Source organism: Trichocoleus sp. ST-U1 (genome assembly GCF_039961835.1).
Taxonomy (GTDB): Bacteria; Cyanobacteriota; Cyanobacteriia; order Cyanobacteriales; family FACHB-T130; genus FACHB-T130.
This window is the reverse complement of the sequence record NZ_JAMPJZ010000032.1, coordinates 1-57671: the sequence shown is the minus strand read 5'-3', so window position 1 is coordinate 57671 and position 57671 is coordinate 1. Positions and strand designations below refer to the sequence as shown.

The following is a 57671-nucleotide window of genomic DNA, read 5'->3' as shown; positions in this document are numbered from 1 at the left end:
TCACTGCTATGCGATCGCGCAAGAACAGCAACATCTCTCTTTGATTCCGGGTGTAACGCCGAGTCGCTATCAGCATTTGCAGACACTTGAACTGACGAGTCGGGAGTCTTTGGCGAGTGTCAGTCCGGCTTTTTTGGAGCCAGTTTTGGGAGAGGAAGTCGCGCAACAGCTAGTACAGCAAGCGCAATCAGTAGTGGAGAATCGGGCGATGCTTCTGGAGAAACCTTTTGCGATCGCAAAAACCACTCAAACCGCAGAATGGGTGATGGACAATCCATCTTCGCATCTTTCACCCATCGAACTTTACTTTGATATTGAGGCAGAACCGTCGTTAGAACTGGATTATCTGCTGGGAGTTTTAGTGGTAGACCGTCAAGCTAATACAGAAACGTTTTATCCTTTCTTAGCAGAACAACCCAGCGACGAAGAATTGGTTTGGCAGCAATTTTTAGATTTGGTTTGGACTTATCCTCAGGCTCCCATTTTCCATTTCTGCGACTACGAAATCCTGACGATGAAGCGGCTGGCTAAATGCTACAATACCCCGCTGGAGAGGCTACGTCCGGTGCTATCGCGCTTTGTGGATATCCACGAGTGGGTAACAGGGATGGTGACACTGCCCGTCGAAAGTTATGCTTTAAAAGCGATCGCCCATTGGTTGGGCTTTGAGTGGCGCGATGCGGGAGCGAATGGACAAGTGTGTATCTATTGGTACGATCAATGGTTAAAAACACGCGATCGCACTTTCCTCGACGCCATTCTGCGCTACAACGAGGATGATTGCCGCGCTACCCGTCACCTTAAAGACTGGCTGGTAGACTTTATACAGGATGCGGCTCATTTGGATGCACGGGAGTAATCTTCCAGCACCAAATTTTTCCAATTCGACTCTCTTATAACCTTCTCTTAAAAAAATCTTATTTTTATGATGATAAGGTGCTGGTGTAAATGGCTTAATTTAACACTGGCAATCATGAGCAAGATCGATAATTTTTTTACATCTTTCTGTTTTATTGGTGGATTAACCACTGCAATTCTGACAGCACATCCCGCTCAGGCATTCAAAATAACCGGCGTTGATTACTTAGGACAATCCACTTTTTCGACTGGTTTTTCATTTCAGGGAACTGAATTGGGAGGGCTATCAGGAATTACTTACGATGCCAGTAAAGACGTTTATTACAGTATTTCTGATGACCGAAGTGAAAAGGCACCAGCTCGGTTTTATACCCTCAAAATTGATATTTCTCAGGGTTCTTTAAAGCAGGGGGGAGTAACTCCTGTAGACGTAACAACCTTGTTGAATGTAAACAATCAACCTTTTGCTCCTTTAAGTCTTGACTCCGAAGGGATTGCCTTAAGTAGCAAGGGAAGTCTATTTATCTCTTCTGAAGGAGATGCGAACCAATTAATTAATCCTTTCGTCAATGAATTTTCTTTGGCAGGTCAGCAACTTCAAACCCTGCCAATTCCTCAGAAGTTTTTACCAACAGCGGCTAAAGATAGCGGAATTCGCACTAATTTAGCCTTTGAAAGCTTGACGCTTACCCCTGACCAAAAGTATTTGTTTACAGCTACAGAAAATGCCTTGGTTCAGGATGGTGCTGTCGCTGACATCAAGGTGGCAAGTCCTTCGCGAATCTTAAAATATAACCTCGTAACTGGGAAGCCGGAACAGGAATTTTTATACGTTACCGATCCAGTTGCCGCAGCACCCAATCCTGCTGATAGTTTCAAGACCAATGGTTTAGTAGATTTGTTAGCAGTGAATGAAGATACGTTTCTTAGCTTAGAACGGTCTTTTTCTACTGGAGTGGGGAACACAATCAAGCTGTTTGAGGTGTCTTTAGAAAAGGCAACCGATATTAGCAGTATTAACAGCCTCAGTGCAATCAACCTCAACACTATCAAACCAGCTCAGAAAAAACTGCTGCTTGATTTCGAGAAGTTAGGTCTGACGCTCGATAATATTGAAGGTTTGACTTTTGGCCCTGATTTGGCGGATGGACGAAAGTCGCTGATTGTAGTTAGCGATAACAACTTTAGCCCGATTCAGTTTACCCAGGTACTCGCCTTTGGAATTGGCACCAAATCAGCGGCGCATCGTTCTGTCCCGGAACCTTCGGCACTCGCAGGCTTGGTATTTGCAGCACTTGTGAGCATTAAAGTCAAGCGCCACATTCATAGTTAATCCGGACAATATCGCGCTAAGATGCAAAGACGCCAAATGAAGCAACGTTTTAGCGTCTTTGCGCCTTGGCACGAGACCAAAAAAGCCGTGTCTACCCCACCATTCGAAAGGGAATGAAAAAAAGGGGTTGACAAATCCAACGAGACTCGACATAATCGTTAATGGCTCGGAAAACAAGGGACTGTAGTTCAATTGGTTAGAGCACCGCCCTGTCACGGCGGAAGTTGCGGGTTCGAGCCCCGTCAGTCCCGTAAAAAGTAGTAGAAAAGTTAGTAGGGGTTAGGTGTTGAAACCTGCCCCTACAATTATTAGCAGCTACAACTAGCAGCTACAACAAATATAGAAACCTTTTGAGAGAATCTGCTGTGACCGTTAGAGTTCGGATTGCACCAAGTCCTACTGGGAACTTACATATTGGGACGGCGAGAACCGCTGTATTTAACTGGCTGTTTGCTCGCCATCATGGCGGCGAGTTCATCCTGCGAATTGAAGACACCGATGAAGCGCGATCGCGCCCCGAATATACTCAAAACATCCTTGATGGTCTGAAATGGATGGGAATGACCTGGGATGAGGGGCCATTTTTTCAATCCAAGCGCCTCGACCTGTACCGCAAAGCCATTCAAACTCTCGTAGAGAAGGGCTATGCTTATCGCTGCTACACCAGCGAAGCCGAACTAGATGAATTGCGGACAGCGCAAGCAGCAAGAAAAGAAGCTCCCCGTTATGACAACCGCCACCGGAACTTGACGCCAGAACAACAAGCAGCTTTTGAAGCCGAAGGGCGTCGTCCGGTGCTTCGCTTCAAAATTGATGATGACCGGGAGATTTCCTGGAACGATCTGGTAAGAGGCAAAGTTAGCTGGAAAGCCAGCGACCTCGGCGGCGATATGGTGATTGCTCGTGCCTCAGACGATTCAGTGGGTCAGCCGCTGTACAATTTGGCAGTGGTGGTGGATGACATTGATATGCGGATCACCCATGTCATCCGGGGAGAAGACCATATTGCCAACACCGCTAAGCAAATTTTGCTCTATGAGGCACTGGGAAGCGCGATCCCGGAATTTGCCCATACGCCATTGATTTTGAACAAGGAAGGCAAAAAGCTCTCGAAGCGGGATGGCGTCACTTCCATTTCCGACTTCCAGCAAATGGGCTACACGCCTGAAGCCTTGGCGAATTACATGACATTGTTGGGATGGACGCCCCCAGATTCCACCAAGGAAATCTTTACTCTGCCAGAAGCAGCTCAACAGTTCGGCTTTGAGAGAGTCAATAAGGCAGGGGCAAAATTTGACTGGGATAAGCTGAATTGGCTTAACAGTCAGTATCTGCACAAGATGCCGATAGATGAGCTATTAAATCAGCTGATTCCCTACTGGCAGGCGGCTGGATACGAATTTGACCCGATCAGCGATCGCCCTTGGTTAGAACAGTTAACCAGCCTGCTGAGTGCCAGCCTGACGCGCTTGCAGGATGCAGTCGAGATGAGTCGGATATTCTTTAGCCAGACCGTAGCCTACAGCGAAGAGGGACTGACTCAGTTGCAGCAGGACGGCACCGAAACCGCTTTGCAGGCGATTCTGGACGCCCTGGAAAATCATCAAACTTTGACAGCAGAGGGTGCCCAAGACATCATCAAACAGCTGACCAAGGAGAAGAATCTGAAGAAAGGATTAGTGATGCGAAGTTTCCGCGCAGCTCTAACCGGCGATTTGCATGGTCCTGATTTGATTCAATCTTGGTTGATCCTGAATCAGCGGGGTCTGGACAAGCTACGTTTACAGCAAGCCCTAGAAAAGTAAACTGAAAATCTTCTTTCTTTTTCTTTTGCAAGCCTTCTCAAGCTCAGCCTGAGAAGGCTTTTGGCTTCTTCTTTGGAACTTCTTATGGGATACTATCGTCACTGCTACAACTAGAGCCGTTACATAATCGGTAACAAGGTGCCGTTTTTGGAAGTGAGGATGTACAAACCCGTACCCAATTTAGGGGAAAAATCGGTAGGAAAGTCCCTCTGGGCAGGCATCACAACCATAGCCCTGATGGCGGTAGGAGTGTTGAGCCTTTCGAGGGTGCAAGCCCAATCCGTACAATCCCCGCCCATATTCGAGAATGTCACCCTCGGTCCCCGGTTTTCGCCCGATCCGTTGACGATTCGGGGTATCAGTGGCGGCGAAATAGCGGCCCAAAAAATTGCAGGTCGCAGCGAAACCGCTACCGGGCCATGTGTTGGTTTTACGGACGATAAGCCCGATCACACTGTAGTTTTAACTTCGTTTTTCAACTTTCTATCCATCCAAGTGCAAAGCCCAGAAGACACTACCCTCGTGATTAAGGGACCTGGTGGCAGCTGGTGCAATGATGAGTATGAAGGCAAAAACCCTGGCATTGCTGGTCAGTGGCAGCCGGGAACTTACGGAATTTGGGTGGGATCTTACGATAAAAGTAAATTCAACCCCTACATTATCAAAATTACTGAAGTCAACTTACTCAATCCTGGCCCCTTCCGGCGTTAATTACTTGCTGCTTGCTACCAGCTGCCACCAGCACCGCCACCATCACTGCTGCCGCCGCCAAAATCGCTGCTACTGCTGCTACTGTCATAACTACAACTACTGCTGCTAGTATCGAAAGTGCTAGTGCTGCTGTTGGAAATCCAGCTAGTGCTAGAACGGCGAACGCTATTCCTCTGGGTGCTGCTAGGACGAGGAGGTAGGCGAGGAATTTTCGTCTCAATTTGCCGCTGATAAGAGCAACAGTGGCAATTGTGAGTAAACAGGCGTATCCCTTGGCTGTACTCTGTTGCCGATCGCGTAACCTGCGATGTGCATTGGACTGTCAATTCATGACAGGTGGGGCAAGTGCTAAATTGCCTTGAGTTCAGAATGTATGCACGGATGTGGATTCCCAGACTAGACGTTTGTTGGCAACCGTTGGGACATTGCCAGCCGATAAATTTGACGCTACCTAGGTTCTGAGCTGCTCGCTCAGGTTTCCTAAGATGGAATTGGAGTATATTCCAGTCCATTTGTTGCATGGGATATCGGCAATCAGCGCAATGGGTGGGGCGAGTTGAGCCGATTACTCGCGATCGCCCGGTTGGTTCGATGAAAACTGTATGGCGCGAGGGAGTTAGGCAAGGAAGCGTTTCCTTAACTTCCTCGTTATAGGAACAACAGTGGCATTCTTTGGCAACCAGTTGCTTACCTTCTCTATTCCATGTAGGTTGTTCCAAAATAGCTTTGATTGTCTGGGTGACGGTCAATTCCTGACAGGTGAGGCAAGTGTTAAATTGTTGTGAGTCCAGAATGTACGCACAAATGTGAATTGTCTGCCCAGTTAGTTGCGGATAACACTTGAGACACTGCCAGCCTTCAAATCTGACGCTGCCTAACTTTTGCGCTACTTGCTCAGCTTGGCTGAGATAAGGCTGGAGTGCGATCGCATCCAGTTTTTGCATCCGCTTTTTGCAAGTAGCGCAATGCCAGGGATGAGTGTCGCCACTGTCACCTTCTATGCGCGCTCGCCCTGTCGGTTCGAGCAAAATTCCACTGCGAGGACGACGCACATAAGCAACTGTCCCTAGAATCAACACTAATACACCGCCAACACCCGCTAGTGGGTAAACCACTCCTACAACGCTAGCAGTTGTAGTCGGAACGCTAGCAGGTGCAGCCGGAATGCTGACAGGTGGAGTCGGAACGCTAGCAGGTGTAGCTGGAATGCTGACAGGTGGAGTCGGAACGCCAGCAGGAGTTGGTGGTTGATAAGCGCTCAAGTCCATAACTAGTGCTTGCGTTCCCGCCAGGGTACCACCGTTAAAGTCACCCTGCTTAAATCGCGGTGCGATCTCTTGTTGGATAATTTTGCTAACACGCGCATCGGGGAGAATCGACTCGATACGGTAACCCGTTTCGATTTCTACGCGACGTTCCCGCTGGGAAATCAGCAGCAGCACCCCGTTGTCCCGCCCTTTCTTGCCAATGCCCCAATAATTAAATAGCGACGTAGCGAACGCCTTGGGAGTAGCAGAAGGTGAAGTCTCTGGCACCGTCACTACCGCGATTTCACTGCTATTTTTTGCCTCTAAATCTGAGATGATCTGGTTGAGTTGTGCTTCCGTCGCCGGACTGAGCATATCCGCCATGTCTGTCACCCAGCCACCATTGACTTGCCGGGGATTGGGAACTTCCTGAACGGTTAAAGCCTTGCTGACGACTGGGAAGGCAGCAACAGTGAAACTCGCAAAACCAGCAAGAGCAATTTGTTTGAGCATAAGCGATCGCAACTCAACAACTGTAATGGGTGCCATCACCTCTAGAATGTCTCAGGTGGATCGGCAATTCGGTTCACTCTTTTGCTCAGTTTTTGGCTCACTGTTCGGGGCGATGATGGGAAGGGTGTTGGTAGCATCCCCTGTGTTAGCATTGCCAACGCGATGGAGGCAGAGCCGAAAAGCTAAATTACAAGTAAATTACAAGCGCTGTAGAGTTAAAATTCAGGATAACGGTTGTGGCTTTTAAAATTGGATTACTGGGACTGGGGACAGTCGGCACGGGTACGGCACAAATTTTGCTAGATCCGCAAGGGCGTCATCCGCTGCTGCAAGAAATAGAAGTTTATCGGGTGGGAGTGCGATCGCTAGATAAGCCCCGACTCGTAGAAATGCCAGAAAGCTTGCTGACGACCGATTTGGAATCGATTGTCACCGACCCCCATGTGGATATTGTGGTCGAGGTGATGGGAGGCTTAGAACCCGCGCGATCGCTTATCCTCAAAGCGATCGCTAATGGTAAGCACGTTGTCACGGCAAACAAGGCGGTGATTTCTCGCTACGGTGATGAAATTTTTACGGCGGCGAATCAAGCAGGCGTCTATGTGATGCTAGAGGCAGCCGTTGGGGGTGGCATCCCGGTAATTCAACCCTTGAAGCAGGCGCTGAGTGTCAACCGGATTCATTCGGTGACTGGCATTGTCAATGGCACCACGAACTACATCCTCAGTCGGATGCAAACCGAGGGGGGTGAATTTAACGAGATTCTGGCAGATGCCCAGCAGTTGGGCTATGCAGAAGCCGATCCAACGGCTGATGTAGACGGTTTAGATGCTGCTGACAAGATGGCGATTTTGGCTTCCTTAGCGTTTGGGGGACGCATCAAGCTGCCAGAAATATACTGTGAGGGGATTTCTAAGGTCAGCGCCGCCGATATTGCCTATGCGGAAAAACTCGGCTTTACGATCAAATTATTAGCGATCGCTAAACAAGATTTACCGGCACCGGAGAAAGAAACTCCAGGCAGAGAAACGGGAAATTTGGCGTCTTTACAAGTTAGAGTTCATCCGACTCTCGTACCCAAAACTCACCCGCTTGCCAGTATTAACGGCGTCTATAACGCAATTCTCGTAGAAGGCGAACCGATTGGGCAGGTAATGTTTTACGGACGTGGGGCGGGTTCCGGTCCCACTGCCAGCGCCGTTGTCTCGGATATTTTAAATATTGCTGCCATTTTGAAAAGTGGTGGAGATGCTGCCAAACTGCATCCACTATTAAGCTGTTCCCATCAAGATTACTGCGCGATCGCCCCGATGGAGGAGCTAGTTACGCGGTTTTACGCTCGTTTCTTGACACGGGATCGTCCGGGCGTTATTGGTAAGTTGGGCACCAGTTTCGGCAACCACCAGGTGAGTCTTGAATCTGTGGTGCAAACTGGCATCCACGGCGAACTTGCCGAAATTGTCGTCGTGACTCACGATGTCCGGGAAGGCAACTTTCGACAAGCCCTGGATGAAATTCGCACGTTAGATACGATAGACAGTATTCCCAGCATTTTGCGAGTTTTATGAGGAGACAAGTGGCGAAAGATGTAGAGAGGCGAATGAATACAGCTTCCCTAAAATACAGCGATCGCTCCTGTTTTATCCGCTTTGGTTTAAGCGCAGCGGTGCGTCAGCGCGGGGGTTGGGGGAATCTCAAATATGGCATCAAAAAAGCGAACGGATATTGCGATCGCATCTTAGAAATGTTAGGAAAAAAGCAAAAATTAGGTTTTTTCTTCCTCCTTCCGGTTTCTTTTTGCCTTTTTTCAGCGGTATTTTCAAAATCCTCTGTAGCTGAAGACATTCTCGCTGTACCTACCCTTTTATCGCCTCCTGCAACTGAGGGGAAGGGTGACAAGCAAATGTGCCCACCGCCAGTTTTAGAACGCTTGATTCGCCACAAAGTTGCCGCTGGTGAAACTTTAGAAAGTATTGCCAGCCAATACAATCTCATTCCTGCTACTTTGATCGGTTTCAATCCATCTTTACGGCAAGGCAAAGCACCCGTAGGGGCAGAAATTTTGATTCCGCCTTACAATGGCATTCGCGTCGAAGTTCCTGCTAGGAAAACTTGGCAAGATGTAGCCAAAAGCTACCGAATTCGTGCCGATGTACTCTATGAGGTAAACGGTTGCCAGAAAAATCCTAGAGTTGTATTTATCCCTGGAGTAAATTGGTCGCCTGCAAGTCTGGCTGGACGTAACAACCGGAAACTAGCCCATTATCCCTTACCCGCAACGACAGCGATCGCACTGGGTTATGGTTGGCAGCTAAATCCTCGAAGCAATCAAGTTGCTTTTCACAGCGGTATCGATCTGTTGGCAGAAGTCGGGACACCCGTGCTAGCAGTGGATAAGGGAACTGTAGCCTTTATTGGCGATCGCGGAGATTCTGGCAATTTAGTCGTTATTAATCATCCGGGAGGACGCCAAACCCGTTATGCTCACCTTGCAACCATTGATGTTAGTCGTGGTAAACAAGTTAGCCAGGGGGATGTCCTGGGAACAGTTGGTACCACAGGACTCCCTGACATAGATAAACCCCATCTGCATTTTGAGTTGCGCTACAACTCGAATTTAGGCTGGGTTGCACAAGATCCACAACCCTATCTTCAGCAAGTAACTGTTAATAGATAATCGGGAATCTGTGCTTGCAGCTAGTTTGACTCATCCCATTTCTGTTTTGACGCACTACATACAGCTCACCCTTTTTTTGAGGGTAGGGGATATTTAATGTAGAGCATCATCCAGAAAGATTGGTCTTAATTCGTCAGTAGGATTTTTTTATGCACAGAAGGCTAGGGAAAAGACTTAGTAATCGCAAAAACTTGTAGTTCCTCTGCGTAACTTTGCCCTTTCCCAGATTGCCCTTTGCGTTAAAAAATCATTACTCTTCTACTTGAAATATTCGTAAGCCCCAATGTCATGCTTTAGCCCTAGCGGACGGCTCGATCCTGCATAATCATTCGTGACTTGAGTAAGCGTAGTACCTCTTTCAATGGCTAGGGAACCAGGCTGAAGCTTGTAGTCAGTTGCCACTGTAGTTCCCGGATTTACCAGCAACGGGTTGGCAGTGATATCGCCGGTACCCACAGCAATACCAGCACTGCCACCATACCAAGAGTTATTCTGAAATGCCAATCCCGTTTTGGCTGGAATTTCTGTCATCGCGACACTGCCAGTTTGGGAGAAAATGTTGTTAGCAATCAGATTGTTTGTATGACCTGGATCGCTATGGATCAGGAGCATGGCTCGCGTCGCTTTGTAAAAGGTATTGTTGGCGATAACAAAGTTCTTCAACCCTCCGCCTCTGCCGTAATTTGAAAAATAGGCAAAGCCTGTAAGTCCCCCAATGACGATATTGTTGCGGATTTTAATGTTATTCACTGGGTTGGAAAAATCGTAGTATTCATTGGATGCCTGAATCCCACTCGCTGGTTTCCCGTCTCGGTAAAAGTTTGTGTTGTTGGTGGTGTAAATGTGGTTGCGCTCTACCGTGATGTCAGTAGCGTTGTCCAGGTATAGATTCACGCTGTAGTTGTCATACACCTTATTACCAGAAGCTACACCGCCCTTGGTCAAAATAAAGTCGATTCCCTCACCGTAGTTCTGATACACGTGGTTGTTGCTGATGGTGACGTTGCTTGCTCTGCCACTAGCGATCCCCTGATCCCAACCATCAGCAAGGGTACGGCTTTTATTCGCAAGGCAATTCATATAAACGGTGTTGCCGTCGATTCGGATGTTTGAGGCTGTGGTCATATCTTTGTCGTAACCAACAAAGATACCGTTCTTGTAGGAGTTGTAAACGGTGTTGTTGAGGATCTGGAGGTTGTTGCCGCCCCAGGACACAATGCCTGTAAATTTGGAGTTCTTTACTTCAAAGCCCTTGAAGATGTTGTATGCGCCAGCTAGATTCACGATGTTGGTGTTGCTTGGCGTTTTAGTGCCATCTAAAATTGCTTTCTCGCCTGGATAGGATTGGTAGCTAATCGGACTGCTGGCGGTGCCGATGCTGCCAATGTATTGTTCTTTCGTAAAGCTGTAGGTGCCTCCCCGTACATATACCGTGTCGCCAGCCTTTGCCTTATAAGCTGCGTGACTGATAGTGGCAAATGGGCTGTTTTGGCTTCCAGAATTACTATCACTACCATTCGTCGCAACGTAGTAGGTGGTAATAGCGAGTGCTGGTTTTGTTACTAGTCCGACGCTAACCGTCGAGGCACTAAAAATCAACAGCAGGCTCAATCCAGAAGAGTGTACTTTAGACATTTTTTACTTCGTTGGTAAACGACAAGAACGCTAGAGATGACCCTGCTGTGCAGTTTTAGGAAGCTTCATCAAAACTTCATAAAACTGGTCTGCTAAATCCTAGCCGTCGTTAATACCGATTGAGATCCGCGATATTACTGACATCTTTCGGAGAAAACGCTGAAATGCAGTAAAAACTTGCTTTATTTGTAGGCTCGTTTTGTAGTCGCTACTTGCGTTTGCAAAAAAGTTACAAAGAATCTATCAGTAGTACGGAAACTGTACTTTATATAAAAAATATATATAAGCGATCGCAAGCTAGCTAGAACAAGGTCTAACCCCAAGGATTATGGTGCTTGTAGCGTTTTTATTGTCCGTAATTCAAGGATTATTGCCAATAACCTTAACTTATGCCTGGATTTTAGGGCGAGTAACTTACGCTGACAATGAGCGCATCCTATGCACTCACAAGGTTTTGAAACTTTGCCACCCGCTTTGACAGGGTTAGCGATCGCTAACGCACCCTAGCCAACAAAAAGCCCCCTGCTTGCAGGGGGTCTTTAACCGAAGTGCGTTTTATGACTAAGTATTTACTAACTCTGACTGCATCTCAGGCTGGGCGGGTTCTTCCTCAGTGATGCCGTAAATGGAGTTGTACAGTTTGACATACTCTTTCGCGGATGTGTCCCAACTGAAGTCCATCTGCATACCCCGCTTCTGCAACTCCTGCCATTGCGGTTTGAAGCGGAAAGCTTCCCATGCCCGAACCATACAGGTGTAAAGGTCTAGGGGTTCATAACGGTCGAAGGAGTACCCCGTACCAGCGTGGTTCACTGGGTCGTGGAAAGAAACGGTATCGACTAAGCCACCTGTGCGACGGACAATCGGCACGCAGCCGTAACGCATCGCCAGCATTTGGCTAATGCCGCAAGGCTCAAAGCGGCTAGGCATGAGGAAAGCATCGCTACCTGCATAGATGCGTCTGGAGAGAGCATCGTTATAGAGTAAGTAGTTTGCCATGCGACCAGGGTAGCGGGAAGCCATTTGCCACATCTGGGTTTCGTAATAGCGATCGCCTGTACCCAGCAGGACAAACTGAGCATCGGTATACGCCATAAAGCGATCGAGCATTTGAATCACAAGATCGATGCCTTTCTGCTCCACCAGTCGCGTTACCATGCCAATCACAAAGGCATTTTTGTTAACTTCTAAGCCGACTTCTTCTTGCAGTGCAATTTTGTTGGCTTGACGTTTCTCAAGAGTATCAATTGTGAAGGTCTGAGTAATGTATTTGTCAGTGGCGGGGTCGTAAACCTCCGTATCGATGCCGTTAACAATACCGGATAACTTTCCGCTAATGAAAGACAGCAAACCTTCCAACGTTTCGCCATAGGCGGGGGTTTGAATTTGTTGGGCGTAGGTGGGGGAAACGGTGTTCACCTTGTTTGCAAACTGCACCGCTGCTGCCATTGTGTTGTGTCCTTGCATATACCAAGGACACCAAGTAATTTTCTCTAAATACCAACGCCAAGGCCCTTGATAAGCCAGATTATGAATCGTGAAGACGGTGGTAATATCGGGATCTTGGTTCATCCACACCGGAATCATCCCAGTGTGCCAGTCGTGGCAGTGGATAATTTGCGGCTTCCAGTAATTCCAGCAAAACTCTGCTGCACCGTTAGCAAACAGCGTGAACCGCCAGTCTTCATCGTCCCCAGAATAGATGCGACGTGGCATGAAAGCCGGATGACCAAATAGGTACAGTGGCACATCGGTTCCAGGTAGAACGGTTTCATAAACTGAGAACGACTGGAACATGGCAGAACCCGACCAAACAGGGTCTTTGGGAATCTCCATTTTGTCGGGCAGCATACCGTAGTAAGGCATGAAGATTCGCACATCATGCCCCATTTTTCGCAGAATTTTTGGTAAGGCACCAACGACATCACCCATCCCACCCACTTTGGCGATGGGCGCTGCTTCAGCTGCAACAAACAGAATTCGCATTATTGCTGGCGTTTCCTGAAATATTTTGGTTACATCATACCGAGTCAGGGGATCGCCTACCCGATTTTGGAGTTTGATTTTGGATTAATGACCGCGTCCGACTTCGGTAAAAATCTCTTCTAAAATTGCCGAAGCTCCCTGTTCCCGTAACCGATGGGCAAGCTGAATTCCGATTTGTTCGGCATCGCTGGCAGCACCGCTAACGGTATCTTTAATCATCCGCTTGCCATCTAAACTGGCAACCATGCCCGTTAAGGTGAGTGTATCGCCGTCAATCTGAGTATTCACCCCGATTGGCACCTGGCAGCCACCTTCTAGGTTCCGTAAAAAGGCTCTTTCGGCGTAGCAGCGTTGAGCAGTGGGTTGATGCTCTAGTACCTTGAGTAATTCCAAAATTTCGGTGTCACCAGCACGGCACTCGATGCCTAAAGCACCTTGTCCGACGGCATGGAGGGATACTTCAGGGGCAATAACTTGATGAATGCGATCGCTCATTCCCAGGCGGTGCAATCCTGCTACTGCCAAAATAATTCCGTCGTATTCGCCTGTATCTAGTTTTGCCAGTCGGGTGTTTAGGTTGCCCCGAATATCTTTAAAAGATAGGTGAGGATAGTGGTGGCGCAGCTGTGCCAGTCGCCGCAGGGAAGAGGTTCCAATTACAGCCCCTTCTGGCAGGGTTTCCAGTTGCTTATCTTTGTGCTTTTCATGCACGACAAGCGCGTCTGCCGGATTTTCCCGTTCGCTAACGCATCCTAAAACCAATCCTTCTGGCAAGTTGGTAGGCAAATCCTTCAGGGAATGCACGGCAAAGTCTGTCTCTTGATTGAGCATTCCCAGTTCGAGTTCTTTCGTAAAGAGTCCCTTATCGCCAATCTTGGCTAAGGCAACATCTAGAATTTTGTCCCCTTGAGTCGCCATCGTGTGGACTTCAAAGGTACATTCGGGAAAGTGTTTCTGGAGTTGTTCTTGCACCCAGTAAGTCTGGACGAGTGCGAGTTGGCTTTTGCGAGAACCGATGCGGATAGTACGAGCCGGACTAGAAACTGTAGGAGACATAAAGCGATCGCCTGAACACAGCAAATAAAGTCACCTGTTCTAGACTACCGCAGCCGTGGCTGTAATAAGCCTGGAGTTTGATGCCAACGCTCTCAAGATAGGTTAAGTAATATAAATTCTCCCGTGTGCTGGAAGCAAGGCAGTCATCGTTGATGGATGTTTATCAGCGACAGCATCATGGATAGAGCGATCGCGTTCTTCAAGAGTCATCGAATTTACAGGCTACAAGCCATTGCCAATCAAGATAAACGGTGCCCAATAATAAGGGTGGCTAAGCCGAGCGATCGCATCTGGTGATGAAGTATTGCCAATACGTTCGATGACAATGCCCCCGCGCTTTTGATCCAAAGCTGTATAGTCGCTACTAATCAGAGCAGTTTGTGCCTGACGCAGGGCTTCAGCTTTTGTAGTGTTGCCCTTTTTGAGAGTTGCATAGAAGGCATTCATTAAGGCTTGAGTCCCGCCATCATCGACTGTCCAAAGAGATGCGATCGCAGCCCTTGCCCCTGCTCTCTGCATCTGGTAGCCTAAGCCGAGAATCTCTTCACCATTCCCCAGTTTTCCGCCCAATCCGGTTTCACAGGCAGAAAGAACTACCAAATCAACGTTTTTGAGGCTCCATTTTTGGATATCTCGGAGGGTGATGCGATCGCCATTACCAAAGAGAATAAAAGAATCATCCGGTGTCCCCACGACAAACGCGGCATGAGTCGCTAGATGCACGACGGTGTAGTCATCCATTTTAGGAACGGTGACTTGAGGGGTGAAGGCTTTATCGATGAGTTTGGTTGTAGTGGGAACGGTCTTGGCTAAATTTTCTACCTCAGTTCCAGCAAAGGGCAACCCAGCAAAGTTAAAGTCTTGTCCACCAACCGTGAAACTGTAGCGTCCGGTGGCAAAGGCACCGGCTAAAACTTGCAGTTGCCGTTGAGGTTGGGTATTGAGTTCTGTAAGGGAAGTGGCAGTAATGTTATTGATGCGGTAGCGTTGCACTAACCATTGTTGTCCATCGTACAAAGCCGCTAGGGGAATGTAACGCAGTTGAGCGTCGGGTGCGTAGACAATCGTTTCGGCATCTGCGGCTTTCAGGTCTGGTTCTAGGGGTTTAATCAGCCAGTTGTAAAGTTGTTGGGCGGGGATTTTGGCGTCAGATTTGGGGTCTTGTAAGGCGCTGCGAAATGCTGCAATTGTCTCGTTGAGTTGTTTCTTGGAAACGTGGACGGTGCGCCGAATGGGGGGAGAGTCAGGGGTGGTGAGGATGAGTTCGATGCGGTCGTCCAGAATTAAGGGGTAGAGGAGGACTGCCTTTTGTTGCAGATTTTTCAGGTTATCTTGTAAGCCAATCAGGTCTTCTAAATCGTCCACCAAATCTGGTTTCCTGCTCTTGGGACTCAGCTGCTGAATCAGTGCCAATACTTCTGGACTTTCGCTGAAGTTATTGAAATCTTCGATAATTTTTTCTTGGGATTTCACCAATTGAGCGATGCGCTGTTCTTGTGCTGGGGTGCGGTTTTCGGGTCGTATTTGTCGTAGTTGAGTGAGTTCTTTGCCAATTTCTACCGCTTTGTCCAGAACCACTTCATAACTCGCCCAAGTCTGTTGTTCTAGTAGGAGATTCGGTAATCCTTGATTAGTATTGTTATTGCCTCGCACGTTGCGGAGGTAATCGTCGAGTTCTTGTACTTTGAGCAAATCTAAAACTCTTTGTGCTTCGAGGATTCGGTCTTGTTTGAGGAGAAGGTTAGCAAGATGACGATATACATTATTAGGAGATGTTTGAGAACAAGCGTTTTGTCTTGCACTGGGTAAGACTTGCAAATTTTTACGAAAGGCTTCAGTGATACTAACAAATTGTTTGTAAAAGATAATTGCTAATTCCGGTTGATTTTGTGCTTCCAACACAGAACCAATGGTATTGAGAGCAGTAGCTTCTTGAGAGCGTGAAGTGTAGGTATCGCCCTTAGACGAATCGCCGATTTCTCTGTAAGTTGCTAGAGCCTGCTGAAAGGATTCTAAAGCTTGAGGGTACTGTTTTAGTGCGACGTAAGACCACCCAATATTATCGAGAGTAGAGAGTTCTTCCCTGCGTGAAGCGTAGCTACCGCTGCTGTTACGATCGCCCATTTCTCTGTAAGTTGCTAAAGCCTGCTGGAAATAGTCCAAAGCTTGGGTATGCTGTCCCAGATCCGTGTAGCTCCATCCAATTAGCCTGGAGATAAACGCCTCCTGCTTGCGGTTACTCCCTTTCCGCTCGACCTCCAATGCCTTCTGAAAAGACTGTGCTGCCTCTGGCAACTGATTGTTCCTAAGCTGCTGCAACCCTTCTACAAGCAGGCGAGCCACTGCTCGATCGGAGATAGGTGTTTCTTCAGCGAGACTCCTGCGACTATAAACCTTCTGAAGGCTTTGGAGAGTTCTTTCTTCTCCTGTGCGATCGCAGGAGTCTCTTCTAATTACCCAAGCCTGCTGGTAGTATTCCAAGGCTTGGGAGTACTGTTTCAGGTTTTCATCATAAACCTTCCCAATATTGTTGAGAATGCGGACTTCTCTTGTAAGGTCGCCAAGTTCTGTATAAATGGCTAGAGCCTGCTGAGAGTATTCCAAACCTTGAGAGTACTGTTTTGAGTCGAAGTAAAACTCCCCAATTTCGCTGAGAGTGTAAGCTTGTTTCTTGCGAGCGCCGAGTTCTGTGTAAATCGCTAGAGCCTGCTTGAGGTATTCCAGCCCCTGAGAAGACTGTCCCGACTCTAAGTAAAAATCCCCAATTTCCTCGAAAGTCTCGGCTTCTGACTCGCGAGCGCCAAGCTCTCTGTAAATGGCTAGAGCCTGCTGAAAGTATTTCAAAGCCTGAATAGGTTGTTCTGCTTGAGCGTAGATCGATCCGATTCTTCTAGTTATAGTAGCCTCGCCTGCACGGTCGCTACGCTCTCGATATTTCTCCAATGCCTGTTGCAGGGACTGTAACGCTTCTTGAAATTGACCGTCTTCAACCTGCTCTAAGAGGCGTTCTGCTTCTGCCTCGCTGAGAATGGCTACTCCACTTTGAGCGAGCTGAACCCTGCGAATATTCTCAAGATAAGCAGCTTCTCTCCTACGATCGCCGAGTTCTCTATAGATTTCCAGACCCTGTTGGAAGTATTTCAAAGCCTGAGAGGGCTGTTTTAGATCGTGAAAGTAAATCCACCCGATGCTGCCGAGAGTGGAGGCTTCTGCCTTGCGCTCTCCCATATCTGTGTAAATAGCTAAAGCCTGCTTGAGGTATTCCAGCCCCTGAGAGGACTGTCCCGATTCCAAGTAAAACTCCCCAATTTCCTCGAAAGCCTCGGCTTCGTCCTCGCGAGCGCCAATCTCTCTGTAAATGGCTAGAGCCTGCTGGAAGTATTCCAAAGCCTGAGTATGTTGTCCTACCTCACCGTAGATCGAACCAATCTCTAAAGTTGTAGACGCTTCCTCTGCACGGTCGCCAAGCTTTCGATAAATATCCAATACCTGTTGAAAGGTCTGTGATGCTTCTCGAAATTGACCGTTTTTGAGCTGCTGCTCACCCTGCTCAAAGAGCTGCTCGTAGAGGCGTTCTTCTTCTGCGGTTTTAGGAATGGCTGCTCCACTTTGAGCGAGCTGAACCCTGCGAATATTATCGAGATAAGCAGCTTCTTTTTGGCGATCGCCGAGTTCTCGGTGGATTGCTAGACCCTGCTGGAAGGACTCCATAGCCATAGGGTACTGCTCTAAGTCAAAGTAAGACCAGCCAATATTGCCGAGAGTGTAGGCTTCTTTTTGGCGATCGCCAATTTCTCTATAAATGGCTAGAGCTTGCTGAAAGTATTCCAAAGCCTGGGTATGTTGTTCTACGTTCCTGTATATCGATCCAATTCTTCTAGTTATGGCAGCCTCCTCTGCACGGTTGCCACGCTCTCGATAAATCTCCAACACCTGTTGAAAAGTCTGTGAAGCTTCTCGAAGTTGACTGTCTTTTAGCTGCCGACGACCCTGCTTAATGAGGCGATCTACTTCTGCCTTATCAAGGATAGGTACTCCACTTTGAGCGAGCTGAACCCTACGAATATTCTCAAGATAAGCAGCTTCTCCTCTACGATCGCTGAGTTCTCTGGAAATTGCCAGAGCTTGCTGGAAGGCATCCAAAGCCTGAGAGTACTGTTTCAACTCAAAGTAAGACTTTCCAATATTGCCAAGAGTCGAGCCTTCTCTCCTGCGATCGCCAATTTCTCTGGAAATGACCAAAGCGGCTTGAAATTTCTGCAAAGCTTCTCGAATTTGACCTCTATTTAGTAACTGAACTCCCTCTTTGTTCAGCTGTAACGCCTCAGCCTTTCTGTCTTGGGTCGTTTGCGCCTGTACCGCAAGAGGCTCAAACTTCAAGGTAAGCGGTAAAAGGGGAGATGTCAGCGAAAGCAGTAAAGTAGCAGTGGCAAGGCTGAGAGATTTGAGACAGTAGTGCATTGGCAAATTCTCCAGCAGCTGATTTATAGATTTGGTCGCTCCATCATCTATATCTTTATCTGAACCGGAGTTATGCAAAAATCTAATTGGTCGCTAAGGGCCTTGCAGAATAGAGTTGGAATAGAGCGATCGCATTCTTCACCGATTTCATTTCAGTAGTGCGATCGCATTCTTGCTTTACCTATCAGCGTTGCTTAGATATTGCTCTAATTGCGCTGTCCGCTGTTTTGTTACTTCTGCAAGGCAACTGCTATAAATCATCGGTTCCATTGTTCCGCCTGCAAATTCAGTTCTTTCATAAGTACAACTAGCATCTCTAAACTTGATCCAAGCTTGCTGCGCTGAAATTAATTTCTGTCGCCGCGAGCTTTGCAATCTTGGTAGGAGTTGTTTGTATATTTGGTTCAACTTTTTATCTGCATTTTGGTAATCTATTCCAGCGCAAGCATTCATTTCTCCTTGAGTCTGAGGATTGTTGCAGTTAGGTCGTTGAGCTAGGCGGATTCCCGATACATCTGGTGTTGCGTTTGCATTTGTCACCGCCGCAGTACCTAAACTGAGCAAAGCTGCCACACCTACAATTGCGGGTAATAACTTATTCATGGTCAAATCTTGAATTCTGTGTAGCCAATAACATAGCAAAAAGGTCATAGCAACAAAGTGAAATGCGATCGCTCTTGATGAGCATCGGCTAGCATTGGCAAATGACGACTCCTGTTAGACCTATTAATCTATTTGAGTACGAAAGGCTAGCCAACCAGCACCTCTCTCAGATGGCGCTGGATTACTACGCTAGCGGTGCTTGGGACGAAATCACGCTGCGGGATAATCGAGCAGCCTTTGAACGCTACAAACTCCGTCCTCGGATGCTGGTAGATGTCAGCCAGCGAGATTTAAGTACCACGATCCTCGGTCAATCTCTACAACTGCCCATTCTCATCGCGCCGATGGCGTTTCAGTGTTTGGCGCATCCAGACGGTGAAATTGCTACTGCCAAAGCTGCGGCAAAAATGGGAACCGCGATGGTATTGAGTACCTTAGCAACCAAAAGTATAGAAGAAGTTGCCAGCGTCGGGAATCAGACACCGCAGTGGTTTCAGTTGTATGTGCATCGCGATCGCGCCCTTACCCGTGCTTTGGTAGAACGCGCCTATGCTGCCGGTTTCCAAGCGCTGTGTCTGACAGTTGATGCGCCTCTGCTGGGTAAGCGAGAGCGAGATACGCGAAATCAGTTTGTTTTGCCGTTGGGAATGGAACTGGCTAATTTAGCCACTTTGACAGATTTGAAAATTTCCTATAAACCCGGCGAATCGGGTTTATTTGCCTATTTTTTAGAGCAACTGAACCCAGCACTGACGTGGAAGGATTTGGAGTGGTTGCAATCCTTGTCGCCTTTACCATTGGTGGTGAAAGGGATTCTGCGAGGAGACGATGCGCTTCGGGCGGTGGAACATGGAGCCAAAGCGGTGATTGTTTCTAATCACGGGGGCAGACAATTGGATGGAGCGATCGCTACGATTGATGCTCTGAGTGAGGTGGTTGCGGCTGTGGGGGACACCGCAGAAGTTCTGGTGGATGGCGGTATCCGTCGCGGCACTGATGTCCTCAAAGCCCTGGCATTAGGAGCAAAAGCCGTATTGTTAGGACGCCCCGTGTTGTGGGGATTAGCAGTAGGGGGAGAGGCGGGTGTCGGGCACGTACTGGAGCTTTTGCGAGATGAACTTGATTTAGCGATCGCTTTGAGTGGCTGCGCTAAGTTACAAGACATTGATCCCAGTTTAGTGGTGCGGTTGTAGGAATCGTTGGTATTGCGCTTGCTGATGAGAAGATGCGATCGCGCCTTTAAGACAGCAAATTCGCTGTATGTGACTAGGATCACCCAGTTCAGAAAACAAGATCACATTTTCTCCGGCATGTCAATCACCTAATGTTAGATAAAAACTATTCATATTAGTAGTATCAGAATTTTATGCGCTAATTTATCTGCTGTGGGGGGGAGTTTGAGATGCTGGAAAAACTAATGGTAGCCGCGACTCTAACATTCTCTCTCAATGTATTTTTGGGACATAGCTGGTCAACTGCCCCTCAAATGGCATCAGAACTCAACTTGCAAGAAACCGCATCGCAAATCATCAGCCTCTTACCTCGCCCAAATACTCACACTCCAGAGAATGGCAGCGGTTCTAATTCTGTACGATAAAGCTTGATGTTTTCCCGAATGGTTTATGCTGGGGAAAATAGAGAGCTACCGCTGCACAACTCGATATGAAACCCCAAATCGCCGCAACAGCAGCACTGCTGACGACACTTTCCCTTGCTGCTCCTGTAAAAGCTGAAAACGTCGAACATACTAGACAGTTATTAGCGACTAAACAGTGTTCGCAGTGCAACCTCAGTGGTGCGGGTCTAGCTTTAGCTGACTTATCAGGAGCTAATCTTACTGGCGCTGATTTGAGCCGTGCTAATCTTAGTCGTGCCAACCTGAGTGGAGCCGACCTCAGAGGTGCAAATCTGAGCGGGACTTCTCTATTTGGCGTCAATCTGAGCGGTGCGAACTTGACGGGTGCGAACCTGGCAGGTGCCGACCTAAGAGAAACTTTTCTTGTTAATGCAAATTTGGCAGGTGCTAACATCAATGGTGCTAATTTGCAGGCGGCTATTGGCATCCCTAGCTACGCAGCCACGCCTGAAGATTTCTACGCATGGGGTGTAGCAGAGGGTCAAAAAGGAGACCAACAAGGGGCAATCGATCATTTCAACCAATCGCTGGCTCTTAAGCCCAACTTTGCCCCCGCATATCTAGCCAGAGGAGTGGCGCGTTATCAAATGGGCGATCGCTCCGGAGCCGTTCTGGATTCTCAGAAAGCTTCCGAACTCTTTACCATCCAGGGAAATATTCAAGGCTATCAGACTAGCCAAGTTTTCATTAAAGAGCTGACAACACCTTTGCAGGAAGCGGGTAGCAGCGGCGGAAATTTGGCGAATTTCCTAGGAGGTATTGGTAGCTTACTACTCCGATTGCTTTTTTAATTCTGCTAGGGTGGGTTAAAATCCCTGCCCAGTATTTACGAGTCAGTTTATGACGATATCCAGTAATTTGTGGCAGGAAAATCAAGATTTAGTGCAAGCCTGCCTCAAGCATCCTTTTGTCCAAGGCATTGCCGACGGCACGCTACACCAGGAGCGATTTGCTTACTATGTGGGGCAAGACGCCTTTTTCTTAGAAGCTTTTGCCCGTGCCTATAGCATTGCTGCGGCTAAAGCTCCCGACACGCAGGGATTTAATACGTTTCATTCCCTAGCTGGGGGCGTTTTAGATGAACTTTCCCTTCATCAAGGCTATGCAGATGAGTGGGGAGTCAACCTGCAAGCAGTAGAACCGGGAGCTGCTACACGCCGCTACACCGACTTTTTATTAGCAACAGCTTGGAGTTCGGAGGTTGGTCTAATTGCTGTGGCAATGGCACCCTGTATGCGTCTGTATACTTTCTTAGGTCAGCAGATAGCTCAGAGTGGAATAAAAGACCATCAATACACTAACTGGATTCGCACTTATAGCAGTGAGGAATTTGAGCAACTAGCTCAGAAATTAGAAAAGCTGGCTGATCGTTATGCCTCTACCACAGCATCTTTGAAATCAACTTACCGCTATGCGATGTTGTGCGAACGAGACTTTTTTCAAGCTGCCTGGGAGGCTATTGATTTAAAAATCTAGATTTCAATTGATAGCAATTCTCGATTGGATGCAGTACAGTTTCACCCTATCTCTGTGTCTTCCCGCTCACCCAGAAGGGTTTAATATTCCCTCCCCTCTCCGTGAAGGTCGAGGGGTTGGGGGTGAGGTTCCGAGTTGAAAAGCAGTGCGGGTTAAGAAGATGTTTCTAAATATTATTGCAAGAATTCTATTTTTATCCCTTGATTTTATCTTTGATTTGCTGCCACAAGCTTTTTTTCTTCTGAGTAAATGCTACTTGAGCTGGTTTAGGTTCATTCAGATAACGATAGTGTTCCCAAATATCCCAATACGAACCACCTGGCTCTAAACGGACGCCCGCCCAGTGTACAAACTTCAGAGGTTGGTTAACTTTTGGATCGACTAATTTATAGCCTTCCTGCTTAAAATGCGGGCTTCCTGCCCAATTTCCAGGCCCCTTCCCGTTTTCTCGAACAATATTAAATCGTCGAGGCATTCGCTTTAATATGAGATAATTAAGAATCGTTTGGTCGGAGTTCAAGACATAAAAATATTCAGGATGAGATGCACAGAACTCAAAAGTATTTTGCAAATCTTGTTGAGTAATTAGGTTTTTCTTGGAACCCCAAAAACCACTATTGAAAACATCTTTCAATTCGTCTTCAGAGAAAATTTCTGTGATTTTGGGTGTAAAAACTTGTTTAATGCCTCCTGTGTATTGATAATCACAGCAGATAAAATCATTGTTTGCAAGATAATTAAGATTTTCTATGATTTTTTCAAATACAACAATATCAGTATCAATATATAGAAATTCATCGAAAGGGCCAAACCAACAGGCTAACTTGCGAAGCAAATTGGGTCTATCTAAAAGGTTGTCACCACAGGTCTGCTTGACTAAATCATCTATCTTTTCTAATAACTGTAAATCTTCGTATATTTTTACCCCATGAGACTTAGTAATAATATCAGCGATCGCTTGATACTGATTGTTATAGGGAATCATCACAATCGGACTATCAGCATCATAAGCACGAATGCTATTCAATAGCGCGATCGCATTATCAATGACGCGATCGTTAGCAAGAATATAGATACCACGACTCATTCAAATATCCTCAACTGGTGAATCCAATTTTCTTTAAAACTCTTTTGGCTAAACTTGGAGCCTGATTGTAAGGTGTCGGTTTGGTTGTAAACTTGGGGCGCTTCTCTGGTTCGTGAAGATAGCGATAATACAAGAAAATATCCCGATAGGGAAAATCAATATTTTCTCCCTCACTAATCCGAGAAAACAATTTTGATGACAGCCCAATATAGTGTAGATAGGTTAGTCGTTTGCCTCGATCGTACAGAATATTATCCCTAGCTTCAAAATGGGGAGAAGTAACCGCGTTTCCAGTCTTTTTGTCGTCAGGTAAATGCAGCGCCAAGTTATAAACTGGAATCTCGCCTCTCATCGTCATATAGTTAAGAACTGATTGGTTAGGCGCTGGCATAAATAAAATTTCTGCCTCGCCTTCCTCAAGCTTGGATACTAACCAATCTCTTTGTTCCTGGGGAAATAACCCTCGCTTCCCGGCGTACATTCCGGCACAAAATATCTCTGTGCTAAGCCGGTTTTTATCAACAATTTCTAATAATTTTGGTGACTGGAGATTAAAGATATGATTGGGGGATTTATACTGAAAATCATAAACTACAAAATCATTGTCATTTAATTTATCAAAGATAATTTTTAAGGAATCCATGACTACGATATCGGCATCTAAGTAGATAAACCTTTCAAAAGGGCTATCCGCATCAAAGGCGCAGTATCGCCGATTCATGCCTATACGATTAACACCGGGGATTCCTTGTTCTTGCCAAGTCTTTAAAGCAGTTGGATGAGCTGCCCATACCCGTTTAGAAAAATCTTCCCAACGAGCAAACAAGTTAACATCATCCAGCAAGGTTACATTTTCCCGATTAGCGATTTCCGCGCGAACTCGATCTACTCGATTATCATAGGCAATAACGCAGACTGGGATTTCTTTACCGACATTGGCTTCTATGCTATTTAATAGAGCAACGAGTTGGTCGTAGACTACATCATTCGCTAGTGTATAGATGCCGTCTGTCATATAAAAATCCTCAGCAGGTTAATTTGAATAATACATTAAAATCTTTTTAGGAGCTTCCTGATGTCTAAAACACAAAGGCAGAATTAATGTCAATTGCTAGCTGTTCACTGTGGATTTTGGTAGCGCGAACCGATCTGCCGTTCATGATGCACACCATTCCTCATCTAGTGAAGATGAGTAAATTCAAGTTTAGCGAACGGGTGTTGGCTGTAGATACGGCACCGCTAACGGGGGACAAAGTCGGGCGTCCAGGCATCGGTACTCTAGAACAGTTACGGGAGCGCTGCGATCGCTTACTGCGCGATGGTGTGGTAGATAAAGTAGTCGATATTGACTACTCCGGAGCCTATCACGACCGAGTATATCGCAAACATTTTGGCAGCCGCATCCGGTATACACATAACTATAAGGGCTACCCCATTTTGGGCACGATTTTTCACATTGAAGAAGCCCAAGGTGACTATATGCTTCACTATGACAGCGATATGCTGCTCCATCAGCAACCCGATTATAGCTGGGTAGAAGAGGGGATGAAGTTGATGCAACAACACCCGGAAGTGATGGCAATCAGACCGCTGACTGGGCCACCGACAGAGGATGGTAATATGTATCAACGGGTGCCCTATGAGCGGAACCCGCATGGTTTCTACACATTTAAGTTTTTCAGCAGTCGCATTTACTTAATTGACAAGAAGCGTTTCGACAAGTTACTCCCATTACCAGTGCTGTGGCGTCCTTATCGGCAAAAGATTGCCAATCGGTTGCCAGTGAGGTTACAAACGATATTGAACAATATCGCTGGTAAAGGGGCTTTGGATTCTTGGGAAGTGATGGTATCGAACCAACTGGAGGCGACGCAGTATGTCCGAGGGGTTCTCGATTCTCCGAAAGCTTGGACGGTTCATCCAAAAGACCGGGGTTCAGAATTTATCGAAGCTTTACCTAAAATAATCGAGAAGGTTGAAACAGGGTGGTATCCTCCGGAACAAGCCGGTCATTATGACCTTCAGTTGAAACATTGGCTTTGACAGAGCGTTTGAAGATTTCTTGTATTGCTTGATTTTCAAGATTTACCGTAGTTATCCATGCTTATCTCCATCCCTCATGGCTGAACAGCTTCCAACGATTTATTTTTATCTTCCCGAATCGGACTGGCCTGATAGCAACATTCCGGTGAATCCTGAAACTTATCAAGAAGTTTATAAAAGTGGTAAATGCACTGGCACGTACAACTGGATATTACAAACCTATCTTCGGCTGAAAGCTGATGGTTTTCCCTGCGAAATTGCCGGGAAAATACCTGCTGAGGGTATTGTTGTTGCGTGGACAAGTACTGTACCACCTGAGCTGCGACCGGGGCCAAAACTAATATTAGTGGTTGTTTGTGGGGATAAAGGGAAACACCGTTACGCACAGCTTCATGTTGTCCAAAATCGCCAGGAAATGCTCTATCCACACATACATGTTGGGGATAAATATCTGTTTCCAGGAGAAAAGTATTACATTCCGCATTGGCCTCAACCAGGGTTGATCCCGCGAGATCCAGCACGAGGCGATCGCTTTGAGAATGTTGCCTATCTGGGTCGTAAAGAAAATTTGGTAGTTGAACTGAGGCAACCGTCATGGCAGGAGCAGATGAATGCCTTAGGTTTGCGGTTTCAGGTAGTCAGAAACCCGATTCAATGGAACGACTACAGTGAGATTGATGCAATCGTGGCTGTACGCAGCTTTAATCGTAAAAATGATTACTACTGGAAACCAGCTTCAAAGCTTTACAATGCCTGGATTGCTGGCGTACCTGCAATTCTAGGACGATGCGAGTCTGGGTACCGATTGGAGCGCAAAAGCGAACTCGACTATCTAGAAGCGGGTTCTGTTGATGAAGTGATTTTGGCACTGAAACGTCTTCGCGATGACAAAGAGTTGCATCGTGCAATGGTTGAAAATGGTAAGCTCCGTGCGGAGGAACTACAACCCGATCAGCTCGTCAGACAGTGGCGCACCTTTTTAACAGACATAGCAATTCCAGCTTACGACCGCTGGTGTACGGCTTCAAATTCGACCAGGAAAGTATTTTTAACACGCCGTGACTTAGCCACACAAACAAAGGGAATTCGCATTCGCCTAAGCAACCTCTCACACAAAATCAGAACGATTTAAGATTTGCCTGCCGATTCCCTGAATAACGGATGGTTTTCTATACACTCTTATGACTGATAAGCTACTACCGATTTATTTTTACATTCCCCAAAGCGATTGGCCCGGCGACATACCGGAAACGATTGATACTTACTGGCAATGGTTGGATGCAAAACGCGGAATGTACAACTGGACATTGCAAACTTATCTGCGCCTCAAAGCTGATAATTTTCCGTGCGAATTGGTAGGAACCATGCCGACAGAGGGAATTGTCGTGGCGCATTGGGACTTTCTTCCACAAAGCCTACAACCAGGATCGAAGGTGCTGATTGTTTGCATTCAGGCAGACCGAGCGCAACATCCCTATGCACAGATTCATATTGTGCAAAATCCGCAAGAGGAAATGGTAGTACGTTCGGTGAAGCTTTGGGAAAGCTACTTTATGCCGTACTGGCCTCAGCCAGGGTTAATTCCCCGCAATCCCTGGAGGGGCGATCGCTTTGAGAATGTTGCCTATGTGGGTCGTGAGGAGAATTTAGCACGAGAATTGCGAGAGCCGGAATGGCAGGAACAACTCAAGGATCTAGGTTTGCGATGGGAAATCGTCAATAGTCGCGATCGCTGGAGCGATTACAGTGAAATCGACGCAATACTAGCCGTTCGCAACTTTAACCGTCATGGCGATTACAGTTGGAAACCAGCAACGAAGCTATATAACGCATGGCACGCTGGTGTACCCGCAATTATGGGTACTGATTCGGCATTCCGCGCCGAGCGCAAGAGCAAACTAGACTATTTGGAAGTAGCTTCTCTTGAGGATGCGATCGCTGCTCTCAAACGCCTGCGCGATGACAAAGAATTGCGTCATGCCATGATTGAAAATGGTCGAGTCCGTGCTGAGGAAACAAAGGCAGAAAGATTGGTAGAACGGTGGCGCAGCTTTTTAACAGAGATAGCTGTCCCAGCCTACGAACGCTGGTGTACGGCATCGAGTTTGACCCGGCAAACATTTCTGAAGCGCCGCTACCTAGCTGTCGAAACGAAAGATTTACGGCATCGTATCCGAATTGCGCGATCGCAGGTGTCTCGTCCCGTAAAATCCCTCGTGTTGCGGGTTAGAGGAGCTTGGAATTCCCGTTAAATTGAGAATAACGACAACACTCAGTAACACTTAGTGGTGCAAAGCAGCACTATTTACTGTCAATTTAATAAACTTCTAGGCAAGGCAACAAAAGCAGCTTTTTGATTGCAGATTTTATATGCCTAAATTGCCTACTAACGCCTGCTCCTGTTCATACCGTTATGGCTGATAAATTACCGCCAATATATTTTTACCTTCCCCAATCTGACTGGGTTGAGGATATGCCAAAGAGTGCCGATACTTACTGGCAAGGTTTTGGACAAGGTATATACTGTTGGACGCTACAAACTTACCTTCGCCTCAAAGCAGATGGCTTTCCGTGTGAACTAACAGGAACCATGCCTACTGAAGGAATCGTATTAGCACATCGGCGATCTTTCCCCTTTGCTTTACAGCCACAAGCAAAATTGCTGATGGTTTGTCTGAAGGCAGACTACGAGCGACATCCCTATGCACAGCTTCATGTTGTGCAAAACCCTCAAGAAGAATCGACCTTCAAAGATAGTTCCTACATTCCACTTTGGTCGCAACCAGGGTTAATTCCTCGCGATCCTGCACGAGGAGATCGATTTGAGAATGCTGCCTACTTTGGTATTACGTATAACTTAGCATCTGAACTAAAGAAGCCATCCTGGCAGGAGCATCTGAAGGCTTTAGGTTTGAGTTGGCAGATAGTGAAGTCTGAGCGCTGGAACGACTACAGTGATGTCGATGTAGTCGTAGCTGTGCGTAGCTTTGATCGCCAAGATTACACCTGGAAACCTGCCACGAAGTTGATTAACGCCTGGTGTGCTGGTGTACCGGCAATTCTAGGGACAGATTTTGCATTCCGAGCAGAGCGCCAAAGCGAACTAGACTATTTGGAAGTACCTTCCCTTGAGGATGCGATCGCTGCTCTCCAGCGCCTTCGTGACGACAAAGAGTTGCGGCGTGCCATGATGGAAAACGGTCGAGTCCGTGCTGAGAAAACACAACCGGTGAGGCTAGTTATACAATGGCGCAACTTCCTCACAGATGTAGCCGTTCCAGCCTATGAACGCTGGTGTACGGCATCAACTTGGAGCCGACAAACATTTTTGCAGCGCCGTTCCTTATCTATCAAAATAAACAGCGTGCAACATCGCATACAACTACTTGCATCAGGAAGTAAAAAAAACTAAAAACTTAAAAACTTATTTATTTAAATCAATCGAAATTACAACAAAACTCAGGGGTTTATCAATTTAAGCAGCATCGTCTGAGCGCTACAAATCGTTTACATAGACATATTCTTTGTGTTCATTTAACATTCTTCATATCTTTTTAGGGAACACATACATATCACAAGAATGAATTATTTTATCAAACTTGGACTTATCAAATCCCCTATTGTAAATTTGGAAAAGACGCTTTTAAAATCAAAGATAAAGTACAAGAACTTTTAGATTCTTGCAAAAGTTGAAAAGCGTAAGTGCATTAATGTTTTGAAGAATAACAATAGATAATTTTTATTTCATCTTAGAGCTATCTTCGAGAAATTCTAAAGTTCTGAGCAGGCGAATTGCTGACTCGTAGGCTTCTTCGGTTAATTCGCGTGACTCTTCTGTACTGTCTACCAAGTCATCAACCACTAGCTTCAGAAAACCAATCATGGGGTTCAGACGAGACCGAACTTCGTAAGAAGTTTTGACTAAAGCTTCATTAACGGCGGCTTTAATGACATTTTGAGTTGTTTCAGAGAACTGCATTGAGTACAGACGGGTATAGTAGCCGTTTTTCTTTAAAAGTTCCGCATGAGTACCGAGTTCCACAACACGACCTTTTTCCATTACAGCAATTTGATCGGCTTTTTGCACGGTGGAAAGGCGGTGAGCAATGACAACTGTTGTGCGATCGCGGCAAAGTTCATCAATCGCCTGTTGTACCAAACGCTCTGAAACCGTATCCAAAGCACTGGTGGCTTCATCTAAAATCAAGATTTCTGGGTTGCGTAACAGTGCGCGAGCGATCGCAATCCGTTGTCGTTGTCCTCCCGATAGGAGAACTCCTCGATCCCCAATGGTTGTATCAAAGCCTTGAGGTAAGTTCACAATGAATTCGTAGGCGTTGGCTCGTTTAGCCGCTGCAATTACCTCTTCCTCACTCAATTTCTCCCATGCATAGGCGATATTATTGCGGACGGAATCGTTAAATAGGAACGTATCTTGGCTGACAATGCCCATCGCTTTTCTCAGTGAGTGCATGTCAAATTCCTTCATATCTCTTCCATCTATCGTGATCCGACCCTCTGTCGGATCGTAAAATCTGGGTAGCAAATCGACCAGCGTTGACTTGCCTGCCCCGGATGCTCCTACTAAAGCAAGAGTTTTTCCTTTAGGAATCCCTAAATCTATCTTGTTTAGAATTAAATCCTCATTCCCCGGATAGGCAAAAGACACGCCCTCAAAACGAATTTCCTCTTTAAATCCGGTGTAAGGAACGCCACCATTTACCATTAATGGCTTGTTATCCCGGCGCAAGAAATCTGTCACCACTTCAACGCTGGGGGCAGAGTTGGCAAATTCGCCCCTCGCACTGTTTAACTGACCCACGAAAGGCAGTAATCGGAACAGGACAACTAGATAAGTCAGCAGTACTGCCGAGAGCGACTCCAACTGCTGTAAAAATAAAGCACGACCTAACAATACAATTGCTAATACAACAATAATTCCCGATACTTCGTTGATAGGCGCAATCGCTGCCGAGTTCGCTTGCGATTGTAATTCCGCTTGTTCGCGTTCCTTGATCAGTTCGTTTAGTCGCTGGAATTCCCGCTCTTCATTGCTAACACTTTTGATAAGCCGAATCCCAGTCAAAACTTCAAGTTGGGCACTAGAATAAGCTTTTGATGCTCTTGATACTGCCTTCCCAAATTTTTTAGAGCGCTGGATATAAAATTGATTTGGCAGTGTTACTAAAATCAATAAAACTGTAGATGCTAAGGTCAGTTGCCAAGAAATTAGTAACAATATCCAAACAAATACTAAAATTGTGACTGCTGTGATAAATAGCCGTATTAAAACGCGAATTGAACCAGCAGTACGACTAACTTCTTGTCCTAACCGATTGATGATATCTCCAACTTTCGTCTTTCCAAAATATTCAAGATCGACATCTAATAATAGCTGAATTCCTTCTTTACGAATATCGTTGACCAAGGATTTAGATAAGTAGCTACCGACTAGAGAGCTTATATAGCTAGTCACATTTTTTAGAATAATGGCTAGTAATACTGCCGCAGTCATTGCGATGAGACGGTTTTCTCCAGTAAAACCGTCAAACACGGATAGCATTCTCCGAATCAGGGGGGGACCTCCGGTTAAATTCAGCTGATTCTGCCCTAAAAAGTCCAGCACTACCGGCACAATTAAGGTTGTACTGACTCCATTAAATAGAGCGCCGGAGAAGCCCAGAATAACCGTCGCGATGACTAAGACGGGATACCGTAACGCAAATTGTAGAAGTAACTTATTAGAGTTTGAAAACATACTTTCTTTTCTGCTACGAAGCGAGCTTCACTTGATTGATAGTCTAAACTTTTCCAGCTAGTTGCAAATCTTTAATCACATCAGATAGTATAGATGCCATTGTCTCAGTACTATAGTGGGATATACATCTTTCTCTTGCTTTTATACCCTGCTGATTTGCTTCATCTAAATGCTCCAATATCCATTGGATTTTTTCAGCAATTTCTTCTGGAGATTCAGGAGCAACCAGATAACCTGTGCCGCCTAGAATTTCTGGAATATCGCCAACGTAAGTAGACAGAATTGGCTTTGCCATTGCCATTCCATCTGTTAATTTGAGCGGGAACTGAGCCTGTGCGGCAGGGGTATCTCGTTGGGGAACAACCACAATATGGGCAGCGGCTACCACAGCAGGCATTTCTGAAACTGGATATTTTGGTAGTTTGATAATCCAACGCTCCCACTGTTGCATTAATTGATTATCGTAGGCATCGTATGGACTTCCCCCAACAATTACAAGTCTAAGGTCTGGCTGATTCAGCCGGTCTAGTGCTGCTAAGACATCTTCAAGACCTTTGTACGGTCGTGGCGCTCCTGGAAACATTAAAATACGGTAGCCTGCGAGACCATAACGGATTCTACTTGCTTCAGAATCGAATTGGCTAGGATCAAAAAGAGTAGTATCTTTACCATTCGGTAAATATACACCTCCAAAGCGATCTTTCAAGAATTGAGTGTGTAATGTAATCGTATCGGCATAAGATACCAAGCTTTCCATCCACTGCAAATAAAGAGGGTGATCTGGATATCTTAATGCCCCATCAGGCTTCAAAGTATCTCTATAAAATTGCTTTAAACTGGGACGATATTTCCATTGCTCGCCTCCATGCCAACTGAGTTCCCAGTCATCTATATCTAAAATAATAGGACAACGAGCTGTTATTTTCTTAATGATAGATAATCCGAAACTTGTAGGTTTCAGTTTTACGGCGTATATAATATCTCCATCAATTTGTTTTATGAGTTTTTGAGCGGCTTTTATAAAACCTGAATGATAAGCGCAAGGAATAGCAACAATTGGTATGTTCGATTGAGCGACTTCTAGTGATTCTTCACCAAAAACAAAACCAAAAATTTTTACTTCATGGTTAAGTTTCTTTAAGGCTTCATATAGCAAAAACGTACGAACAGCCCCTCCCCATCTTCCTGCACCACTAGCGGATAGATCGCTTACAATCAATGAAATTTTTAATTTTTTGTTTTGCTGTAAATCCACAAATTTCTAGTTAAATTTAGATAGTTGAACATAGAATAAGCGAGTAATAGTACAGTCTAACTGAAATAACCAATTTAATCCTTTCTAGAGACTGACTTCATTCTTTATCAGTATAATGGGTGAAGTTAAAATATCAAGAGACTGGAATAAATGTATGTAGAAAAAAACAATGGTAAGTAAATCAGCTAGTAGGGTTCGGTGTCTGTTCGGCATTCCCATCTGCTAAAAAAGAATTGAAGAAGGTCTAGTCAACAAACTTTAGATGACCCGTTTGGATATTGTCAAAGATGCGATTAAGCTGGCGACGTTCTTCGTCTGTCACTAGGTAATCAGAAAGAATAGCCGTTGTCAGATGCAGATACTCGCTTCGGGTCAACTGACCGGCTGACAGGATACGGTCTACCATTTGTTGAATCTGTAAGTTTGACTGGCGTTCTCGTGTCCATGCCATAGGTGGTTAGTGACTCCTCAATTTTCGCCGATTATTTGGTGGTGTCTACTGTCTATTTAAGATTATCTGTTTGCCGTTCGTTGGCATTTGTCTAAAGTTTCTGTAAGAATAATGTTAAGAAATGATAAAGTCTTGTCCCATTGGGACACTCCCTTACAGAGGCAGTGGTAAATGCAGGTTGACCGAATTCCGGTACTTTCTGACAACTACATCTTTTTGCTGCATGACCCGACTCAGAAGATAGCAGCGGTTGTAGACCCCGCTGAAGCTCAGCCGGTACTGCAACGCTTGCAAGAAATTGACGTGCAGTTGGTAGCAATTTTCAATACTCACCATCATAGCGATCATGTGGGCGGAAATCGGCAGCTGATGCAACGCTTTCCGGATGTCTGCGTGTATGGGGGGGCTGAGGATAAAGGGAGAATTCCTGGGCAACAGGTGTTTTTGCAGGAGGGCGATCGCGTCGAGTTTGCCGGTAGAATTGGCGAAGTTTTCTTTGTTCCCGGACATACCCGCGCCCACATTGCTTACTACTTCCCGCCAGCAACTGCTGAGGAAACGGGCGATTTATTTTGTGGTGACACCTTGTTTGCCGGTGGCTGTGGCAGGCTGTTTGAAGGTTCACCCACTCAGATGGTGTCAAGCTTGAGCAAGCTCAGGGCTTTACCGGATACTACCCGCGTTTGGTGCGCTCATGAATACACTCTGAAAAACCTCCAATTTGCTCTCACCGTCGATGGGGAAAATCCAGATTTACAATCCCGCTATGCTGAGGTCAAAGACGCCCGCAGTCGTTTGGAGGCAACGGTGCCATCGAAGCTAGGAGTAGAAAAGCGCACGAATCCATTTTTACGCTGGGACACTCCGACGCTGCAATCAGCAGCGAACAGCCAAGATCCAGTGCAGGCTTTTGCTCGGCTGCGGGGGATGAAAGATCGGTTTTAGGATTCTGTACCCCGGCAAACAGATAGGCATTCGCTGAATTCAGATTTTATATTGCGATCGCTCAACATATTTTCGTAGTATGGAGTGTTCTACCCCACGATTAATTTTCTTTTGTCTGTAGCAGAAAAAAAACTATGGCGAAGCGCGTGCAATTAGTTTTGAATCAAGATGTCAGCAAGCTAGGAAAAAGCGGTGACTTGGTTGAAGTCGCTCCCGGCTATGCTCGGAATTATCTAATTCCCCAAAAACTGGGGATTCCTGCCACTCCCGGCTTGCTCAAGCAAGTCGAACGGCGCAAGGAAAAAGAGCGGGTGCGCCTGTTGGAAGAAAAACAGCAAAGCCTTGAGCTGAAGACTGCCATAGAAGCCGTGGGCAGCTACACCATCGCCAAGCAGGTGGGTGAAGAAAATGCTATTTTCGGTACTGTCACGAGCGCAGAAGTGGTGACAGCGATTCTCCAAGCCACTGGGAAGGAAATCGATCGCCGGACGATCAGTCTTCCCGATATTGGTGAGACGGGCACCTACAAGGCAGAGATCAAGCTACACCCTGAAGTTAGTGCAGTTGTGCAAATTCAGGTTGTGCCCAGCTAATCGGAGCGCCTTGTCTGAAAACTTGAGTCACCGCCACAACGGTTTGACCAATATTTGCCTGCCAGGGAAGGGGGTTGAGTGAAGCAGGAGTGCGATCGCTTAACCCCCGTTATCATAGTCATGGTCTGAATCTTTCTGAGAACGGCCTTGTTATGGCTAACGAACTAAATTTCCAAGGCAAAAACGCTAACGAAGCGATGTCGTCCTTGGCGAATCGCTTACCCCCCCAAAACATTGAGGCCGAAGAAAGTATTTTGGGAGGTATTTTACTAGATCCGGAAGCCATCGGTCGGGTTGCCGATATCCTCCTGCCAGACGCATTTTCAATTAACGCTCACAAGGCAATCTATCGCGCCGCCCTTGCCTTAAGCAGTCAAGGCAAACCCACAGATTTGATGAGTTTCACTACTTGGCTGTATGACAGGAGCGAACTTGACAAAGTGGGCGGACAGAGTAAGTTAGCCCAACTGGTAGATCGCACCGTGTCTGCTGTCAACATCGACCAGTATGCAGCACTGGTGATGGATAAATACCTGCGCCGCAAGCTAATTCAAGCAGGCGGCGAGATTTCTCAGTTGGGTTATGAGACAGCGACCGAGCTGGAAACGATTCTCGACCAGGCGGAACAGAAAGTTTTTAGTCTCACCCAGGATCGCCCTCAGCAAGGTCTGGTACCGATTTCCGACACCCTAATCAATACGTTTCAGGATATTGAAATCCGCCATCAGGATCTCGCCCTCCCCGGTCTTCCCTGTGGCTTCTATGACCTCGACGCGATGACTGGTGGTTTTCAGCGTTCTGACTTGATTATCGTGGCGGGAAGACCGTCTATGGGGAAAACGGCTATCTGTTTGAATATTGCTCGAAATATCGCTGAATTTCATAAATTGCCCGTCGCTGTTTTTAGCCTGGAAATGTCCAAAGAACAGCTGGTGCAGCGGATGCTGGCTAGCGAGGCAGGAATTGAAAGTAACCGCCTGCGGGCTGGGAGAATTAGTCAAAATGAGTGGGAACCGCTTTCGCACGCCCTAGGCACCCTCTCGGAGATGCCCATCTACATTGACGACACGCCCAATATGACGGTGATGCAGATGCGATCGCAAGCTCGTCGTCTCCAGGCAGAACAGCATGGAGAATTGGGATTAATTCTCTTAGATTACTTGCAATTAATGGAAGGAGCCAGTGACAATCGGGTGCAAGAATTGTCTAAAATGACGCGAAGTCTCAAAGGTTTAGCCCGCGAACTCAACGTCCCGATTATTGCCTTATCCCAGCTCAGTCGCGGCGTCGAAGCCCGTAACAATAAGCGCCCGATGATGTCAGATTTACGTGAAAGTGGAAGTATTGAGCAAGATGCTGACTTAATCATCATGCTTTATCGGGATGAATACTATAACAATGACACGCCTGACCGAGGCATTGCAGAGATTATTATTGCAAAACATCGCAATGGCCCAGTAGGGACTGTAAGGCTATTATTCGATCCGCAATTTACACGCTTTCGTAATCTGGCTTCTTCCAATCGCTGAGGATGGAACTCACGATAGGGGTTCTCAGTGGAGTGCAATGTAGTGAGTGCAATATATCCACTCGCAACCTTACCTCTAAGCCATCTCCGCTTTTGGGGTGAAACAGGGTGGTTTTAATTAATCTACTTCACCTTGTTTTGTTTCATGACGAATTAAGAGTAGTGAGTAATTTTTACTCACTACTCTTGAGCCATGACCGACTTGAAAAGAGAGCTAATCGCCTTTAAAGAGACAGGACTTTAGCAACTGTCTGCACATCCTTATCGCCGCGTCCAGAGCAGTTGATGACAATGCGGGGATTGCCAGTCAGTTGAGGGCAGAGAATATCCAGGTAAGCGATCGCGTGAGACGTTTCCAACGCTGGAATAATTCCCTCTAGCTGCGACAACTGCCGAAACGCTACCAAAGCCTCTTGGTCAGTCACGCTGTAGTATTCAGCCCGACCTTCATCCTTGAGATAACTATGCTCCGGGCCAACGCCGGGATAATCTAGACCAGCGCTTATAGAATGCGCCTCCACCACTTGACCATCCTCATCTTGCAGCAAATAGCTCATCGCCCCGTGCAAAACTCCCACCCGTCCCTTAGTAAGCGTGGCAGCGTGTTTCTCGGTATCAACACCCTCACCAGCCGCCTCAATTCCAATCAGCCGGACTGATGGGTCTTTCACAAACTCGTAGAAGAGTCCCATCGCATTTGAGCCACCACCGACGCAAGCTAGGAGAATATCCGGCAAACCGCCCCATTTCTCCATCGCTTGAGCGCGAGTTTCCTGACCAATTACTGCATGGAAGTCGCGCACCAACATCGGATAAGGGTGAGGGCCTGCAACCGAACCTAAGATGTAGTGAGTCGTTTCTACATTCGTTACCCAATCCCGAATGGCTTCCGACGTGGCATCTTTAAGCGTTCCGGTTCCCGCCGCCACAGGGCGCACCTCTGCCCCCATCAGCCGCATCCGGAACACATTCAGCGATTGCCGTTCCATATCCTGGACGCCCATATAAATGACGCAATCCAGACCAAATCGAGCGCAAACCGTGGCTGTAGCGACGCCATGCTGTCCGGCACCCGTTTCTGCAATAATCCGCTGCTTGCCCATTCGCTTCGCCAACAATACCTGAGCCAAAGCATTGTTGATTTTGTGGGCACCCGTATGGTTCAAATCTTCCCGCTTCAGATAAATTTGCGGCCCTGTACCATCTGGCTTTGCATGGTGAGCCGTCAAACGTTCGGCAAAATAAAGGGGGCTGGGGCGACCTACATAATCCCGCAGCAATCCTTGAAGTTCTTGCTGGAAATCGGGTTCAGCTTGGTATTTCTGAAAAGCAGCTTCCAACTCACTCAGCGCTGGCATCAACGTTTCCGGCACGTACTTGCCGCCAAATCGTCCAAATCGCCCTAATGCGTCGGGTTGTTGTGCAGAAGCGTTAGCAGTTTCTTGGGAATCCGGAGAAATGGGAGTACGTGTCACAGCAAATTGTGGGAATTACAACACAAACTTCATTATAGTTTCGATGAGTTTATCCAAAACAAAATTACTGGGCTGGAAGGTTCTGGTGTCTCGGAGATAGAGTAGGACTGGGAGGAGCAGCCGTTGAGATAGGAACTGGAGTGGCATTTGAAGACGGCGGCGACTGGTTTGATTTTGGCGGCGAGATTTAACAAATTCGCTAAAATTGCCCTACAGGGTAGACAGGTGCGCTCTTACAGATGTATCTCACACTTTCATTGAGAACTGCTATATCTAAATAAGTTACGGGCAAAACTCGCACCCAAATTTAGAGAGATTTCCGGCTCCTCCTCGATCTAAATCTGTTCTTGAATAACTTTTACCCGACTCACTGTTATGTCTTCTTCCAAGGGCAAAGCATCCAGTTCTAAAACACCCGCTCAAAATCGCGTTATCTACTCGGAATTCGGAAACACCGATAATTCAGATGCCTTAGAACGACCCGTACCAGAACTACCCCCCAATCAGCAAAACCTCAAGGTTCAGGCATCTCGGAAAGGAAGAAAAGGCAAAACTGTTACTGTAATCAGTGGCTTTCAGGTAAAACCAGAAACACTGGAAGCCCTAGCGAAACAGTTGAAAGCTCAGTGCGGCACGGGGGGCACAGTGAAGGAAAATGCGATTGAAATTCAGGGCGATCATACTCAGAAACTCGTCCAAGTTCTCGCAACTTTGGGCTACAAAGCGAAAATCAGTGGCGGCTGACTTTAGTTGGAAACAGGATGAAATGCTAGAAATCAAAGTACGGATCTAGGATTATCAATTGCTCTCTAGATGGGAGTGGAAAAACACCGATAATCGCCGGTTTAGTCAGCTTGAATAAGGCACATTTCTCAGGAAGGTTGTGCTTCAGTAACAGTCGAAGGCTTCAGCGGCAACGACACTGTAAAGCAAGTGTAATTGGCAGCACTTTCTAGATGAATCGTGCCTCCTAAATTGGCAACCAATTTCTGTACCAGCGCCAGTCCCAAGCCAGTCCCGCCTTGCTTCCAGGGATCGGAGTTGGGAATCCGGTAAAACTTTTCAAATACTCGTTCGCGCTCGCTGGCTGGAATTTCCACGCCAGTATTTATTACGCTCACTTCCATCTTATCTGCGACGCTACGTGCTTTTACTGCAATCCGTTCGGCTGATGGCGTGTACTTGCAGGCATTGTTGAGTAACTCGCTGAATATGCGTCCTAAACTGGTGCGATCGCAAATTAAGGGAGGCAGTTCGGACTCAAGGTGAATTTCTAAGTGGCGATCGCGTTCTTGGGCTGGCTTTTGAAAAGTTTCTACAATTGTGGGAAGCCAATCTTCTAGCTGAATGCTTGTCAGTACCAAAGGCTGAATCTCTGCATTGATTCGCTGCCACTCTAGTAGATCGTTGATCAAGTTGGTTTCTCGCTCGCATTCGTTATGCAAAATATGGAAGTAGCGAGCCACTTTGTTTCTTTCTGCGGGCGGCTTCGAGAGTTCTGCAAACAGTCCGTGGTCTTTATTCAAGGCAATCCCCAACATCTGAATCGCCATTTTCATGTTGGCAACTGGCGATCGCAATTCATGGGGAACGGTACTGAGAAAGTCATCTTTGAGGCGATTCAGCTTTTCCAGTTCTGCGACTTGCGTTTGTGCTGCTTGGTAGAGTCGAGCTTGTCGAATTGCGATCGCGCATTGAGACGCCACTTGCTGCACAAGCTGGATTTCTAGCTCGTTGAAAGCTTCTTCCTGCCGCTTAAATAACCAGAGATCCCCAAATACTGCTTGGCTATCAAAAATCGGACAAGCTAGGATAGCCACCGATCCTCGAATCTCAGGGATTAGGTAACAAAACTGGAAATACTGACCTTTCAGTAATTGAGCATCGTCTTGAAAAAGGTCAGAAATTGTGACGACTTTTCCTAGTGCCGATGGCAATCCTTGGGTGTATTCGTGAGCGATTGTTGCCGTGGTTTGATTGGCATCGTATAAAGCTGTATCGCAGCCTTCAATCCCCAACACTAACGTTAATTCTTCGACAGCCGTTTGCAAAATATGGTTTTCGTCGAGGCTATCACGAACTTTGTCAGTAATGCGTTTAAGCATTGCTTCAAAGTCAAGGATCTGTTGCAAGTGGATTGTGCGATCGCGATTGAGCTGGTCGTGGGGTTGCTCGTGCAGCGTTTTTTGCAACCTCGTATCCCTTACCCCGCTATCATTTTGGGCAATTTTTCCCTCAACCTGATTTTCTATATCTCTCTCGGCGCACTCCCAATTTGTCCCCGAAAAATCTACTACCCGCTCGGCTTGACACGGAAGCATTTGTTGCAGCAGCCAGCGCAAACCTACGACTTGCAGATGTTGCGGCTCTTGCACTGGCTCGACAGTGACGATAGCCTTAAATGTCCTACCCTGCCTTGTTTGCAGGCAGATTTCCCAGTTATTGACAACAAATCCCTGTTGTAGGGCGCTGAGCTGAGTCTGAAAGTCGTCGCGAGCATCCGTGACCACGAACTCCACCAGCGCCTTACCGACTAAGCTTTCTTGAACGCTTTCGAGCCACTCACCGCTAGTCCGGTTGGCTGATAAAATTACGGCTTCTGGATTTGTCACCAAAAAGCCAATCCCCTTTCCCTGGGAAACCACCTCTGAGTTGCTATAAGCAGGCTCGATTGCTTGTAAAGCTTTTTGGTGAGTGGAAAGGAAAATAAACTCACCTTCGGTTGGGGAACGCTGCTGTTCTTTGAGTCCTGCGTGATTTTTGTTAGCGAATTCTTGCTGAATTTGTTGGCGCAGTTGCTCAATGACGGCCTGCATTTCTTGCAGATGGGTCGATAGTTTTTTCAGAGCATCCACGAGCGGCTCCTGGTGAGACATCGGTAACTTTCCAGCACATTGCCACAGATGCTCAAGCCGCTGTAGGGAATCTTCAATCTGCTGGTCTAGATCATTTACCATTGCACCCTTTAGCCGCCTAGACAACGCTTCTGTATCAGCAGTAATACCCATATCAGCAATGCTCAGATTTTGCCGGATTTGTTGCAATAATAGCTCTGCTTATTTGTGCCTTTATTTTCTTAATAGAATAACTTCATATTCTTTGGGGCAGCATCGCATCTTAGACTGATTTTCCCCAAAAAAGTTCCTACCTTGTTGATAAATATGCAGTGCAGCTTGATGTTCTGAGGATTTCCGCGATAGTTTCACACAAACCATTGCTTCTCGGCGCTCGCCCGCGATTCCCATTCCCAAAATCCCTCTCTACTGACGACTGACTTAATATTTTTAAACATTAAAGATTTTTAGCATTTTAGTAGCAAAGATAACAGTAAAGTTGTTTTATCTACTCACCGATAGATTGACAGTTCTATCGGAATAGAGAGAAGAATTCCCCAAATCAATGAGATCCTAGAAAATATTCCCATTAATTCTCAAAAGGTGTTTTTATGGATTTCTTCCGTATCCTGATCGCTATTTTTGTGCCACCGCTGGGTGTTTTCTTGCAAGTTGGCTTTGGAAGAGACTTTTGGATCAATCTCGTCTTGACTTTTCTAGGTTATTTTCCCGGAATCATTCATGCGGTGTGGATTATTATTTCGAGAAAATAGCGATCGCTCCTCCATTCCCCCACAACCTAACCATTCGGCTCCATCCAAAAGAAACAAGGAGCCATCTTCATGGCTCCTTAAATCAGCACGATTGATTTCTAAGGACAGTCGAGTCAATTACTCGGCTGCACTCAGCAAATTTCCAGCCGCAGTAGCGGGTAAAGTTGGTGCAACCAAACCGCGCGAGTAGAGAGGCGCTTTGGTTTGAGCGACTAGAGGGAGTACATTGTGAACCTGGGCAGCGATCGCTACAGTCTTCACATCATAGGTTTGAGTTGCCACCTTGGGATAGAAACCAATTCCGATAATCGGAATTATTAAGCAAGCGGCAATAAACACCTCACGAGGCTGGGCATCCAGCAACACTAAATCTGTTACCAACTCTTGATGCTGCTTACCGTAGAACACCTGCCGCAGCATAGAGAGCAAATAAACTGGCGTCAGAATTAATCCCATCGCTGCCAGCAACACCACCACTACTTTGAAAGTGGAACTGTAAGCATCGCTCATGGTGAAGCCTAGAAAGACTGTCAATTCCCCGACAAATCCGCTCATTCCCGGTAAGGCAAGAGAAGCCATTGAACCGGCGGTGAACAAAGCAAAAACTTTAGGCATTTGTTTCGCCATTCCCCCCATTTTTTCCATCATCAGGGTGTGGGTGCGTTCGTAGGTAACGCCTGAGAGGAAGAACAGCGCCGCTGCAATCAACCCGTGGGAAACCATTTGCAGAACTGCACCGTTTAGCCCTAAGTCAGTGAACGAGGCAATTCCAATCAGTACAAAGCCCATGTGGGCAATCGAAGAACAAGCTAGCCGTCGTTTGAGATTGCCTTGAGCAAAAGCGTTTAAAGAACCATAGACAATGTTGACGACACCCAATATCACGAGTACTGGGGCGAAATAAACATGGGCGCTAGGCAGCATTTCGATATTCATGCGGATTAGCGCATAGCCGCCCATTTTCAGCAACACCCCAGCCAAAATCATCGAGACGGGGGCGGAAGCTTCGCCGTGAGCATCAGGTAGCCAAGTGTGCAGCGGGAAAATTGGCAGTTTGACGCCGAAGGCAATCAAGAACCCAGCATAGGCCAGGAGTTCCAATGCTAAGGGGTAATGCTTGGCTGCCAGTTCCGCCATGTCAAAGGTGACGGTATCGCCATAGAAAGCCATTGCTAAACCGGCAACCAAAATGAACACCGAGCCTAAGGCAGTGTAAAGGATAAATTTGGTTGCAGCATACTGGCGCTTTGGCCCTCCCCAGATGGAGATCAGCAGGTACACCGGCACTAACTCCAGTTCCCACATCAGGAAGAACAAAAGCATATCCTGAGCAGCAAAAACGCCAATCTGAGCGCTGTACATTGCCAGCATTAAAAAGTAAAACAAACGTGGCTTATTTGTAACGTTCCAAGCCGCGAAGATAGCCAGGGTGGTGACTAAGCCGGTCAAAGCAATCAACGGCATAGACAGCCCATCCACCGCTACAGACCAATTTAGACCGAGTTGAGGCACCCAAGAATAGGTTTCAACTAACTGAAATGTTGGGTTTTTTAAGTCGTAGTGACGCCAAAAGGTATAAACAATCAGAGCAAAATCTACTAACGCTACGCCCAATGCGTACCAGCGGACGGTCTTGCCGTCTTTATCCGGTAGTACGGGGATGGCGAAGGAAGCGAGTAACGGCAGCAGAATAATCGTGGTGAGCCACGGAAATTGAGTACTGATCATCAGAACCTACCCAAGGTTGAGGCGATATTGCGGCATTTAGGTGGCGTATTGCAGGCACTCAACAGAGCAACCTGTACTTCGCCAAAGTTTCCTGTATAGACTCAATCAGAAGTGATGTCTTAGGAATTTATACTTACCCTACGAATATAGCTCTAGTTGTTTAAATGTTGCAATATGTTAATTTAAAAATTTTTATGTTAAGCATCTAGGCAAAAAAAAGACGGCTGCGATCGCCATCTTCGAGTAAATATTTGATAAGAACGCCATAGACTAATGCGCTCAAGAGCGCCCAAAGACCCTTGCTCAGTTAATGCAACGCCAATACAGGCTTCCCGAATAGAGTGACGCGATGACCGCGAGAAACCAATTCGTAGCCTAAAGTCGTCATCGGGTTGAGATGACCGGAGGCGGTAGGACAGATGATGCCAAAGTGAGTCATCGGAAAGCCCCTATAAACAGAGACGTTTGACGAAAACAGTTGGCTCAGTGTAGCTTTTTGCGCTTACAAATTACTGGTGAGTAACCATTTGTTGCAGCACCTGTCGTATTACATCTGACGGCACTTGGTCGGTTACAGTTACTGCCCCAATCTGGGTGGGAAGGACAAACCGCACCTTTCCATCTTTCACTTTCTTATCGGTTTGCAGCGTCTCAATAATTGCTTCGATGTCTAGCCCTGCTGGTAGCTGGGTGGGTAATCCGGCTTTTTGAATTAGGGCATCTTGACGTTGGGCGTCTGCCTTGTCCCACATCTGAAGGTTAACCGCAATCTGACCCGCCGCGACCATCCCAATCCCTACTGCTTCCCCGTGGTTCACGACACGGTAGCCGGTTAAGCTTTCTACAGCATGACCGATAGTGTGACCGTAGTTGAGAATGGCGCGGAGTCCAGCTTCTTTTTCATCTTTGCTGACAACATCGGCTTTGGCTTGGCAGGATCGTGCCAGGATTTCTTGTAATAAACCAGCGTCTAGAGAGGGGAGTGAGTCAAGATATGGCGATCGCTCCATCTGCTCAAATAAATCAGCATCCCAGATAATCCCATACTTAATCACCTCTGCCATCCCCGCGCGAAACTCTTGTACTGGCAATGTTTTCAGCACCTCTGGGTCAATTAAAACCAGCCGCGGCTGATGGAAAGCACCAATTAAATTTTTTCCTTGGGGATGATTAACGCCGGTTTTGCCGCCAATGGCAGCATCAACCATTGACAAGAGTGTTGTCGGAACTTGTACGAAGTTAATTCCCCGCAGCCAGGTAGCCGCAGCAAAGCCAGTCATATCACCAATTACGCCACCGCCTACCGCAACAAGCGTTGAAGAGCGTTCTAGGCGATTTTCCAAGGTGGCGTCGTAGATTTTTTGGACAGAGTCGAGGGTTTTGTAGCGTTCGCCAGCGGGAAGGGTTAGTTCGGTAACGTCAAAACCAGCTTCTTTAAGGGATGCGATCGCTTCTTGACCATAGTGCCGAAAAATTTCTGGGTTAGAAACAACCAACACTTTCTTCCCCAAGTTCAGACTGGTCATCTTAGCGCCTAGTTGCCCTAGACCAGAAGATGCGATCGCAATTTCGTAAGCCTGCTGCGGTAAATTAACCCGAATCACCGATTCCATAAACCAAACCCCATCAACCAACAAGCGCCCGTGGGCTGTATTCTACTCCACTTGATGTTTCAATGGTGGATATTGCGTTCTATCGGAAAAATGGAAATCTCTGGAGCGATCGCTTACTTCTTACTTTTGGGTGGTGCTTTTGCTGTTGCTGTGGGGCTGTATTTCGGTCTCCGCGCCATCAAGCTGATCTAATCACCAGCCTGCTGGCGAAGGATGAACGATGAAGGAATTGTTCGTTCTGTACTTCTTTCCTACTTTATCCTTGCTAAAGACAGGTTACAGTAAGGAGACAAGAAGACGAATCAACGAATCCTTTCATCTCTCATCCTTCTGTTAGACTTAACACCTTGACTGTAGATTGCTTTGGGTTACTCTCACAGGGCTTGCTAGTCACTCGACGCGCCATTTGGATTGTTTTTGGCAAAACTCCCACCAATTGAGCTAGAATCTCATCCGGCATTTGGGCAGTCGCTTCAAGACCAAAGTATTTTTCAAATACAACTAAAATGACACGGGCACGCTGCAACGGGACGCAATACTCCATTGCTTTTTGAGTAAAGCGAATCCATTGTTGCCGAATTTCATAAGCTTTTTGTCGCTCGGCGCGAGACTCAGGGCAAACCACTGACGGGTTGCCAATGGGAATCACCCGGCTACAATTAATATCAAACAGACTGCCAATCCCTGCACCAGGACCCGCCAATTCTGCATGGTGGCGATGACAGATAATTAAGGCGCTGCTGCGACAACCATTGACCCGGAGGAGCTGTCCGCTGTGCAACTGGCTTAAGATTTCTGTGGGTTGATTAATCGGTTTGGTGATGAGGGCTTTGTCGGGCATCGTAAGTCACAGAATCCTCTAAATTGAGTATCTTGCATTTACTTATACCCCTCGGTGATCGAATCTGTTTAGGGGGTGTGATACCCATTTGACTCATTAGTGATTCTTATCACTATAAATCCTGTGACTCACTAGAGATGAAGATGTTTACCCATCCAGGATTGGACTTGTAGCACAATGCTTGAGGACGTTTCCCTAGGCTAGCGTTGTGCTTTCCAGCCAATCGTCTGACGGCATCTTCAACTTTTCAAAGGAGTTAGAGTCGCCAGAGGTAATATCGCTGTTTTAGCTTTGTCGTTGAGTAGCAGTTTGCCAGCTGCATCGACACTAAAATCTTTTCCTGGCATAAATCCTTTGCAAATCAAACGTTTGCCGACAGCTACTGAAGTAATGGTGCGAATTTCTTGCATTACATCGGCAGGAATGAGATTCTCTATCGTCCACAACACTGAATCGCTGTCAAACCAGATTAAACGTTCGATACTCACCAGCATCATGCCACCGAGCTCTTCGAGGGTCATCTGACTTCTCAAATTCGCTATCAGGTCTTTCCCAATCTGGCTATTGCGGGTCATCATCGCCCTAGCCATCTTGGCAATTTCTTGTTCTAACTCTAAGTAGTTCATTCCTGACATTTAGGTTTCCTTCCTAACTGTGTTTGCGGTTCTGCCAAGTATACCTAAAGAAAGAGTAAAATATACCCCTAGGAGGATGAAGAAATAAATTATTTTAGAAAGTATAAGCAGAACCTTGTCAGTAGCGCCAGACAGTAGAATGACTGCGCGATCACTGTTATGGCGAGCGCAAGAGTATATAGATGCTCTACGAAGACAGCTTGATAAAACTTGGATAAAAAGTAGAAATTTGAGACATTTCTGAGCGATGTGAGTGCTGAGCGCATACCGGGAATCGTAACCAGAAAAAAAACCCCTTAACAGGGGTCATTTAGTCTCTACTGAAGAATATTTATCGAGATTTAATCCGAAAGCGTGAGGGGATAGATTTAACCTCGGTTTTTAATTAACATCACTTGCACAATCTGCACCGCCGTTTCCGTGGAAATCTCTAAAGCTTGATGCAAATCATTTAAAAAATTCTGTTCTTCTTCGGTAACGATGCCATCGGCTAAGACGAGATCGGTTGCCACTGCAAAAGCCGTTTCCTGTAAATCGTGAGGAAGAGATTCACGAGCCGCTTTAACCAACCCGCTAGGGCCTTGTCGTTTAAGAATACCGAGAAGTTTATCAAACATCCGTCTCATCACATCGTCTGGATAACTTCTGAAGAGTTTCATTCGAGACAGTGTAGAAGAAATGCCTCGTGCTTCTTCGTCGGAGAGGTATCCGTCAGAGGCAAAAGCAGCTAAGGTAATAGCAGCAAATGCTTCCGTTGGACTAAGCGTTTCTTGAACTTTGTTCTGAGTACTGAATACTTTGTCAAACAAGCCCATCGCAGTCTACTCCTTAGGGGCATAGTAGGTAGGTATTTACTTGTCCTACACGATTGATGCTGATGATTCCAGAAGCCTGTCAACTTCAATTCGCAGCTTGGTTGAGTATGACGCGAGTCCTAGATGAGTATTTTTAACAGTCAAACTATTTGAGCGAGAACTTTTAGCGATCGCTGTTCAACGAGAACCGAGTTGCCGTGAGGGGGTGTTGTCGCTAGCTTTTTCAATCTTGTCGATCGCGATTAAACCCAGGTAAGAAGCCGCAAGGAGGAAGATAACGGAAGCTAAATAGGCGTTTTCAAGCATCCGTAGCGCGGTTTCAAAAGTAATGTAGGTCGTCATGGTTTGGCCTTCTCAGCTCTGGGCTGTTGTTGTTCTTCCCTTATTACTCCACACACTGGCTACTCATTTCCTCAGAAGAATCACTAGATTTAGCCTAAGAGCCACTAATGTCCCGGTAATTACACGGGTTTGACTCAACAGGCTGGTAAGTCTTATGAAACTATAAATACTAACCTCAAGAGCAATAATACTGAGGCAATCGACGAATTGAGTCATTTAGCGAAGCTTCAGTTTTTTAGTTTTTGATTTTTTATACTTAAATATTTTTTGTGATGAGGTGCGCGATAGCGTACAGCCCCTTGGGCATGAAAACAGCGAAGCGAGGCGTTAGCCTCGCGCTGACTTGTCAGTTCGCCCACTTCAACGATTCCTGCGTTTTTGGGTTTGCTCTTGATACCGAGATTTGGTTCCAAGTTCCCTCTAAACTTGCAAGAAAAAACTTTTCCTAAGAAAGCGATCGCGTCCAAGTTTCTCGTAAACTTTAGTTTTTCTCAGCTTCCCGATCGTCTTAATTTTTTTAAGAAAATCAACATTTTCCCAATTAAGGGAAGATGTTGAGGCTTTTATCTTTGGGAATTAATTGCTTCTTGTATACTAGTTCGCCGTTTCTAGTTACAGCAATTGCTAGTTAAATAATGTTTTTAAAATTTATTTATAAGCAGTTGATTTAGGAATTCATTCTTAGCCATAAATATTGGATCTCTTTTACCTTTAATATTATTATTTGATTTTGCTGTTTGTGCTTGCTATAGGCTTGAACAAAGGATTAATGGAGAGAATCAGATAAATGATCCTTTCAATTTATTAGACTGTCGGCAACTTGTAAAATTGGCAAGCTTTGGTTCCACATTACAGCTTATCAAAAAAAATTTAGTTTGTTTTAAAAAAACAAAAAAATTACAGAGTAATGTATTCAAAAGCACTTAATGACTTAATATGTGGGTATTTCTTTTGAACAGCTATTCCTTCCCTTTGATAGAAGCAAAGGTTTAAACCAGTAACTAGATTAGTAAAAGAATCACCGCAAAAGGATGGAAATCATGTTTGCCATAGGGGATGATGTTCTTAGCCAGAAAACTGGGCATTTTGGCAAAGTGGTTGGTTACGGACATGAAATGGTTAATGGGGTTTATTTACCAACCATCAAAGTGCTTATAGCTGAAAGTTTAAAGTCTGGGAAAAAGGCTTTTGTAGAGGAGGACTTGCATTCAGCATGGATTCAACAGCAGACCGCTACTACCCTCTCTGCCAAATAAGTTTTTGGTAATACATTAAAGAAGCACGACAAGTGAAAACAAAGCCGGAGAAGCAACTCTCCGGCTTTGTTTGTATCTAAACGCTTTAAATTATTAGATTGCGCTCGATACCACCCAATGGATATCGTTTTAAGAATCACCATGCCCTTATCAAGCGCTTAGTCGGTTCTAGAACAAAGATAAAGTTCCTCAAGGGCTGGTAGTATCGTATTTACTTATCGCTGGTGAAGATTATCCTGGCGGGTTTTCCGGTTAGTCTGAGGCGTCGAGTAGAATCGAGGGAGCTTGTGTTTTCATCTAATTCTAGTCTGTGACCAGTGCTGCCCACTGTATTAATCCCGATTGTTCGCGTCCCTATCCCCAGCCTTGGGGAAACAAATTTTGCAACTGTTGTGGGGCACCGCTACATCTGAACAATCGCTATATTCCTCTCCAGACTCTAGGATCTGGGGGATTCGCTGCTATTTATACAGTCTGGGATTTGCAGTTGGCAAAAGACCGGGTGCTGAAGGTATTACTGGAATCTTCATCAAAGGCGCAGGAACTGTTTGAGCAAGAAGCATCTGTTTTAGCAAGTCTGCATCATCCGGGTGTCCCTAGCGTCGAGCCAGATAGCTATTTTGTAGTGAATTTGGGTCATCCCTCTTACCGGCGTCTGCCTTGTCTGGTAATGGAAAAAATCAACGGTCAGACATTGCAGGATATCCTGGAGCGCCACTATCCCCAAGGGTGTCCCGAGCCGCTGGTGGCGAATTGGCTGAAGCAAGCGCTCGATATTTTACAAGAGTTGCATCGGCGGCAGATTATTCACCGAGATATTAAACCCTCCAACTTGATGCTGCGCCAGGAAACCGGGCAACTGGTGGCAATTGATTTTGGCGGGGCAAAACAGATAGGCACTGTCCAAGTGGGACAAGAGGCAAGTTCAACGCGTTTGATTTCTCCCGGATACAGTCCGCCGGAGCAGATTTTTGGAGGTGCGGTGGGACCGGCGGCAGATTTCTATGCGCTGGGTCAAACGATGATTCACTTGCTCACAGGTCGATATCCCCCAGAGTTGGAAGACCCGGCGACAGGAGAGTTACGTTGGCGTCATTGCGCCCCGGTGAGTCCCGCCTTCGCCGATTTGCTGGATGATATGGTGCAGCCTGATGTGCGCCAGCGACCGGGGACGGCTGTGGAAATTCAGCAGCGTCTGGCTGGAGATTCTTCCATGAAGACGAAAACCAGTCAGGTTCCACAGTCTTTCTCGGATGCGATCGCGACCCTCGCTAGCAGAAGTTTGAAGCTGTTGTGGGTCGCGATCGCCTCTATTGTGACGCTAGCGGGTCAAACGGCTCTTTTCGTGGTTCGAGCGATCGCTAAAGTTGTGACAGCTTGCCTGGATACGCTTTGGGAGATGCTTGTTGGCGGAATTGCGGGGGGGGTGTTTGCTGTTACTGGTTTTTCTTTGGCTTATGTGTTCCCTTTAGGGACTCATTTCGCTGCTTTGCTGGCGCAGCTACCACCTGTTTTCCCCTATATTCCACCCCCAGTCGGACAAGCCATTCTGCTATTTGCATTTGCTGGATGGGGAACGGCTTGGGGTCTTACTGAAGCTGGTGGCTTTGGTCAACGCAAGCGCCGTTTAGTGGCTGGACTCATGGGTGTCTTTGGCTATGGGTTAGGGTGGCTGGTTTGCCATCTGATGCCTGCTGGAACGGTGCTGCAAATGGTCACGTTGATTGCAGTTGCTGTTGGCCCGTTAACGCTCGGTCTTGGTTTGCCCAGCCATCAACTGGTTCACGCCATTGTCGCCGCAGCTGGCACAGCCGGAATCTTTGGGGGTTTAGGGTTCTTTACTCTTAGTTCGTTCGATCTCCTTCCTAGCCTTGGTTTTTTCAGTCTCCTGGGTGTCACGATTGCCTTCTGGCTGGGCGTGAGTTACTACTTGGTTGTGCCTTTTCTGCGTTGGTTAGGTTGGCGTTAATGACGTGTCGCCTGAGCCGCGATCGCTTAATCCCCGGAATTTGCGATCGCGCCTTGGAAGCTCTACTTGAGCAGACAGATTTAATTAGCAGCTCATGATAAAAAAAATTTTCTTATTGGCAATAGTTCTGATGTTGGGTGCTTGTACTTCTACAACGAATTCCAACCAATCTACATCAACAAATTCCTCAACTCCCTCAACAGTGGCTGAGTTACCAGATATACAGTGTCAAGGCGAAGTCCCGCAACCTGTGAAAGCAACGCTAGGCGAACACCGCCTCGCCAAAGAATCCGATTTTGTGCCCTCGATTCGCAACTTTAAGTCAAGTGAAACTCCGAACAAGAAGTTTACTTGCAGCATCTTCTCGGCTGATTTCAATCAAGATGGGTTAAAAGACTATGCAATGTTATTAGTAGCGGAAGAAACGGCTGATTCCCGGTTTCAAATCGCCCTAAATCAAGGCAATGGAAAGTTTGAGCGATCGCTCGTGAAAGATTACCGGCGCACCACGAAGCCAGAAGAAGGGGTAATTTATACTTCAATGGACTTAAAATCCGCAGGAGAAAAAGGTTTAGCTAACCGCAAGTATAGTCCTTTGAAAGCGGAATCGATAGAAGAAAAAACCTATATCAGTACACCAGCGATTGAATTGTGGAAAGTTAGTAAGACCGATGAACCACCCAAACAACTAGATGTAGATTCTCTCGCTTACTGTTCGGAAGCTTTTTATTTCGTAGAGGACGAACAAAAGAATTTTGCAGTCTGCGATTAAGTTTTTATTTAAGCAATAAGTCTACTGGCTTTGGATAAAATTAGAGAAGTCCATTTTTTGGAAAATAGACTTCTCTAATTTTTTGTTTGTATCTACTTATTTATTATAGAGTCAGTAGTCTTAGGGAAATTAGTCATGTTAGAGTACAAGCCACCGAAGTATTTCCCCTCTTCCGAGGAGCTACCCGACTCTGACGAAACGCCTGTGGATAATGAACTGCAAGATTTAATCCCTGGTTTGCTAAAAGCAATATTGGCGATGGCTTGGGCAGATCGGATGGATTGGTTTTTTGGCGTAGATATGGGGATTTACTACGATCCTGATAAACCAGCCATTGTACCCGATGGATTTCTTAGCTTAGGAGTCGAGCGGTTTTTTGACGAGGAGCTGCGCTTAAGTTATGCGATTTGGGAAGAAGAGCGCGTCCCAACTATGGTGTTGGAGGTTGTCTCCCAAACTTATCGGAAAGAATATAGCCAAAAAAAGCTAGATTATGCGAATTTAGGGGTTTTGTACTACGTAATTTATTCGTCACGCCGTCGCAGAAAGCCGCATTTGGAGGTGCATCGGTTGGTTGATGGCGAATATGTGTTGCAGCCAGGAAACCCGGTTTGGCTCCCAGAAATGGGATTGGCGATTGGTACAGAACGGGGAATTTATCAAGGAATAACGCGGGAGTGGTTGTACTGGTACGACGAGCAAGGGCAAAGATTGCTGACACCGGAAGAACGCGCTCAGCTTGCCGAACAAAACGCCCAACTTGCCGAACAACGCGCCCAACTTGCCGAACAACGCGCCCAAACTTTAGCAAAACAACTTCGTGCTATGGGGTTAGATCCAGACTCGCTAGGGTAACATTTTGTTACACCTAGACTGGGTTTTGCAAGCTACCGATACGTCTAGACCTTAGTAACGGGTTAATGCGATCGCTCAAGTAGATACATGACTACAAGCTTTCCATAATTAGCTGAAGGCAATCGCTACTTGTCAGCAGTTGGTAGTTTTTTCCTTTTTGATAAAGTAACCTTTCCGGCAATACTAAATTTAATTTATTTTTATAAACTCTGGAAATCGCCTAAGAACTGTTTTGAAATTGGCGATTGTCACCCGAATGATTATGAAGAAAGTATCGAAATCTGTAAATGCGACTATGTGGGTAGAAAGGTATTTAAATTTGGGAATGATTATTAATAGTACGTTTTGATATCAATCGATCCCAGTAGCGATCGCATCACGTCCAGCGAGTTCTATATAGCCTTTGTTCTATTTTTGTCAAGGTTTAGAATCACTGCTTTTGTAAATATTCTGCAATTGCTTTCTATTTACCCATTATTCAGCGATCGCTTACAGTCTTTATAATTGAATGACTAAAGGGCAGTTGAGTTTTTTAACCACTCTTATCATGAAATAAGCGTTCATTCAATTAAGAAATCCGTGCTAACTCGTATTAAAGACATTGCTGAAAAACTAGCGCCTCGCCTGATTGAAATCCGACGACATATCCACGCTCACCCAGAACTAAGCGGGCAAGAATATCAAACTGCTGCCTATGTTGCTGGCGTGTTGTCTTCCTGTGGGCTTCATGTCCAAGAAGCGGTGGGTAAAACTGGCGTAGTTGGAGAGTTAAAAGGACAAGGTACCGATGAGCGACTACTGGCAATTCGTACTGATATGGATGCTTTGCCAATCGTAGAACGCACTACTTTAGAGTATGCCTCGCGTCTTCCGGGAATTATGCACGCCTGCGGTCACGATGTCCACACCACAGTTGGTTTAGGCACGGCGATGATACTATCTCAGATCGGAGATGCCTTGCCAGGAGATGTGCGTTTTCTGTTCCAGCCAGCAGAGGAAATCGCTCAAGGAGCTGGGTGGATGGTTGCAGATAAAGTGATGGAGAATGTCAGCGCGATTATGAGCGTTCACGTTTTCCCTTCTATTGCGGCGGGATCGGTGGGAATTCGTTACGGTGCGTTGACCGCAGCCGCAGACGATCTGGAAATTAATATTAGAGGCGAATCTGGGCACGGAGCGCGTCCTCATGAGGCAGTTGATGCAATTTGGATTGCGGCGCAAGCAATCGCGTCTCTTCAGCAAGCGATTAGCCGGACACAGAACCCGTTGCGCCCAGTCGTGCTAACGATTGGTAAAATCGAGGGTGGACGCGCCCCGAATGTGATTGCCGACCATGTGCGATTATTAGGAACCGTGCGATCGCTGCATCCAGAAACTCATGCCAGTTTACCCCAGTGGATCGAGCAGATTGTCTGCAATATCTGTAAAACTTACGGTGCTACCTGCGAAGTCAACTATCGCCGGGGAGTCCCTTCTGTGCAAAATGACTCAGCGCTGACTCAGTTGGTGGAAACAGCTGCCAAAGAAGCGTGGGGAAGCGATCGCGTCCAAATTTTACTGGAACCCTCTCTCGGTGCGGAAGACTTTTCGATGTATCTGGAACACTCTCCTGGTACGATGTTTCGACTAGGTGTGGGATACCCGGACAGAAAAAACTACCCGCTGCACCATCCCCAATTTGAGGTGGATGAATCTGCCATTATTACCGGCGTCGTTACCCTCGCCTATGCTGTCTGTAAATATTGGCAGCATCGCTAAAAGCATTTGAATTCCCTCGATTTTCTAACTCCAGAAGGATAAGTCTCTGGAGTAAATCTCAGTATGCTGCAAATAATACAACTTAAAATTCAAAACTACTTATGGCCTCACCAATACCTCTGAAAGGTTTAGAGCTGGTTGATTGTGCTAAAGCAAATGCAAAACAGGGAGTTGAAACTGCGGCTCATTTGTCAGGCTATGGTGAGGATTTAGGCACCTTTAAGCGAGAACTCAAGAAAGCTTGTGAAGATATGGGCGTCACTTTCCATGAGTTGAGTGATTTGATTACCGATCAAGACTCCTTAATGAGTATGGAAGGGGAAATTGTTGCTCCTGATACAGCAACAGAATTGTAGACGCGAAATCTCATTCTCAACGTTTAATTTTACGTAGATCAAATTCGTTTGAGTCGCTATCATTTGAAAGCTCATCCCCAAACCCTCTTTGTCAGCGGCGAGGGAAAAGCGAAGCCGCAGGAATTATGGTTCTATACCCTTTCAAGACGCTACGCCGACAAGAATGCGCTGGTTGCTCAAGCGGATTTGATATCACCTTCTCATAACTTCCTGATTCAACTGAATACCCAGTTACTCGCTTCTACAACTTCAAAATTAGCCGCGCCAAATTAAAGTAAATCAGTACGCCCAATACATCAACTGCCGTTGTAATAAACGGTGCTGACATCAAAGCCGGATCTAACCCGACGGCGCGGAAGATGAACGGAAGACCGGAACCCGCAACTGATGCCAAAACCGAGATAGCCACCAAACTAATCCCTACAGCCAGCGAGACAGCCCAATCTCCATTCAGGAGCCAGAAAGCCCATAACGTTGCCACGGTGCCTAACATCACTCCCAGGAGTGCCCCAGCGATCGCTTCTCGCCCCACTACCTGTGCTGGCCCCATTTCTCGAAGTTCTTCGGTATTCAAGCCCCGAATCACGACTGTTGAGGATTGAGAACCTACATTCCCGCCAGTCCCGGTTAACAAGGGAATAAACGCCGCCAGCGATACCACTTGCCGAAGAATTTCCTCTTCCGCTTTGATAATCGTGCCGGTGACAGTATTAGTTAGTAGCAAGACGAACAACCAGACGACACGCTTGCGAGCCACCGTGAGTAAATCCGTCTGGAAATAATTGTCGCCCCCCGACTGGAGACCGCCCTGTTTGTAAATATCCTCTGTCGTTTCTTGTTCGATGATGTCAATCACGTCATCAACGGTGACAATGCCCACCAAACGCTTTTCCCGGTCTACCACCGGGACAGCGAGAAAGTCATAGCGCCCGATCAGCCGCGCCACTTCTTCCTGGTCATCGCTGGTATAAACGCATACTACATCACGGGTCATAATGTCCCCAATCTTCTGATCGGGATTGGCGATTACCAAATCGCGTAAGGATAAAATGCCCGACAAGTGACGAGCAGCATCCGTAATATAAAGGTAATAAATAATCTCAGTAGCATGGGCTAAACTGCGAATTCGCTCCAGCGTTTCCGCCACCGTCATGTTTTCTTTCAAAGAGATATACTCTGGTGTCATCAATCGTCCAGCAGTACCAGCCTCGTAACCCAACAACTGAGCTGTCGCTTGGCGTTCGGTGGGGGTGAGCTGTTCGAGCAGACGACGGACAACGGTAGCGGGCAGTTCGTCAAAAAGTCGTGCCCGGTCATCAGGGGACATTTTATCAACAATGTCCAGAACTTCCTGCCGCCGGAATTCCTCAATCAGCGCCTGCTGCACGCTAGAGTCGAGATATTCATAAACTTCAATCGCCTCGTCCTTGGAGAGCAAGCGAAAGGCGATCGCTTGCATCGCCTCTGGCAACCCTTCAATGGCTTCTGCAATGTCCGCCGGTTGCACCGGGACGAGGATTGCTTTTGCCCCCTGAAGGTCTTCCGCCTCAAGCAGCATTTGCAGCTGCATTCGGACGAGCTGCCGGAGTTCGCTGCGCGAGACTGTCTGGAAAGGAGTATTGGTGTCAGTCAAGGTAGACCCTCTTAATCCAGTGTTAAGTTTGTTGCTGCTTTTAGTCTAAAGGGCATTGGTACGGTTGTTTTCGTGGGATTTAAGAGTAAATGCAGCACCAATGAGAGCCAACCGCCCTACTTAATCAATTGTTGATATTTTTCCTGCACCAGTCTAGTCTCCAAGGATCGAGATTGAAGGCTCTGGGAATGGTGTGTGCTAAGCAGTCATAGGGTTTTTGCTACCGCCCGCTCCGAGCCAGAAGCGTGCCTAGCTGAACGCTAATAATTCCAAATATGGCGCTACCTGCCCAGTAAATACCGGCGGCGGCATAACTGCGATCGCGCAGTAGAGTAAATGTTTCTAACCCATAAGTGGAGAAAGTTGTGTAAGCTCCTAAAAAGCCGGTCGTTACCATCAATCGCACATCTAGAGGAATATTCGCCACCCGTTCTAAGGCAAAAGTGACAAAAAAACCCATCCCAAAGCAACCTGTAAGGTTGATAAAAAAGGTGCCGTAGGGAAAGCTGGTACCAAAGCGTTGGGCAAACCAGAGGGTGAGATAGTAGCGACTCAATGCTCCAGCGATCGCTCCTAAACTGATGGCAATGGGATGACGAATCGCGGGGTCTTGCAGCATTTAACTTGAAAATTAGACTCTCGGACTGGGGAATGAAGGGTCTCCAATCCAGCGATTTCTCATAGGAGGTTAGGTTGGTTAACCCGTACCTTTGCTATCGTTTTTTCCCATAACCCTCTGAAATTATACCGATAGGCTGAAGGAAATATACTACAGAAATGCTATTTCTGATATAGCCCTTTATTTAAGCAGATGCCTTCAACGAGAGCAAGCGGAGTGAATCAGTTTAAAACCGTTGCCTAATTAGGTCTGTTTAGTGCGCCAATCATTACCGTCAGCTACTGGTTCATTGGTGGTTGGACGGGTGCCTTGGTAGGGATTGCTTTAGTAGCTTGTGACGAACTTACGAACTCTACCATATCTACAATCGCGACACGTTAACTCAAGCCGTTGCTGTCACAATTGGTCGTGCGATCGCGTTTCTTGCCCCAATAGTTAGCTACCGCTGATGATTTATTGGTCTGTACTAGCATTTCTTCAATTTTCCGGTTTGTGAAATTAGTAGCCGAACCTTACTAAAAGCTAATCTTTTTCACTCAAAACTCTACTCATGAGATGTAGCCATGAATACAGAAGTCCCTAATAATACAGAAACCGCCATAACAGTTAGCCCGGAGACAAAGGCTATCGTTGATGAAAATATGGCAGGCGAATCCGAAGATTTGAAGCGTGAAACGATGGCGCTGATTGACGCCATTAAAAAACGGGCGCAGGTAGAAACAAAATCTGCTACCGAATATACTCGCGATGCCTATCTTAATGCAGTGAAACAAGCACGGGAGAAGATTGAACAGGATAAGTTGTTCGATCCAGAGCGAATTTCATACTCGATTAAACTCATTCAAATGGATGCAGAGAAGAACTGGGAGTCCATCGTGAAGGAAGTGTCAACTTTAGGCGATCGCCTTGCCGAAGCTGCTAAAGCGGCTTGGGATGTCCTGACAGCTCCTCGCACCCCTTCTTGATGTTGAAACAGTAATCACGCGCAACCACGCGCTGATATAAAACAGGGGCACTCAGCTAGCTGGGTGCCTTTCTAATTTTTTAATTCTAAATTCGGATAGCCTAATCTAGTCAGGCATTACCAGCAAGCTTTAGAATTTCACTGACAATAACAGGGTTTACTTCAGATGATTAACAAATATTGATTACTTAAATGTTGGCTGCGATTGGATAGGGTACTTTTATGAAAATTGCAACTCACAACAGATTGCTTGTCGCGGTTGCCAGCCTTCTGTTTGGATTAGCGATCGCTCTAATTTCTGGATGTGAAGCCATCTCAAATTTTCGGACTTCTCAAGTTAATTTTGATGCAACTGAGGGACAAGCCCGTAATTCGCAAATAGTCATCCCGCTTAAATTTAGCTGGGCTGATTCATTTTCAGAAGAGCTAGCAGCAGTCAAAATAGACGGCCAATGGGGCTATCTTGATAATAAAGGCAACTTCGCAATCAAACCTCAATTTGATAATGCCGAATCTTTTTTCCAAGGGTTAGCGGCTACCAAACTAAAGAACAAGTGGGGCTATATCAACAAGAGTGGCAACTTAGTCATTAAACCAAAATATGATTTGGCTAAGAATTTTTCTCAAGGGCTGGCAGCGGTAAAGATAGATGGAAAGTGGGGATACAGCAGATTGCAGGTATATAGAGTACATTAAGGTCAGTGCATGAACAGGTAGAATGAAACCTTACTCCATCGACTTTCGAGAAAAAGTAGTCAAAGCATACGAACAAGAAA

The 57671-nt window shown here is 46.4% G+C and carries 52 protein-coding genes, 1 tRNA gene and 1 pseudogene (1 of these 54 running past the window's edge); 31 read left to right on the top strand and 23 right to left on the bottom strand.

Going from position 1 to position 57671, the window contains the following annotated elements; translation table 11 throughout:
- From NDA06_RS13725 to NDA06_RS13705, 5 genes are all read left to right on the top strand, one after another.
- Nucleotides 1-859 carry the 3' portion of a TM0106 family RecB-like putative nuclease gene (locus tag NDA06_RS13725; protein WP_190987261.1) on the top strand. It extends 668 nt beyond the left edge of the window, so 859 of the gene's 1527 nt are visible here — the last part of the coding sequence; the start codon falls outside the window, past its left edge; it ends in the stop codon at nt 857-859.
- A 114-nt stretch (nt 860-973) separates the two neighbouring features.
- Nucleotides 974-2191 (top strand): esterase-like activity of phytase family protein, encoded by a 1218-nt coding sequence (locus NDA06_RS13720; protein ID WP_190987085.1) that lies wholly within the window; start codon nt 974-976, stop codon nt 2189-2191.
- Between the two features lie 177 nt (nt 2192-2368).
- Nucleotides 2369-2442, top strand: a tRNA-Asp gene (locus tag NDA06_RS13715).
- A gap of 114 nt (nt 2443-2556) precedes the next feature.
- Nucleotides 2557-3996, top strand: coding sequence for a glutamate--tRNA ligase (gene gltX, locus NDA06_RS13710; protein WP_190432876.1), 1440 nt, complete (start codon nt 2557-2559; stop codon nt 3994-3996).
- A gap of 237 nt (nt 3997-4233) precedes the next feature.
- Entirely contained in the window at nt 4234-4707 is a 474-nt protein-coding gene (locus NDA06_RS13705) for a hypothetical protein (RefSeq protein WP_242030517.1), read from the top strand.
- A 14-nt stretch (nt 4708-4721) separates the two neighbouring features.
- On the opposite strand, the gene NDA06_RS13700 is transcribed toward NDA06_RS13705, so the two are convergent.
- The gene (locus tag NDA06_RS13700) at nt 4722-6503 is read right to left on the bottom strand and encodes a TPM domain-containing protein (RefSeq protein ID WP_199324232.1); all 1782 of its coding nucleotides are present in this window, start codon (nt 6501-6503) and stop codon (nt 4722-4724) included.
- Between the two features lie 200 nt (nt 6504-6703).
- Between NDA06_RS13700 and NDA06_RS13695 the strand changes: the two genes are divergently transcribed.
- Both NDA06_RS13695 and NDA06_RS13690 read left to right on the top strand, forming a co-directional pair.
- Complete coding sequence (locus NDA06_RS13695) at nt 6704-8035, top strand: homoserine dehydrogenase (protein WP_190987084.1); 1332 nt, start codon at nt 6704-6706, stop codon at nt 8033-8035.
- Nucleotides 8036-8067: 32 nt separating this feature from the next.
- Complete coding sequence (locus NDA06_RS13690) at nt 8068-9144, top strand: M23 family metallopeptidase (protein WP_242047574.1); 1077 nt, start codon at nt 8068-8070, stop codon at nt 9142-9144.
- A gap of 258 nt (nt 9145-9402) precedes the next feature.
- Here the strand turns inward: NDA06_RS13690 and NDA06_RS13685 are convergent, their stop codons facing one another.
- From NDA06_RS13685 to NDA06_RS13665, 5 genes are all read right to left on the bottom strand, one after another.
- The gene (locus NDA06_RS13685; RefSeq protein WP_190527266.1) at nt 9403-10779 is read right to left on the bottom strand and encodes a right-handed parallel beta-helix repeat-containing protein; all 1377 of its coding nucleotides are present in this window, start codon (nt 10777-10779) and stop codon (nt 9403-9405) included.
- Nucleotides 10780-11340: 561 nt separating this feature from the next.
- The gene (gene glgA / locus NDA06_RS13680; RefSeq protein WP_190411276.1) at nt 11341-12765 is read right to left on the bottom strand and encodes a glycogen synthase GlgA; all 1425 of its coding nucleotides are present in this window, start codon (nt 12763-12765) and stop codon (nt 11341-11343) included.
- A gap of 84 nt (nt 12766-12849) precedes the next feature.
- A complete protein-coding gene (gene hemC / locus NDA06_RS13675) occupies nt 12850-13821 on the bottom strand; it encodes a hydroxymethylbilane synthase (RefSeq protein ID WP_190411275.1) in 972 nt (323 codons plus the stop codon).
- Between the two features lie 222 nt (nt 13822-14043).
- Nucleotides 14044-18282, bottom strand: a complete 4239-nt coding sequence (locus tag NDA06_RS13670) for a tetratricopeptide repeat protein (protein ID WP_190986882.1) — start codon at nt 18280-18282, stop codon at nt 14044-14046.
- 177 nt (nt 18283-18459) lie between these two features.
- Nucleotides 18460-18885, bottom strand: a complete 426-nt coding sequence (locus NDA06_RS13665) for a lysozyme inhibitor LprI family protein (RefSeq protein ID WP_190411272.1) — start codon at nt 18883-18885, stop codon at nt 18460-18462.
- 101 nt (nt 18886-18986) lie between these two features.
- On the opposite strand from NDA06_RS13665, the gene NDA06_RS13660 reads away from it, so the two are divergent.
- The 4 genes from NDA06_RS13660 to NDA06_RS13645 all read left to right on the top strand — a co-directional run bounded on the left by NDA06_RS13660 (nt 18987) and on the right by NDA06_RS13645 (nt 21997).
- Nucleotides 18987-20078 carry an alpha-hydroxy acid oxidase gene (locus NDA06_RS13660; protein WP_190986881.1) on the top strand — a complete coding sequence of 364 codons (1092 nt, stop codon included), beginning with the start codon at nt 18987-18989 and terminating at the stop codon, nt 20076-20078.
- Nucleotides 20079-20287: 209 nt separating this feature from the next.
- Nucleotides 20288-20482: a hypothetical protein gene (locus NDA06_RS13655; protein WP_190411270.1), complete on the top strand. Its 195-nt coding sequence runs from the start codon at nt 20288-20290 to the stop codon at nt 20480-20482.
- A 65-nt stretch (nt 20483-20547) separates the two neighbouring features.
- Complete coding sequence (locus tag NDA06_RS13650; RefSeq protein WP_190986880.1) at nt 20548-21312, top strand: pentapeptide repeat-containing protein; 765 nt, start codon at nt 20548-20550, stop codon at nt 21310-21312.
- Between the two features lie 49 nt (nt 21313-21361).
- Nucleotides 21362-21997, top strand: coding sequence for a TenA family protein (locus tag NDA06_RS13645; protein ID WP_190986879.1), 636 nt, complete (start codon nt 21362-21364; stop codon nt 21995-21997).
- A gap of 193 nt (nt 21998-22190) precedes the next feature.
- On the opposite strand, the gene NDA06_RS13640 is transcribed toward NDA06_RS13645, so the two are convergent.
- Both NDA06_RS13640 and NDA06_RS13635 read right to left on the bottom strand, forming a co-directional pair.
- A complete protein-coding gene (locus NDA06_RS13640) occupies nt 22191-23084 on the bottom strand; it encodes an Npun_R2821/Npun_R2822 family protein (protein WP_190986878.1) in 894 nt (297 codons plus the stop codon).
- Between the two features lie 10 nt (nt 23085-23094).
- Nucleotides 23095-24099, bottom strand: coding sequence for an Npun_R2821/Npun_R2822 family protein (locus NDA06_RS13635; RefSeq protein WP_190986877.1), 1005 nt, complete (start codon nt 24097-24099; stop codon nt 23095-23097).
- 86 nt (nt 24100-24185) lie between these two features.
- On the opposite strand from NDA06_RS13635, the gene NDA06_RS13630 reads away from it, so the two are divergent.
- The 4 genes from NDA06_RS13630 (at nt 24186) to NDA06_RS13615 (ending at nt 28539) form a co-directional block, all read left to right on the top strand.
- Nucleotides 24186-25127: a glycosyltransferase family A protein gene (locus NDA06_RS13630; protein WP_190411265.1), complete on the top strand. Its 942-nt coding sequence runs from the start codon at nt 24186-24188 to the stop codon at nt 25125-25127.
- Between the two features lie 76 nt (nt 25128-25203).
- A complete protein-coding gene (locus NDA06_RS13625; RefSeq protein WP_190986876.1) occupies nt 25204-26259 on the top strand; it encodes a hypothetical protein in 1056 nt (351 codons plus the stop codon).
- A gap of 49 nt (nt 26260-26308) precedes the next feature.
- Nucleotides 26309-27379 (top strand): hypothetical protein, encoded by a 1071-nt coding sequence (locus NDA06_RS13620; RefSeq protein ID WP_190986875.1) that lies wholly within the window; start codon nt 26309-26311, stop codon nt 27377-27379.
- A gap of 161 nt (nt 27380-27540) precedes the next feature.
- Complete coding sequence (locus NDA06_RS13615) at nt 27541-28539, top strand: glycosyltransferase (protein WP_190675449.1); 999 nt, start codon at nt 27541-27543, stop codon at nt 28537-28539.
- Between the two features lie 327 nt (nt 28540-28866).
- Here the strand turns inward: NDA06_RS13615 and NDA06_RS13610 are convergent, their stop codons facing one another.
- The 3 genes from NDA06_RS13610 to NDA06_RS13600 all read right to left on the bottom strand — a co-directional run bounded on the left by NDA06_RS13610 (nt 28867) and on the right by NDA06_RS13600 (nt 32591).
- Nucleotides 28867-30885 (bottom strand): ABC transporter ATP-binding protein, encoded by a 2019-nt coding sequence (locus tag NDA06_RS13610; protein WP_190675451.1) that lies wholly within the window; start codon nt 30883-30885, stop codon nt 28867-28869.
- A 43-nt stretch (nt 30886-30928) separates the two neighbouring features.
- Nucleotides 30929-32140 (bottom strand): glycosyltransferase, encoded by a 1212-nt coding sequence (locus NDA06_RS13605; protein ID WP_190532623.1) that lies wholly within the window; start codon nt 32138-32140, stop codon nt 30929-30931.
- A gap of 244 nt (nt 32141-32384) precedes the next feature.
- Nucleotides 32385-32591 carry a hypothetical protein gene (locus NDA06_RS13600; RefSeq protein WP_190411256.1) on the bottom strand — a complete coding sequence of 69 codons (207 nt, stop codon included), beginning with the start codon at nt 32589-32591 and terminating at the stop codon, nt 32385-32387.
- A gap of 171 nt (nt 32592-32762) precedes the next feature.
- On the opposite strand from NDA06_RS13600, the gene gloB reads away from it, so the two are divergent.
- The 3 genes from gloB (at nt 32763) to dnaB (ending at nt 35658) form a co-directional block, all read left to right on the top strand.
- Nucleotides 32763-33536: a hydroxyacylglutathione hydrolase gene (gene gloB, locus NDA06_RS13595; RefSeq protein ID WP_348251748.1), complete on the top strand. Its 774-nt coding sequence runs from the start codon at nt 32763-32765 to the stop codon at nt 33534-33536.
- A 134-nt stretch (nt 33537-33670) separates the two neighbouring features.
- Nucleotides 33671-34129, top strand: a complete 459-nt coding sequence (gene rplI / locus NDA06_RS13590) for a 50S ribosomal protein L9 (RefSeq protein ID WP_190987114.1) — start codon at nt 33671-33673, stop codon at nt 34127-34129.
- Between the two features lie 152 nt (nt 34130-34281).
- Nucleotides 34282-35658 carry a replicative DNA helicase gene (gene dnaB / locus NDA06_RS13585; protein WP_348251749.1) on the top strand — a complete coding sequence of 459 codons (1377 nt, stop codon included), beginning with the start codon at nt 34282-34284 and terminating at the stop codon, nt 35656-35658.
- 223 nt (nt 35659-35881) lie between these two features.
- Here the strand turns inward: dnaB and trpB are convergent, their stop codons facing one another.
- Nucleotides 35882-37132, bottom strand: a complete 1251-nt coding sequence (gene trpB, locus NDA06_RS13580; RefSeq protein WP_190433273.1) for a tryptophan synthase subunit beta — start codon at nt 37130-37132, stop codon at nt 35882-35884.
- Nucleotides 37133-37507: 375 nt separating this feature from the next.
- Between trpB and NDA06_RS13575 the strand changes: the two genes are divergently transcribed.
- Nucleotides 37508-37876 carry a translation initiation factor gene (locus NDA06_RS13575; protein WP_190675457.1) on the top strand — a complete coding sequence of 123 codons (369 nt, stop codon included), beginning with the start codon at nt 37508-37510 and terminating at the stop codon, nt 37874-37876.
- Between the two features lie 128 nt (nt 37877-38004).
- On the opposite strand, the gene NDA06_RS13570 is transcribed toward NDA06_RS13575, so the two are convergent.
- Complete coding sequence (locus NDA06_RS13570; RefSeq protein ID WP_190987113.1) at nt 38005-40176, bottom strand: ATP-binding protein; 2172 nt, start codon at nt 40174-40176, stop codon at nt 38005-38007.
- A 401-nt stretch (nt 40177-40577) separates the two neighbouring features.
- Between NDA06_RS13570 and NDA06_RS13565 the strand changes: the two genes are divergently transcribed.
- Nucleotides 40578-40739, top strand: a complete 162-nt coding sequence (locus NDA06_RS13565) for a YqaE/Pmp3 family membrane protein (protein WP_190411249.1) — start codon at nt 40578-40580, stop codon at nt 40737-40739.
- On the opposite strand, the gene NDA06_RS13560 is transcribed toward NDA06_RS13565, so the two are convergent.
- The 4 genes from NDA06_RS13560 to aroB all read right to left on the bottom strand — a co-directional run bounded on the left by NDA06_RS13560 (nt 40683) and on the right by aroB (nt 44080).
- Nucleotides 40683-40856 (bottom strand): hypothetical protein, encoded by a 174-nt coding sequence (locus NDA06_RS13560; protein WP_190411361.1) that lies wholly within the window; start codon nt 40854-40856, stop codon nt 40683-40685. The genes NDA06_RS13565 and NDA06_RS13560 overlap by 57 nt on opposite strands.
- The gene (locus NDA06_RS13555) at nt 40857-42467 is read right to left on the bottom strand and encodes an NAD(P)H-quinone oxidoreductase subunit 4 (protein ID WP_190987112.1); all 1611 of its coding nucleotides are present in this window, start codon (nt 42465-42467) and stop codon (nt 40857-40859) included.
- Between the two features lie 307 nt (nt 42468-42774).
- Entirely contained in the window at nt 42775-42906 is a 132-nt protein-coding gene (locus NDA06_RS13550) for a hypothetical protein (protein WP_277878448.1), read from the bottom strand.
- A gap of 70 nt (nt 42907-42976) precedes the next feature.
- Nucleotides 42977-44080: a 3-dehydroquinate synthase gene (gene aroB, locus NDA06_RS13545; RefSeq protein ID WP_190428537.1), complete on the bottom strand. Its 1104-nt coding sequence runs from the start codon at nt 44078-44080 to the stop codon at nt 42977-42979.
- A 96-nt stretch (nt 44081-44176) separates the two neighbouring features.
- Here aroB and NDA06_RS13540 point away from each other — a divergent pair, with 96 nt between their 5' ends.
- Nucleotides 44177-44272: a cytochrome b6-f complex subunit PetL gene (locus NDA06_RS13540; protein ID WP_190411348.1), complete on the top strand. Its 96-nt coding sequence runs from the start codon at nt 44177-44179 to the stop codon at nt 44270-44272.
- 130 nt (nt 44273-44402) lie between these two features.
- Here NDA06_RS13540 and NDA06_RS13535 read toward each other — a convergent pair whose 3' ends face one another.
- The 4 genes from NDA06_RS13535 to NDA06_RS13520 form a co-directional block, all read right to left on the bottom strand.
- Complete coding sequence (locus tag NDA06_RS13535) at nt 44403-44921, bottom strand: hypothetical protein (RefSeq protein ID WP_190527226.1); 519 nt, start codon at nt 44919-44921, stop codon at nt 44403-44405.
- A gap of 239 nt (nt 44922-45160) precedes the next feature.
- Entirely contained in the window at nt 45161-45547 is a 387-nt protein-coding gene (locus NDA06_RS13530) for a hypothetical protein (RefSeq protein ID WP_190411347.1), read from the bottom strand.
- Between the two features lie 377 nt (nt 45548-45924).
- Nucleotides 45925-46371: a tellurite resistance TerB family protein gene (locus NDA06_RS13525; RefSeq protein ID WP_190987019.1), complete on the bottom strand. Its 447-nt coding sequence runs from the start codon at nt 46369-46371 to the stop codon at nt 45925-45927.
- Between the two features lie 177 nt (nt 46372-46548).
- Complete coding sequence (locus NDA06_RS13520) at nt 46549-46713, bottom strand: hypothetical protein (RefSeq protein ID WP_190411245.1); 165 nt, start codon at nt 46711-46713, stop codon at nt 46549-46551.
- A gap of 1031 nt (nt 46714-47744) precedes the next feature.
- Between NDA06_RS13520 and NDA06_RS13515 the strand changes: the two genes are divergently transcribed.
- The 7 genes from NDA06_RS13515 (at nt 47745) to NDA06_RS13485 (ending at nt 53952) form a co-directional block, all read left to right on the top strand.
- Nucleotides 47745-47969 (top strand): hypothetical protein, encoded by a 225-nt coding sequence (locus NDA06_RS13515; RefSeq protein ID WP_242028962.1) that lies wholly within the window; start codon nt 47745-47747, stop codon nt 47967-47969.
- Between the two features lie 310 nt (nt 47970-48279).
- Nucleotides 48280-49938 carry a protein kinase gene (locus NDA06_RS13510; protein ID WP_190987018.1) on the top strand — a complete coding sequence of 553 codons (1659 nt, stop codon included), beginning with the start codon at nt 48280-48282 and terminating at the stop codon, nt 49936-49938.
- A 94-nt stretch (nt 49939-50032) separates the two neighbouring features.
- Nucleotides 50033-50710 (top strand): VCBS repeat-containing protein, encoded by a 678-nt coding sequence (locus NDA06_RS13505; RefSeq protein WP_190987017.1) that lies wholly within the window; start codon nt 50033-50035, stop codon nt 50708-50710.
- 135 nt (nt 50711-50845) lie between these two features.
- The gene (locus tag NDA06_RS13500; RefSeq protein WP_190532597.1) at nt 50846-51565 is read left to right on the top strand and encodes a Uma2 family endonuclease; all 720 of its coding nucleotides are present in this window, start codon (nt 50846-50848) and stop codon (nt 51563-51565) included.
- A gap of 579 nt (nt 51566-52144) precedes the next feature.
- On the top strand, nt 52145-53323 hold the full coding sequence (locus NDA06_RS13495) for an amidohydrolase (RefSeq protein ID WP_190987016.1): 1179 nt from the start codon (nt 52145-52147) through the stop codon (nt 53321-53323).
- 101 nt (nt 53324-53424) lie between these two features.
- Nucleotides 53425-53679, top strand: a complete 255-nt coding sequence (locus NDA06_RS13490) for a hypothetical protein (RefSeq protein ID WP_190440574.1) — start codon at nt 53425-53427, stop codon at nt 53677-53679.
- A 48-nt stretch (nt 53680-53727) separates the two neighbouring features.
- Nucleotides 53728-53952 (top strand): hypothetical protein, encoded by a 225-nt coding sequence (locus NDA06_RS13485; RefSeq protein ID WP_190987015.1) that lies wholly within the window; start codon nt 53728-53730, stop codon nt 53950-53952.
- On the opposite strand, the gene mgtE is transcribed toward NDA06_RS13485, so the two are convergent.
- Together mgtE and crcB are read right to left on the bottom strand one after the other, a co-directional pair.
- Nucleotides 53921-55312, bottom strand: a complete 1392-nt coding sequence (gene mgtE / locus NDA06_RS13480; RefSeq protein WP_190987014.1) for a magnesium transporter — start codon at nt 55310-55312, stop codon at nt 53921-53923. The genes NDA06_RS13485 and mgtE overlap by 32 nt on opposite strands.
- A 220-nt stretch (nt 55313-55532) precedes the next feature.
- Nucleotides 55533-55931: a fluoride efflux transporter CrcB gene (crcB, locus tag NDA06_RS13475; protein ID WP_190532588.1), complete on the bottom strand. Its 399-nt coding sequence runs from the start codon at nt 55929-55931 to the stop codon at nt 55533-55535.
- 249 nt (nt 55932-56180) lie between these two features.
- On the opposite strand from crcB, the pseudogene NDA06_RS13470 reads away from it, so the two are divergent.
- The 3 genes and pseudogenes from NDA06_RS13470 to NDA06_RS13460 all read left to right on the top strand — a co-directional run.
- A pseudogene (locus NDA06_RS13470) lies at nt 56181-56374 on the top strand (hypothetical protein); the annotation flags it as partial.
- A gap of 120 nt (nt 56375-56494) precedes the next feature.
- Nucleotides 56495-56896 (top strand): hypothetical protein, encoded by a 402-nt coding sequence (locus NDA06_RS13465; protein WP_190409991.1) that lies wholly within the window; start codon nt 56495-56497, stop codon nt 56894-56896.
- Between the two features lie 221 nt (nt 56897-57117).
- Nucleotides 57118-57591, top strand: a complete 474-nt coding sequence (locus NDA06_RS13460) for a WG repeat-containing protein (protein WP_190987013.1) — start codon at nt 57118-57120, stop codon at nt 57589-57591.
- Nucleotides 57592-57671: the final 80 nt, after the last annotated feature.

Excerpts from the sequence above, each read along its gene's own strand:
- NDA06_RS13610 (WP_190675451.1), bottom strand. The coding sequence starts at position 30,885 with ATGTTTTCAAACTCTAATAAGTTACTTCTACAATTTGCGTTACGGTAT.
- NDA06_RS13685 (WP_190527266.1), bottom strand. The coding sequence starts at position 10,779 with ATGTCTAAAGTACACTCTTCTGGATTGAGCCTGCTGTTGATTTTTAGT.
- NDA06_RS13600 (WP_190411256.1), bottom strand. The coding sequence starts at position 32,591 with ATGGCATGGACACGAGAACGCCAGTCAAACTTACAGATTCAACAAATG.
- NDA06_RS13555 (WP_190987112.1), bottom strand. The coding sequence starts at position 42,467 with ATGATCAGTACTCAATTTCCGTGGCTCACCACGATTATTCTGCTGCCG.
- NDA06_RS13655 (WP_190411270.1), top strand. The coding sequence starts at position 20,288 with ATGCTGGAAAAACTAATGGTAGCCGCGACTCTAACATTCTCTCTCAAT.
- NDA06_RS13625 (WP_190986876.1), top strand. The coding sequence starts at position 25,204 with ATGGCTGAACAGCTTCCAACGATTTATTTTTATCTTCCCGAATCGGAC.
- aroB (WP_190428537.1), bottom strand. The coding sequence starts at position 44,080 with ATGGAATCGGTGATTCGGGTTAATTTACCGCAGCAGGCTTACGAAATT.
- rplI (WP_190987114.1), top strand. The coding sequence starts at position 33,671 with ATGGCGAAGCGCGTGCAATTAGTTTTGAATCAAGATGTCAGCAAGCTA.
- gloB (WP_348251748.1), top strand. The coding sequence starts at position 32,763 with ATGCAGGTTGACCGAATTCCGGTACTTTCTGACAACTACATCTTTTTG.
- hemC (WP_190411275.1), bottom strand. The coding sequence starts at position 13,821 with ATGTCTCCTACAGTTTCTAGTCCGGCTCGTACTATCCGCATCGGTTCT.
- dnaB (WP_348251749.1), top strand. The coding sequence starts at position 34,282 with ATGGCTAACGAACTAAATTTCCAAGGCAAAAACGCTAACGAAGCGATG.
- NDA06_RS13665 (WP_190411272.1), bottom strand. The coding sequence starts at position 18,885 with ATGAATAAGTTATTACCCGCAATTGTAGGTGTGGCAGCTTTGCTCAGT.
- NDA06_RS13525 (WP_190987019.1), bottom strand. The coding sequence starts at position 46,371 with ATGGGCTTGTTTGACAAAGTATTCAGTACTCAGAACAAAGTTCAAGAA.
- NDA06_RS13660 (WP_190986881.1), top strand. The coding sequence starts at position 18,987 with ATGACGACTCCTGTTAGACCTATTAATCTATTTGAGTACGAAAGGCTA.
- NDA06_RS13635 (WP_190986877.1), bottom strand. The coding sequence starts at position 24,099 with ATGACAGACGGCATCTATACACTAGCGAATGATGTAGTCTACGACCAA.
- NDA06_RS13670 (WP_190986882.1), bottom strand. The coding sequence starts at position 18,282 with ATGCACTACTGTCTCAAATCTCTCAGCCTTGCCACTGCTACTTTACTG.
- NDA06_RS13505 (WP_190987017.1), top strand. The coding sequence starts at position 50,033 with ATGATAAAAAAAATTTTCTTATTGGCAATAGTTCTGATGTTGGGTGCT.
- NDA06_RS13620 (WP_190986875.1), top strand. The coding sequence starts at position 26,309 with ATGACTGATAAGCTACTACCGATTTATTTTTACATTCCCCAAAGCGAT.
- NDA06_RS13520 (WP_190411245.1), bottom strand. The coding sequence starts at position 46,713 with ATGACGACCTACATTACTTTTGAAACCGCGCTACGGATGCTTGAAAAC.
- NDA06_RS13650 (WP_190986880.1), top strand. The coding sequence starts at position 20,548 with ATGAAACCCCAAATCGCCGCAACAGCAGCACTGCTGACGACACTTTCC.
- NDA06_RS13500 (WP_190532597.1), top strand. The coding sequence starts at position 50,846 with ATGTTAGAGTACAAGCCACCGAAGTATTTCCCCTCTTCCGAGGAGCTA.
- NDA06_RS13460 (WP_190987013.1), top strand. The coding sequence starts at position 57,118 with ATGAAAATTGCAACTCACAACAGATTGCTTGTCGCGGTTGCCAGCCTT.
- crcB (WP_190532588.1), bottom strand. The coding sequence starts at position 55,931 with ATGCTGCAAGACCCCGCGATTCGTCATCCCATTGCCATCAGTTTAGGA.
- NDA06_RS13565 (WP_190411249.1), top strand. The coding sequence starts at position 40,578 with ATGGATTTCTTCCGTATCCTGATCGCTATTTTTGTGCCACCGCTGGGT.
- NDA06_RS13575 (WP_190675457.1), top strand. The coding sequence starts at position 37,508 with ATGTCTTCTTCCAAGGGCAAAGCATCCAGTTCTAAAACACCCGCTCAA.
- NDA06_RS13515 (WP_242028962.1), top strand. The coding sequence starts at position 47,745 with ATGGAAATCATGTTTGCCATAGGGGATGATGTTCTTAGCCAGAAAACT.
- NDA06_RS13615 (WP_190675449.1), top strand. The coding sequence starts at position 27,541 with ATGGCTGATAAATTACCGCCAATATATTTTTACCTTCCCCAATCTGAC.
- NDA06_RS13700 (WP_199324232.1), bottom strand. The coding sequence starts at position 6,503 with ATGGCACCCATTACAGTTGTTGAGTTGCGATCGCTTATGCTCAAACAA.
- NDA06_RS13630 (WP_190411265.1), top strand. The coding sequence starts at position 24,186 with ATGTCAATTGCTAGCTGTTCACTGTGGATTTTGGTAGCGCGAACCGAT.
- NDA06_RS13720 (WP_190987085.1), top strand. The coding sequence starts at position 974 with ATGAGCAAGATCGATAATTTTTTTACATCTTTCTGTTTTATTGGTGGA.
- NDA06_RS13465 (WP_190409991.1), top strand. The coding sequence starts at position 56,495 with ATGAATACAGAAGTCCCTAATAATACAGAAACCGCCATAACAGTTAGC.
- NDA06_RS13535 (WP_190527226.1), bottom strand. The coding sequence starts at position 44,921 with ATGCCCGACAAAGCCCTCATCACCAAACCGATTAATCAACCCACAGAA.
- NDA06_RS13705 (WP_242030517.1), top strand. The coding sequence starts at position 4,234 with ATGGCGGTAGGAGTGTTGAGCCTTTCGAGGGTGCAAGCCCAATCCGTA.
- NDA06_RS13645 (WP_190986879.1), top strand. The coding sequence starts at position 21,362 with ATGACGATATCCAGTAATTTGTGGCAGGAAAATCAAGATTTAGTGCAA.
- NDA06_RS13550 (WP_277878448.1), bottom strand. The coding sequence starts at position 42,906 with ATGACTCACTTTGGCATCATCTGTCCTACCGCCTCCGGTCATCTCAAC.
- NDA06_RS13530 (WP_190411347.1), bottom strand. The coding sequence starts at position 45,547 with ATGAACTACTTAGAGTTAGAACAAGAAATTGCCAAGATGGCTAGGGCG.
- NDA06_RS13490 (WP_190440574.1), top strand. The coding sequence starts at position 53,425 with ATGGCCTCACCAATACCTCTGAAAGGTTTAGAGCTGGTTGATTGTGCT.
- glgA (WP_190411276.1), bottom strand. The coding sequence starts at position 12,765 with ATGCGAATTCTGTTTGTTGCAGCTGAAGCAGCGCCCATCGCCAAAGTG.
- NDA06_RS13690 (WP_242047574.1), top strand. The coding sequence starts at position 8,068 with ATGAATACAGCTTCCCTAAAATACAGCGATCGCTCCTGTTTTATCCGC.
- NDA06_RS13640 (WP_190986878.1), bottom strand. The coding sequence starts at position 23,084 with ATGAGTCGTGGTATCTATATTCTTGCTAACGATCGCGTCATTGATAAT.